Here is a 41027-nt window from a genome sequence, read left to right on the forward strand (position 1 = left end):
CCAGAACGCGGGCGCCGCCGCGACGTTCCCCAATGCCCCCGGGCCGATCGGCACGGTGATCGTCACCCCGCAGATCAGTGGGCCGCAACAGTATTCGCTGGTGCTGGCCGACGGCGTGCAGACGCTGCCCCCGCTCGTGGCCCAGATCCTGCAAAATGCCGGGCCGGGCAACACCAAGCCGGTGACCGTGGAACCGTCCGCGCTGGCGAAGATGCCGGTGGTCAACAAGTTGGACCTGTCCTCCTACCCGGACACCCCGCTCAACGTGATGGACATCCGGGAGAACCCCGCCACCTGCTGGTGGTGGGAGAAGACCTCCGGTGAGAACCGCGCGCGGGTCCAGGTCGTGTCCGGGCCGACCATCCCGGTCGGTCAGAAGGACATGTCCAGGGTGGTGTCGCTGGTGAAGGCGGACAGCACCGGACGCGAGGCCGACCAGGTCTACTTCGCCTCGGACCACGCGAACTTCGTGGCCGTCACCGGCAACGACCCCGGCGCCAAGACGACGGAGTCGCTGTGGTGGCTGACCGATGCCGGCGCCCGGTTCGGGGTGGACGACACCCGCGAGGCGCGCGAGGCCCTCGGCCTGAAGACCCAGCCCAGCCTGGCGCCGTGGGTGGCGCTGCGGCTGCTGCCGCAAGGCCCCACGTTGTCCCGAGCGGACGCGCTGGTGGAGCACGACACCCTTCCGATGGACATGTCCCCTGCAGAGTTGGTGGTACCTAAGTGAAACGTGGTTTTGCACGGCCGACGCCGGAGAAGCCGCCGGTCATCAAGCCGGAGAACATCGTCCTCCCGACTCCGCTGAGCATTCCGCCGCCGGAGGGCAAGCCCTGGTGGCTGGTGGTGGTCGGCGTGCTGGTGGTCGGCCTGTTGATCGGCATGGTCTCGATGACCTTCGCCAGTGGGTCCCACGTCTTCGGCGGCGCCGGCGCCATCTTCCCGATCTTCATGATCGGTGGCGTCGCGATGATGATGTTCGGCGGCCGGTTCGGCGGCCAGCAGCAGATGAGCCGGCCGAAGCTGGACGCGATGCGCGCCCAGTTCATGCTTATGCTCGACATGCTGCGCGAGACCGCGCACGAGTCGGCCGACAGCATGGACGCCAACTACCGCTGGTACCACCCGGCACCCACCACGCTGACCGCCGCGGTGGGCTCGCCGCGGATGTGGGAGCGCAAGCCCGACGGCAAGGACCTCAACTTCGGGGTCGTCCGGGTCGGCGTCGGCATGACCCGTCCCGAGGTGACCTGGGGTGAGCCGCAGAACATGCCGACCGACATCGAGCTCGAGCCGGTGACCGGTAAGGCCCTGCAGGAATTCGGCCGCTACCAGAGCGTCGTCTACAACCTGCCGAAGATGATCTCGCTGCTGGTCGAGCCCTGGTACTCGCTGGTGGGCGACCGCGAGCAGGTGCTGTCGCTGATGCGGGCGATTGTCTGCCAGCTGGCCTTCTCGCACGGGCCCGACCACGTGCAGATGATCGTGGTGAGCTCCGACCTGGACGAGTGGGACTGGGTGAAGTGGCTGCCCCACTTCGGCGACCCCCGCCGCCAGGACGCCGCGGGCAACGCACGCATGGTGTACGCGTCGGTGCGCGAATTCGCCGCCGAGCAGGCCGAGCTGTTCGCCGGCCGTGGGTCGTTCACGCCCCGGCACGCCAGCTCGTCGGCGCAGACGCCGACGCCGCACACGGTGATCATCGCCGATGCCACCGACCCCCAGTGGGAGTACGTGATCAGCGCCGAGGGCATCGACGGTGTGACGTTCTTCGACCTGACCGGCGGGTCGATGTGGTCCTCGGTCCCGGAGCGGACGCTGCGGTTCGACGAACGCGGCGTGATCGAGGCGCTGCCCCGCGACCGCGACACCTGGATGGTGATCGACGAGAAGCCCTGGTTCTTCGCGCTCACCGACCACCTGAGCATCGCGGAGGCCGAGGAGTTCGCGCAGAAGCTGGCGCGCTGGCGGCTCGCCGAGGCGTACGAGGAGATCGGCCAGCGGGTGGCGCACATCGGCGCCCGCGACATCCTGTCCTACTACGGGATCGACGACCCGGCCGCCATCGACTTCCACGAGCTGTGGGGCGCGCGCACCGACACCATGGGCCGGTCCCGCCTGCGGGCCCCGTTCGGTAACCGGTCCGACAACGGCGAGTTGCTGTTCCTGGACATGAAGTCACTGGACGAGGGCGGTGACGGTCCGCACGGGGTCATGTCCGGAACCACCGGTTCGGGTAAGTCGACCCTGGTGCGGACGGTGATCGAATCGCTGATGCTGAGCCACCCGCCGGAAGAGCTGCAGTTCGTGCTCGCCGACCTCAAGGGTGGATCGGCGGTCAAGCCCTTCGCCGGGGTGCCGCACGTGTCCCGCATCATCACCGACCTGGAAGAGGACCAGGCGCTGATGGAGCGCTTCCTCGACGCGCTGTGGGGTGAGATCGCCCGCCGTAAGGCCATCTGCGACAGCGCCGGCGTCGACGACGCCAAGGAGTACAACTCCGTGCGGGCCAGGATGCGCGCCCGCGGGCAGGACATGCCGCCGCTGCCGATGCTCGTGGTAGTCATCGACGAGTTCTACGAGTGGTTCCGCATCATGCCCACGGCGGTCGATGTCCTCGACTCGATCGGCCGTCAGGGCCGCGCCTACTGGATCCACCTGATGATGGCGTCGCAGACCATCGAGAGCCGGGCCGAAAAGCTCATGGAGAACATGGGTTACCGGTTGGTGCTGAAGGCCCGCACCGCCGGTGCGGCGCAGGCGGCCGGTGTGCCCAACGCCGTGAACCTGCCGGCGCAGGCCGGTCTCGGCTACTTCCGGAAGAGCCTCGAGGACATCATCCGGTTCCAGGCCGAGTTCCTGTGGCGCGACTACATCCCGCGCGGGATCAACGCCGACGGCGAGGAGACGCCGGCGCTGGTGCACAGCATCGACTACGTGCGCCCGCAGCTCTTCACCAACTCGTTCACGCCGCTCGAGGTCAGCGTGCAGGGCCCCGACGTCGCGGCGACCAACGGGTCGAACGGCTCCCTCGGCGACCTGCTCGAGCCCGAGGCCGCCGAGGAGGACGAAGAGGGCATCAGGGTGCCGAAGGTGGGCACGGTGATCATCGATCAGCTCCGCAAGATCGACTTCGAGCCGTACCGGCTGTGGCAGCCGCCGCTGAGCCAGCCCATCGCCATCGACGAGCTGGTCAACCGCTTCCTTGGCCACGAATGGCAGCAGGACTACGGCACCGCGCAGGACCTGGTGTTCCCGATCGGGATCATCGACCGGCCGTTCAAGCACGACCAGCCGCCGTGGACGGTCGACACCTCGGGACCGGGCGCGAACGTGCTCATCCTGGGTGCCGGTGGGTCGGGCAAGACCACGGCGCTGCAGACGCTGATCTGCTCGGCCGCGCTGACGCACACCCCCGAGCAGGTCCAGTTCTACTGCCTCGCCTACAGCAGCACCGCCCTGACCACGGTCGCCCGCCTGCCGCACGTGGGCGAGGTGGCCGGTCCGACCGACCCCTACGGCGTTCGCCGCACGGTCGCCGAGCTGCTGGCCCTCGTTCGCGAGCGCAAGCGCACGTTCCTCGAGTACGGGATCGCCTCGATGGAGGTCTTCCGGCGCCGCAAGTTCGGCGGCGAGCCCGGCCCCGTGCCCAACGACGGGTTCGGCGACGTGTACCTGGTGGTCGACAACTACCGGGCGCTGGCCGAGGAGAACGAGGTCCTGATCGAGCAGGTCAACGTGATCATCAACCAGGGCCCCTCGTTCGGGGTGCACGTGATCGTCACCGCCGACCGGGAGTCGGAGCTGCGGCCGCCGGTGCGCAGTGGGTTCGGTTCGCGCGTCGAGCTGCGCCTGGCCGCGGTGGAGGACGCCAAGCTGGTGCGGTCGCGGTTCGCCAAGGAGGTTCCGGTCAAGCCGGGCCGCGGCATGGTGGCGGTCAACTACGTCCGCCTCGATGCCGACCCGCAGGCCGGCCTGCACACGCTGGTGGCCCGGCCCGCGCTGGCCCGCACGCCGAGGAACGTCTTCGAGTCCGACAGCATCGTCGAGGCGGTCAGCCGCCTGACGAGCGCCCAGGCGCCCCCGGTGCGCCGGCTGCCCGCGATCTTCGGCGTGCAGCAGGTGCGCGAGCTCGCCGCCCGCGACACCCGCCAGGGTGTGGGTGCCGGTGGGATCGCTTGGGCCATCTCGGAATTGGACCTGTCGCCGGTCTACCTCAACTTCGCCGAGAACTCGCACCTGATGGTGACGGGTCGGCGCGAGTGCGGGAAGACGACGACGGTGGCCACGATCATGTCCGAGATCGGCCGGCTGTACGCGCCCGGCTCCACCACCGCGCCCCCCACGTCGCAACCGTCGGCGCAGGTGTGGCTGGTCGACCCCCGCCGGCAGCTGCTGACCGTGCTGGGTTCCGACTATGTGGAGAAGTTCGCCTACAACCTCGACGGCGTGCAGGCAATGATGACGGAGCTGGCCGCCGTGCTGGCCGGTCGGGAACCGCCACCCGGGCTGTCGGCGGAGGAGCTGCTGTCGCGGTCGTGGTGGAGCGGTCCGGAGATCTTCCTGATCGTGGACGACATCCAGCAGCTGCCGACCGGTTTCGACTCGCCGCTGCACAAGGCCGCGCCGTGGGTCACCCGGGCCGCCGACGTCGGCCTGCACGTGATCGTCACCCGCAGCTTCGGTGGCTGGTCCTCGGCGGGCAGCGACCCGATGCTGCGGGCCCTGCACCAGGCAAACGCCCCCCTGCTGGTGATGGACGCCGACCCCGACGAGGGCTTCATCCGCGGCAAGATGAAGGGAGGCCCGCTGCCCCGTGGCCGAGGCCTGCTGATGGCCGAGGACACCGGCGTGTTCGTTCAGGTGGCGGCGACCGAGTTCCGAAAGTAAGGCCGGTCGGTGAAGCCGGGGCTGACTTCGGTCGGCCCCGGCTTCACCAACTCAGGGGAAGTTCCTTGAGCGCGAACGTCTTCGACGGGAACTTGATCTCGGGGGAGTAGTCGGCCGGCAGCTCGAAGTCGGGGATCTGGCTGAGCCATTCCGCGACGATGATCGTCAATTCGATCCGCGCTAGGTGGGAGCCCAGGCAGCGGTGTGGTCCGCCGCCGAACCCCCAGTGCCGGTGCACCTTCCCGTCCATCACCAGCTCGTCGGTAGACACCGAGTCGCTGCCGTCCCGGTTGATCGCCGCCATGCACAGCCTGACATGCGTTCCCGGCGGCAGGGTCATGCCGCCGATGGTGACGAACTGCGTGGTCACCCGCGGCGCGACCGGCGCCGACGGCTCCAGCCGAACGATCTCTTCGATGAAAACCCTTGTCTGCCTTGGATTGTCGCGCAGCTTGTCGCGCAGTTGGGGCCTGCGGGCCAGCTCGTACAGGGAGAAGCCGATCGCCGCGGTCACCGTGTCCAGGCCCGCCAGGATCAACAGGTGGCTCATGCCCAGCAACTCCAGGTCGGTGAACTCACCGTCGCTGGCGATAACTCGCGACAGCATGTCGGAGCCGGGGTTGCGGCGGCGCTCCTGGATCAGGTCGGCCAGGTAGGCCAGCAGTTCCTCGCCCTTGGCGATGTCGTCCGGGCTCAGGTATGGCTTGTCGGCGACGACCGCATCCTTCAGCGCGATCAGGTGGTCCCGATCCTCGAGCGGCAGGCCATAGAGGTCGAGGAACACCTGGAACGGGTACAGGCGGGCAAAGTCCGCCATGACCTCGCATTCCCCACTGCCCGCGAAGGCGGCGATCATCTCGGCGGCGTGACGCTGCAGGACCGGCCTAGACCGACTCAGTCCCTGCGGACTGAAGAACGGTTGCAAAACCTTCCGGTAGCGCGTGTGCTCAGGCGGGTCGAACGCCAGCGGCACCACGGGCAACGGGTAACCCGGGGGCTGCAGCGCCAGCCTCGACGAGAAGATCTGCGGGTTACGCAACGCGGCGAGCACGTCTTCGCGGCGCGTGAGGTAATAGTGGCCGTTCATGAAGACCACTGGCCCCGCGTCGCGCAGCGTTTTCCACCCGACACCCCGATCGGCGGACATCGGAAGCTTGAAGTAGTCGAGCCGCGGTAGATGGAATGTGCCCGGCTGGCTTTCGCCAAGAGTGCTCATGCGCCCTGATCTCCGCTTGTCTTAAGTGTCTTTGGGGTGCGCCACGACTGCGCGTCGGCTCGCGATGCCGTCGGTCTGGTGGCACACCAATATCGCACGATGACCTGGCCGTGACCACCGGGGGATGACGGCCAGGATCGGTCGACCGATTTCGGGCACCGTCTTCTACACTTTGTCGACGGACTGATCTGCCGATCGATGTGCACGTCCGGTTCGCCCGTTCTCCAACCGTCGAAGAAGGAATTCGCGTGAGGGTTCGTCTCGATAAGTCCAGGTGTGTGGGCCATGCCCAGTGTTATGCCGTCGATCCCGACCTGTTCCCCATCGACGAGTCGGGCTATTCGATCGTCGAGGAGCGCGAGGTCAGGCCCGAGGACGAGCAGCTCACCCGTGACGGCGTGGCCTCCTGCCCGGAGATGGCCCTGATCATCGAGGACGACTAGCGCGCCGGTTCCGCCTCACTTGGGCGCGGAATGACCGGCGTAAACGCGCGACCCGCCGGACCGAAAGCAAACCGGAGATGAACAAACGGTTGTTCCGAATGAACGGCGGTTAGCCGGGATTGAACAATCGTGGGCAGCGAATGAACAGTTGGAATCGCGTATCGGTGTCTCGGATGTGAACCGCTAATGTCGTTGGCGAGCGACAGTTCTGGCACCAACGAACTGTCGCTCGGTTGCTGACAGCGGGGGTGATTGGGGCTGATAGTGCGTGTCTTTCCTGATCAGAAATCCGGAAATGCTGATGGTAAGCCACATGACCGGACGCAGCGGATGAATGCGTTGTTTGCTGCCCACCACTCCTGCAAAAGGTTTGCTGGTCGAACCGTCCGGCCTGTCGGCAACATCCGAGAAGGTCAACGAAGCCCCGGTCTGAAAGACCTTTGACAAGGTCGTGCGCGCGACCGCCACAAGCTCATAAAGTTCTTATATGAGAGCCGGGATCGTCACCACGATCGCGGCCGAATGAGGAGGACACGGTGTTCGACTTCGGAGCGTTACCGCCCGAAATCAATTCCGGTCGTATGTATGCGGGTCCGGGAGCCGAGTCGATCATGGTTGCCGCGACGGCGTGGGACGCGCTGGCAGCGGAGTTGCAGACCGCGGCCAGCGGCTACAACTCGGTGATCACCGAGCTGACAAGCGCCCCGTGGGTCGGTCCGTCGTCCACCGCGATGTTGTCGGCCGTCGCCCCGTACGTGAGCTGGCTCAGTTCGGCGGCCGGCCTGGCCGAGGACAGCGCCAGCCAGGCCCGCGCGGCCGCAGGGGCGTTCGAGGCCGCCTTCGCGATGACCGTGCCCCCGCCGGTGATCGCCGCCAACCGCGTCCTGCTGATGACGCTGATCGCAACCAACTTCTTCGGGCAGAACACGCCGGCGATCATGGCCACCGAGGCCCAGTACCTGGAGATGTGGGCCCAGGACGCCGCCGCGATGTACGGCTACGCCGCCTCCTCGGCGGCCGCCACCCAACTGACGCCCTACCCGGCGCCACCCAACACAACCACCCAGGACGGAACCGCCAACCAGGGGCTGGCGGTTGCGCAGGCGGCCGCCCAGCCCGCCAGCAACTCCGGTCAGACAGCGGCGGCGACCACCACGCAGCTGACGCCGGCTGCGACCGTGCCCAACCTGCTCCAGGAGCTGTCCACCTACACGGCCACGAACTGGCCGTTCTCGATGATCCAGAACCAGATCAACGACTTCCTGATGTACGGGTTACCCACCCCGACCAACAACTGGTTCGGCATCGTCCCCGGCCTGTACAACGAGGCGCGGCAGTTCCTCCAGGCCTACTTCGGTGTCGGTATCGCGAACTTCGGCTGGTCGATCGGCCAGCAGCTCACGTTCGGTGCGGGTCAAACCGCGGGTGCGGGCGGTGCCTGGTTCCCGACGCCGCAGTTCGCCGGACTGCACCTGGGCGCCATCAGCGGGGTCAGCGCCGTCAGCGGCAACACCGGCAGTGGGGCGCTGTTGGCGAGCGCGGGCTCGGCCGGCAAGGTCGGCGCGCTGTCGGTTCCCGCCAGCTGGTCCAACCCGATGGCCGAGGCGACCCTCGTCAGCGCGGTGTCCGAAGAGACACCGGCCGCGGGGGCAGGCGGCAGCGGCGCGACCAACGGCCTGCTGCGCGGCATGCCGACCGGGGCCGTGGGACGGCGCAGCGCCAGCTACGGCTACACGAACAAATACGGGTTCAAGCACAGCGTGCTGACACGACCACCGTCGGCCGGATGACGAGCCCACATGAACACCAGTTGTCCACCAATGAACAGTTGGCGCTAAGGAGGCACGGGCCGACGGGATCCAATTAGTCTCACTAGTAAGCCCTGTCTGAATGAATTTCAGCAGCAGAAGCATTCCTTGAAGGTCACGAGCCTGAGGTAGAGGAGGGATTTTCAATGTCATTCGTTACCACGCAGCCCGAGGCGTTGGCTGCAGCGGCGGGCACTTTGCAAGGCATCGGCTCGGCGCTCAGCGCCCAGAACGCCGCCGCGGTCGCGCCCACCACCGGTGTGGTGCCCGCAGCCGCCGACGAGGTGTCGGCGCTGACCGCGGCGCAGTTCGCCGCGCACGCCCAGATGTACCAGGCCGTCAGCGCGCAGGCTGCGGCCATCCACGAGATGTTCGTCAACACCCTGGGCGTCAGCTCGGGGTCGTACGCGGCGACCGAGGCGGCCAACGCGGCCGCGGCCGGCTAAGGGGTCAGGACATGACTATCGATTTGGGTTCGTTGCCTCCGGAGATCAGCTCCGCGCAGATCTACGCCGGCCCGGGCTCGTCGTCGCTGATGGCGGCGGCGTCGGCCTGGAACGGCCTCGCGGCAGAACTGACGTCGGCAGCGCTGAGCTACGACAAGGTCGTCACCTCCCTGGCCAGCGAGGAGTGGCTTGGGCCGGCCTCGGCCTCGATGGCGACGGCGGTGCAGCCGTATGTGCAGTGGATGACGACGACGGCCGGCCAGGCCGAGGAGGCCGCTTCCCAGGCCCAGTCGGCCGCGGCGGCCTACGAGACCGTCCTGGCCTCGGTGGTGCCCCCGCCGCTGATCGCGCTCAACCGCTCCGAGCTGGCGCAGGCGATGTCGACGAACATCCTCGGCCAGAACAACGGGGTTATCTCGCAGCTCGAGGCCCAGTACGCCCAGTTCTGGGCGCAGAACGCGGCGGCGCTGTACAGCTACGCCGGCCAGTCCGCGACGGCGACGAAGGTGACGCCGTTCCAGAACTCGCCGAACATCGTCAACCAGGCGGGTGCGACTCAGCAGGCGGCCGCGACGGCGGCGGCGGCGACCACCCCGGCCGCGTCGCTGCAGCAGCAACTGCAGGCCTTCCTGACGCAGATCCAGAGCCAGCTTGGCCTGCTCGCCTCACCGTCCGGCACGAACACCCTGGTCAACCAGCTGTCGCAGTCCAACCCGTTGCTAACGGAGCTGTGGTTCCTAGTCAGTGGGCAGACCGTGTTGCCGTCCAACATGGGTACGTTCCTGAGCGGCTACTCGAACTACGCCAGCTTCTTCTACAACACCGAGGGTCTGCCCTACTTCAGCGTCGGTATGGGCAACTTCGGTGTCCAGATCGCCAAGACGACGGGTGCGATCGGCGGCGCGGCGCCCGCAGCGGCGGCGGCCGTGCCGAAGGCCCTGCCCGGCCTGGGCGGTCTGCTCGGTGGCGGCGCCGCGGCCCACACGGCGGCGTCGATCGGCGGCGCGGGCTCCATCGGCAAGCTGTCGGTGCCGGCGTCCTGGGCGGGTGCCACCAACGCGGTGAGCCACGCCACGGCCGTCCCGGTCAGCTCGATCAGCGCGGCCCCGGAGGCCGCGGGGCAGCCGGGCAACCTGCTCGGCGGGATGCCGCTCGCGGGCGTGGGCAACGGCGGCGTCGGCGGTGCCGGCCCCCGCTACGGCTTCAAGCCGACGGTCATGGCCCGGCCTCCGCTGGGCGGCTAGCAAGTCGATCGCAGAACACGCCTCACCGCCGGCGCCGGTAGCCATTCCGCGCCGGCGGTGACGCGTATCCGGGTGCATCCCGGCGGCCGCTGAGCGCGCGGCCGCAGTGTTTCGCCCTGTTTGACGCATCGGCGGGCCGATCACCTCGAGACAAGCGCCAGCTAGCCCATGCCGTTTGTTCCAAGGAGTCCGGGTTGTCGGACGTGCTCGGCAACGCACGCGATGAACGCTTCACAGGCCGCCGAGCGCGCCTGTGGGTGCGGGGTCACAAGGTGGACCTGGCGGTGCATTTCTGCGCCGGCCACCGGCCGCAGCGCCAGCGTGGGATCACCGTCGGCGCGGGTTCGGGCAACCGATTCGGGCAGCAGGGCGATGCCCAGATTCTTGCGAACGAAGTGGATGACCTCGTCGACGCGGGTGACCTCGAAAGCCACCCGTCTTGGGACGCCGGCGAAGCCTCGGTCGGTTTCGTGCCGGAGGCCGTATCCCGCAGGAAAGTCGATGAACGGCAGGTGGGCGAGGTCGGCCAGTGACACCGATGAGTATTGCGTAAGGGCATGTTCGGCCGGCATGACCGCGATGAGAGACTCCCCGAACAGGTGGGTGAAAGTGAGTCGGGCCGCGGCGCCGGACACGTTGAAGCCGACGATCGCCGCGTCCAGCTTGCGCTCGCGGACCGCGTCAACCAACACGTCGCTGCCGCCACTGCGTAACGTCACGCTGACATCGGGGTAGCGGGCGTGGAACGTCGCCATCAGTGTTGCCACGTCCAGGCTTTCGGACGGAACCTCCATCATTCCGACGGTCAGGCGGCCGCCGACGGTACCACTGAGTGCTTGGGCGGCGGAGGTGATCTGGTCGACGCCGGCCACCACCTGACGCAGCAGCGGCATCAGCGCCTCGCCGGCTGGGGTCAACGAGACTGACCGCGTTGTCCTGTCGAACAATCGCACGCCGAGTTCGTGTTCGAAACGGCGCACTTGCTGACTTAGCGCGGACTGCACGACGAGCATCGCGTCGGCCGCCTTGGTGAAGCTGCTGGCTTCGGCGAGGGCGACCACGTAGCGCAGCTGCTGCAGGTTCACCGCATCCATTATTCACGATCGATGATTAATTTCATCATATCTATTAACTGGACTCCTTGGTGCGAGGGCTCCAGGATTAGACGCATGGCCACCGACGCGTCGCGGGCATCCTGGGCTGCCCAGCGGATCATCGTGCGCCCTGAGCCACCATTGGCCAGCAACGACTGCTCGGTCGCCGCGGTGCGCGATGACATCACCGCCCAGTTCGAGGCGCTGCCTTTTCTCGGCGAATTGCGCTGCCAACACAGCCATGTGGTCGCCGGTTCGCTCGAGGAAGTCGTCTTCAACTACACCGTGGGCCGATCGGGCGTTGCCGACAGCGGTTGGCTGAAGTTGTGCTTCCGGTACTACTCGGACTGGGACTTGCAGACGACGACGCCCGACGGCCGTGACTTCGCGAGCGCCCGGCTGGTGAGCCGCTCGCTGGTCGGCGGGGCGACTGCGGACAGTGCGGCGACCGTACAGCGACTCGCCACCCGCTACGACGTCAAGGGCGGCGAACGGCCCTTCCAGAAGTCACTGTTGATCCACGCCGTGGACGGCTATCTCAGACCTGGCGACGTGATCGAGATTCGCCTCGGTGACCGCCGTTTCGGGGGTCCGGGCACCCGGGTGCAAACGTTCGTCGAGGACGAATTCGAGGTGCACCTGTTCGTCGACCCGTTGGGCACCTCACGGATGGCACACGCCGGCGTGCACCGAATCGCCGTCGTGCCCGGCGCCCCCGAACGGGTCGTCGTGCATGGGCCTCGGGTCCTCCGCCGCGGCACGCCGACCGCGGAGCTGCACGCGCACCTGGAGGATCGATGGGGCAACACGTGCACCGATGTCGCGGCGACGTTGAGCGTGCAGATCGATGGCGTCACGGTGGCGGGTGCGACGACGCCGGGGGCAGGGTGGTCGTGGTCGGCGCTGCGGGTGCCTGCCGTCCCGGCGCACATCACAGTCGCGGCCGATACGGGCGTCGCCCCGGTCGCGTGCGGCGAAACCACGCTGGATGTCGTCGACGATTTTCCGGCGCCGCGCGCGTATTTCTGCGACCTGCATGTCCATTCCGATGACACCGTCGGAACCCAGGACACCGAGTGGAATCTGCGTTACGGCCGCGACATCGGAGCGCTCGACGTACTGGGCTACACGGCCAACGATTTTCAGATCACCGACGAAGGGTGGGACAAGGTCGTCGCGGCCTGCACGGACATAACGCGCAGCGGCGACTTCGTGTGTTTCCCCGGCGTCGAATGGTGCGGCACCGCTGGCGTCGGGGGCGACCACAATGTCGTCTTCCTCGGTGAGGACACCACACTGGCCCGCTCGCTCGAGTGGCGCCAGGGAATGGCGAGCACCGTGCCGGCGCCACAGACCTGGCCTATCACGCAGTTGTATGCCGCCTACGAAAAGGATCCCGCGTCTTATCTGCTGATCCCGCATGTCGGGGGGCGGCGGGCCATCCTGGATTGGCATCATCCCGAGCTGGAGCGGCTAATTGAAGTCCATTCCACATGGGGGAGCAGCCCCTGGTTCTTGGAGGACGCCCTGCGGCGTGGCTTGCGACTGGGCGCCAGTGCCGCCAGCGACGAACACCGCGGCCGGCCGGGAGGCGGCGCTCCGGGGGCGAACATCTTCGGTGGATTCGGCGGCCTCACAGGCGTTCTCGCGCCCGCACTCACCCCGGGCGACGTCGGGAGGGCGCTGCGGGCCCGGCGCACTTGGGCGACGACCGGAGCGCGCGCGGTGGCGCTGCTGCGAAGCGGCGACAACTGGATGGGCGATGAGTTCACCACGGACTCGGCCGAATTGCGTGCCGCCTACGCGCTGTACGGCGCCACGGCGTGGGAAAGCATCACCGCCTATGACAGTGCCGGCGAGGTGTGGCGGCGCGACCTGCACGCCGAGTACGGGCCATCCGAGCACCTCGTTCGCATTCGCTGGGGCGGGGCGCGACACCGCGATCGCTACCGGTGGGCCACCTGGTCCGGCGAGCTTCGCGTCGAGGGTGCCACGATCGACGACGTCAGCCCGTGGGCCATCAGCCATCCCGAACAGAAAATCGGCAATGACGGGAGTACCGTCACCTGGAACACGACAACGTACGGTTCGGATATCGGTGTGATGGTGCGAATCTCGGATCTGGACCGCGCGCAACTCGTACTGGACACCACGGTGCACGAAGAGGACCTGAGCGCCAGCATGACAGTTGCCGGAGCGGACCTGCTCGCCGGGGAGCACCACGAAGTCGCCCTGGGCGGCCTCAATCTACGGGTCCGTGTCGAACGCATCGCGGAACCAGCTGCCTTGCCGGTTACCGTCACCGGCGAGCTGGCCTTGCACCTGCCCGAAGGAAACAGTGCAATTTACCTGCGCGCCAACCAATTCGACGGTCATCAGGTGTGGACGAGCCCACTTTTCGTCAGCCGGGGGGCAGGACCACGATGAGCTGCCAGCCCAACGGCCTTACCCGTCGCCTGCACATCGACCTACTGCGCGTCACCGCCGCCGCCTGTCCGGCAGCGACGTTCCGTCTCGTCTGACCCGCCGATAGCTGCTGGGGCTGCCGCACTGCCCTGACTTCCTTGGCCGGCCGCGCGGCGCGCCTGCCCTTCTCACGCCTCACCCCTGCAAGGAAAACCGTGCTCACCCAACCAATCGTCAAGACCGTCTCGCTGGGTGTCAGCCTGGCCATCGTGGTCGTACTCGCCGGCTGCTCCAGTACCTCGTCCACGGCTTCAACTGTGCAACTGCGGTTGGGATACCTCACCCGGATCACCCATGCGACCGCGCTGGTGGGAATCACCGATGGTTTGTTCACCGCCCAACTCGGGCCCCGTGTCAACCTGAGCGTGCAACCCTTCAGCCAAGGCACCGAAGAAGTGACCGCACTGCTGTCGGGCCAGCTGGACGCCGCCTACGTCGGCCCAAACCCCGCCTTCAACGGGTGGCAGAAATCCGGCGGCAAAGCCATCAAGATCATCTCGGGCGCCGCGAGCGGCGGCACGTCGCTGGTAGTCAAACCCGGCATCACCGGCGCCGCGGACCTGAGAGGCAAGACCGTCGCCGACCCGGCCCTCGGCGGCAATCAGGACGTCAGCCTGCGCGACTGGCTCGCCCGCAACGGTCTGAAAACAAATCTCCAAGGGGGAGGGGATGTCTCGGTCAAACCCACCAGTCCAGAATCGGCCATCGTCGAACAATTCCGCACCGGCCAAATTGCCGGCGCTCTCGACTCCGCACCTTTCGACGTGCAGATACTGAAGGCCGGCGCAGTGAGATTGTGGTCGGACCCCAGCACCATCACCGTTCTCGTCGTCCGCCAGGACTTTCTCGCGGCACATCCCGATATGGTGACAGCGCTGCTGCGCGCGAATGTTCAGGCCAATGACAGAATCGCCACCGAGCCCGAGGCTGCGGCCCGATCGGCCAATACCGCGCTGACGAAAACGCTTGGCAAGGGCCTTGACCCCGACGTGCTCGCCGCCTCATTTCAGGAGACCACCTTCACAAACGATCCTGGAATGGCTTCGCTGCACGAACTGGTCGCGAAGGCCGTCACGCTCGGTCTGCTACAGCCACTGGACATCAATGGGCTGTTCGACCCGGGTCCGCTAAATGGGGTCCTTGCTGCAACGGGTAAACCACAGGTGGCCGCGTGACGTGGTATCCGCAACCGGGTGAGCTCGCCGTGCAGGAACGCGCGACTGCCGAACCGGCATCGGAAGCGGTGCGCCTCGAGGACGTGACAAAGCTTCACGGAACCGGTCGCTCGGCGGTGGCCGCACTGAGCGCCCTGTGTCTGTCGGTTGATACTGAGGAATTCGTCTGCATCGTCGGGCAATCGGGCTGCGGCAAGAGCACTCTGCTGTCGCTGATCGCCGGCCTGGATAGACCGTCATCAGGTGTCGTCGACACCGGCGGGCGACGGGTGGCGCTGATGTTCCAGGAGCCGGCCCTCTTCCCGTGGCTAACCGCCGCGGCCAATATCGATCTGGCCCTGCGGGCCCGCTCGGTACCGCGCCAGGAGCGCCACGAGCGCGTCGGTCAGTTGCTACGGTCGGTCGGGCTGTACGACTTCGCCGACAAACGCCCACACCAGCTCTCCGGCGGCATGCAGCAGCGCGTGGCACTGGCGCGCGCCCTGGCCCAGGATGCCGATGTCTTGCTGATGGACGAACCGTTCGGGGCGCTGGACGCCCCGACCCGCGATGGCCTGCACTCGGAACTCGAAACCGTCGTTGCGGAGCGCAGACTGACCGTCGTCTTCGTCACCCATAACGTCGGCGAGGCGGTTCGGCTGGCCGATCGGGTCGTACTGCTCGGTCCCCGGCCGGGCCGCGTCGTCGAACAGTTCACGGTGCCGCGGCGACGACCCCACCGCGGCGACACCGCGGTGAGCGACGGGTTGGCCGCGCACATCACCGCTCGGCTACATGCCGAGGGTTCCGCGGGTGCGCCCAGCGGGGGAGTGTCAGCCCTGGATCATCAACTCACCCAGCCCGCGTCGCGACGGCGCCTCCTCGGGGCTCGAGTGAAGTCGACGCTGGCGTCGCTGGGGACGAAGATCTTGGCCGTGGCGCTGGTTCTGGCGGCCTGGCAGCTGGTCTATCTAAGCGGCTGGAAACCTCCCTTCGTGCTGCCCGGACCGTGGGCCGTCCTCGCCGCCCTCTGGCAGCAACTGGATGGGCCACTGCTCTGGCACGCGATCGGAACCACGATGTACCGGGCGCTGGCCGGGTTCGGACTGGCGCTGCTCATTGGGTCGCTCGTCGGAGGGGTGGTCTCTCGCAATACCCTGCTGCGCCATGCTTTCGGGCCTATTATCACCGGACTGCAGACGATGCCGGCCATCGCCTGGTTCCCATTCGCCATCATCTTCTTCGGCCTGCACACTTCGGCGATTCTGTTCGTGATGGTCATCGGTGCGGCACCGTCGGTGGCCATCGGGGTGATCGCCGGCGCCGACCACATCCCGCCCCTGCTGCTCCGGGCCGCAAAGAACTTGGGACTGCACGGATTAGGGTTGTACCGCCATGTCATTCTCCCGGCGTCGCTGCCGATGTTCGTCAGCGGGCTGCGCCAGGGGTGGGCGTTCGCCTGGCGAAGCCTGATGGCGGGCGAATTGGTGGTGCTGGTGGCCGACACGGCCTCAATCGGGGTACTGCTGGAGAACGCCCAGAATCTTTCCGACATGCCTTCCGCCATCGCCATCATGCTCGTGATCCTGTTGATCGGCCTCGTGGTTGACGCGGTCTTCTCTGCGGTCGATCTGCGCATCCGCCAACGCTGGGGCTTGGTCGAGGCGGACCGTCGATGACGTCGCCGGCCAGCGAACCCGGGGATGTGGCGGTAAGTCCGTTCCGGGTCTGGGCCTTCGGGGACGCCCACGTCGGGACCGACCGTCGGCACGGCAGACACAGCCTCGCTGAGGCGATCAGGCAATCGGAGTTCGGTGGATCCGAAGGGGGGCCGTCCTTCGAATGGGACATCGCGATCGACGTCGGGGACATGTCCGGCGCGCATCACGAACTTCCCGACGACACTGAGGGCGAGGAGGTTCGTCGACAGTTCACCGCGTTGCGCTGTCACCGGCGCGAAGACATCTACAGCGTCTGTGGCAACCACGACCGCAGCGGCCTGCACGAGCCCGAGGCATGGTGGTGGCAGAAGTGGGTCGATCCCCTCGGCCAGCACACCCGGTTCTCCGGCGTCGACCCCGGCGCACGGCACTACCCGGTCGTCGGGGCATGGCAACACTATTCCTTTCGGGTGGGAAACCTGTTGTTCCTCATGCTCAGTGACCGCAACGAACCCACCCAGGCCGTCGGCCGGGGACCGCTCGGTGGCAACCCCGGCGGGGTAGTCAGCGGGGAAACCTACGACTGGTGGAAATACATGGTGTTGACCCATCCCGACTCGATCATCATCACAGTGCACCACTACGTGCTGAAGGACACCACCGTGGCGTCGGGCGAATGGGAGGGTGTCCGCAGAGGCCAGGACGGCAGCTTGCGCGAGCACTATCACCGACCGTTCGAACGCGGAACCCCGCACGCCGCGTCCTATTTGTACTGGGTGGACAGCAAGCCGGACTCCGGAGCCTTCGAGCGGTTTCTCCGTGACCACCCCGGCCGTGTCCAGCTCTGGATCGCCGGGCACACGCACACCCATCCCGACGACGCCCACGGCGGCAAAACACATATCGAAAAACGTTGGGGTACATGGTTTGTCAACGTCGCATCGTTGAGCCGCCATCACATGCCGATCACGACGGTGCCGATCAGCAGGCTATTCACCTTTACCCCCGGCAGCCGGGAAGTCAAGATTCAGTGTTACCTGCACACCAGCCAGCATGCCCCGCAGGGTTGGTATCCGAGCGCCGAGAGAACCATCACCCTCGACACGGCGTTCAGCGCAACCGAGATAGCCCGACGGACGATGGATCCGGTGCGGGCGCCGAATCTTCGAGAGTAGCGGACGCTTGGGCCGTTACTTCGCGAGAGCCCGAGCTACGGCTTGCGGCGTCGGAACAAAAAAGTCAAACTCCGTCGCCGATTTTCGAAGCCCGGCGCGAAGGAAAACTCGTCCGTCTGGTGGAAGAGGTGCTCGCCGAACAGAACCGCGCGATTCTCGCGGTGGGGCACGATGGTCGGCTTCGCTTCCTGCTGTTCAAGGAACCGCCTGACCCGGGCTCCGCCGGAGTTGTAGTCCTGGAAGGTCCAGTCGCTCGGTGCCCTCTTGTCCCAGACCACGAGGCCACCCCGACCCGGGTCCAGATTCGCGGAATCCGGCGCGATCCAGAAGTTCAGCGCGAAATCGGAGTCGTCGGCATGAACGTCAACACCGGGCAGGTTGACGTTGTAGACGAATGCCCACCATTGCGCGAAGTAATAGCCCTCGAGTGCCTCGCCGAGCGCCGCCAGAAGCTCTTCGGCTATCGCGAACAGCGAGACGCTGGCGAATCCGTCCTGGGGGAACGCACCTATGTAGCCGTATTCGTAGGAATGACGCCAGACCGTCGACTCCAGGCAGAACTTCCGGACTTGGGCCAGCGCGGCCGGCGTCAGAAAGTCGTCGATCACCTGCACCTTGCGCCGGTCCGCGACGATGGTGTGTTGCAACTTCCCGTAGTCGATGCCGGGGTTCAAGTACCGCGGCAAGCGCTCCTCCGAAACCGCTACATAGGGCGGGTCGGCAAGAATGCGACCGTTTGTCCCCTCGACGGACACCCAGGGCGCAGCGCCGTCGGACGCATCGATCAGGTCCGTGAGCTCACGGCGCAGGGCGGGGAGTTCGTCCGTGGCCACGCCGGCGAACGCCCGCTTGTCGGAATCCTCGGCGGACAGGATGTGGGCGACCTGTTCGATGTTGTGCAACGCGAAGTGCGCCGGTATAGAGAACTTTTCGGGGGGCGCCGGGCTCTGTTCGCGACAAAGGGCGGCGAGAGCGCGGTACTCCGACAACGCGGAGGCGAACTGCCCTAACGCCGCGTTCGCCCTGCCGAGTAAGTCCCTAGCCGGCGCAAGGGAAGGTTCCCGTTCCACGGCGAGCGAGGCGTAGTGAAGCGCTTGTTGATGTTCTCCGACTTCCAGCAGCGACGAGGCGAGCATGCACAGTGCCTGAAGATCGTCCTCTCGGCCGACGATGTTCTTGAGAACCTCGGCGGCAGACGCGAACTCTCTTGCACGCATAAAACGCTCGGCGTCCCAGAGGCCCGCCGTCGGCGGCGATTCAGGTTGCGGCACCCAGCTCCTCAGCATTTCCGGTCACAGGCTCTCGAAGAACCATTCAACCAGACCGCCCCTGGCCGCTTCGTCGTTCCCGCTGTCCTGCAACGATATCGACCAAACCAGGGTCGCCCGGCCCGCCGAACCGCGTTCGCGGGGGCACCGGCAGATCATCCAGACGGACAAGTTCGGGCTACTTGATCCCGTGGTCGTTCGGCTCGAGTTGCCGCGGGCAATAGTGTTTCGCCGCAACCGTCGCGAACTGGGCGGCACTGTTGGTGGAAAGCCCAGGATTCTGGTCGCGCAGGTCATTGAGCACCTCGAGACCTGATTCGCCCCGTTGGATCAAGCCGCACACCGACTGCGCGGCACCGATCGCCTGGCTCGGGTCGCCGAAATTGATTCCCAACTGATGCAGCGACGAGAGAAATGCCGCGTCGTCTCCGTTGGGCGGCTCGTCTATGCCAGGTTCGGCGTATGCAGGCCAGGCAAGGATGATCCCCATCGGCGCCGCCAGCAGCGCGAGCAGGAACTTTGCGAACAGTGGTCCGGTGTACTGCATGAAATGCCGCCCCTCTCCGCGGACGTCCTTCCGGCCGGCAACTTCGGGGCCGACGAAATGTCCTGAGCCTGAATCCGTTCCCTGTCGACCGGGTCCGTCGGCCGCAGTCCTTCGACACTCGATGCTCATGTGATACACGCTCAGCCCGAATGGGATTGGGGCGCCGCGACGGTGGCTTCACCTTCGGCGGACACGTGGACCGCGTGGACGCCAGGTTTCGTCGAGAGTTCCGCAACCAGGTCATCGAGTTCGGCTTCGCTGACAGTCCAGTGCTGCACCACGTCGGGCTGCTCTTGCAGCTGTGCAATGACACGGTCCAGGGCGACGGGGGCTTTGCGCTTAGCGGTACTCGCAGCGGGCTGGACGCGGGTCGTCCTGCTGGCGACATTGGCGAGCGGCGTGCCCAGCGCGCCGCCCGCGAAGCTGCCCGGAACGGCGGCTTGGTTGAACAGGTCCGCCAACCCCGCCGCTGGAGCCGCCGCCGCGCTCGCGCTGGGCAAGACGGTGGAGGCGAGGCGGATCGCCGGAGTCGCGCTCGCCCAACTCGCCGGGACGGACAGCTTCCCAACGGTCGGCGCGGCACCCAGGACAGCCGATGCGGGTCTCGCCAGGATTCCGGGCGCCCCCGACGACAGCCCGCCGGCCAGGCTTCCCTTGGCCATGTTCGCGCTCCACGGCTGATAGACGAAGAAGTTCTTCCACTGGCCGATGCCAAGGCTCGAACTACTGTTGACGACGTTGGTCCATGTCGCCTGGCTACCGGCACCGGAGATGAACGAGTACAACGACTCCCAGACCGTCGAGATCTGCGTGTTGCCGGTGACTTTCGCTATTAAGTTCTGCCAGAAGGTGGAGTAGTCCGTGGTGAATGTGGTGGTGCCCGTGGTCAGTTGCGTGAGAATGGATTCCAGTTGCGTGATGATCGACTGCGGAGTGACGGCGGCTGCCGTCGTGGCAGCCGCGGCCGTGCCGCCGCTGGTGGTCTGCGGCGCCGCGGTGAACGGAGTCAGCTGAGTCGCGGCGAGCGACGAACCGGCGTAGGTGGTGATGGCCGCGACGTCTTCGGCCCACAGTTGTTCGTACTCGGCCTCGGTGGCCTCGATCGCAGAATTGTTCTGCCCGAAGATGTTGGTCGTGACGAGCGAGGCGAGCTGGGCGCGGTTGGCCGCGATTACCGGGGGCGGCACGGTGGCGGCGAACGCGGCCTCGTAGGCACTGGCCGCCGTCCGCGCCTGCGACGCGGCCTGCTCGGCCTGAGCCGCCGTATTCGACAACCATGCCACGTACGGGGACGCCGCGGCCGCCGCGGAATCGAACGACGGGCCCTGCCACGAGGCACCAAGCTCGGCGATGGCCGCTCCGTAAGACACGGCCGTGGTCTGCAACTCTCCCGCCAACGCCTCCCATGCCTGGGCCGCGGCCAGCAGCGGTCCGGCGCCTGGCCCCGAATAGATCTTCGCGGAGATGAGTTCCGGCGGCTGCGACGCAAAATCCCCGAATACCCCGAATGCCATTGCCGTGCCTTTCCCTGGTTATCCCGCGTTCGGCGGTATCACGATGATGGTCGCGGTGGTTGCGATGTCGTCGTCGGCGACCACACCGTCGGTGAAGCGCGGGATGTTTCCCGCAAGCGTGCGAGAGGGGGTTCGGCTGACCGACCGCATAGCGGTGTCCCCGAACGCGCGCCCGGCCAGACTTGACAGTGCCGTCTCGCCGAACATCGCCGACCGGCCCGTCGTGGCGACCGCTGGAACCGCCTCGGCCGCGGTCTCGGGCATAGACGTCGCCGCCAACCTGACAGCCGGAACGGCAGAAGCCCAGCTCTGCGGCACCGACAGCGACCCGATCATCTCGGCACGGCCGATCGCCCCGGTGGGGGCCGAATAACCCGCCACGTGCGCCCCGACACCGCCCGTCAAGATGTCGCTGCGGAGCAGTGGCGCCAACACGCCGGTCAGGCCCTTGGGATGGGCCAGCGGGCCGATGCCCTGGATGCCGGTACCCAGGCTCGGGATACTGATGGAGACCTGGTACCAGTTCTTCATGATGTTGGCGACTCCGAAAGGCGTGTAGGGCGACGCCCCGGTCGCATTGATCACCGCGGTGAGGGACTTGATGACATTGTTCGCATCGGTGAACGCTGTGAATCCGGTCCACGTGGACGGGGGCACGAGGTTCGGCGTCAGCCCTGTCACGGTGTTCGTGAAGCTCACTACCTGACTCTGGAGCTGGGCGATCTGTGTCGCCAGCTGCTTTTGCACGGCGGTGAGGAAGGTGGAGATGTCCGTCAGGACGTCCGCTGGGGTCTGAGTGGCCGCCGGGTTGCCGTTGGTGGTTGTCGGCGGTTCGCTGAAGGAGGTGAGCTGACTCGCGGCCGCGGCGGAGCCCGCATAGCCGTACATTGCGGCGGCATCTTGGGCCCAGAACTCCGCATAGATGGCTTCGGTGGCGGCGATCGCCGGGGTGTTCTGGCCAAAGATGTTGGTCGCGACCAGCGCCGCCAGCAGTGCACGGTTGGCCGCGATCACAGGCGGTGGCACGCTTGCCGCGAAGGCCGCCTCGTAAGCGCCCGCCGCCGCTTTTGCTTGCAGCGCCGCTTGCTCGGCCTGCGCAGCGGTGGTGCTGAGCCACGATGCGTACGGCGCAGCCGCGGCCGCCATGGCTGACGAAGACGGACCCTGCCACGTGCCGGTGAGCTCCGAGATAGCCGACCCGTAGGACGCCGCGGTGAAATTCAACTCGGCGGCCAATCCATCCCAGGCCGCGGCGGCCGCCAGCAGTGGCGCCGAACCCGGCCCGGAATAAATCCGGCCGGAATTGATCTCCGGCGGTAACGCTCCGAAATCCATCAGCTTCCCCTCGCTCCGGTCGTGAGGACCCCCAACACCCTGAAATGCCCTTATGGACGGCATGGAATTTTCGTATGCGCCCGTCGCCGGAACATTAGCTGGCTTGGTCGCACCCCGGGTCTGCCGACGCCGGGGCCGAGGCCCCGCTATCCTCGCCGGGCCGGTGCGGGCCACACTGTCGGTTTCGACGGCGACGGCGCCGGCTGAGCGGTGTGGCCTGCGGAGATCGGCGATCCTCACCGCAACCCAGCGCCGAATCGGAACACCGGGCCAGCCGGCGGTCTCGGATAGAATCTTGCCGCGAATAAATGCGTCGACGGCGAATCGGCGCGGTAGCGAGCGGGCGGATGCCCCTAGGCGGCGGCGCCACGGGGTGGCGGTGGGTTGCCGCGCGCCTGATACGAAAGTCATTGTGGTGAGCGCGATTTGACGATCTCTCAGCCAATTCGAGCGCCGACGCGTGGGCCCGCGACGGGTTTGGGCAGGGCGCCTCCGGGCAGCATGTCGTGCGGGACCGGGTTACGGCGTCGTCCCGAACGCGGCACTATCCGTGCCCCTTCGCGCGATCGCCCTCCGGCGGCGGCGAAGTCCCCTGGGTCGTCCGTGGTGAGTTTGCCGGCGTCCGCCGCTTTTGCGTGCCGCCCGGAATTCGGACCCACCGAGGGATTCGGCTGGGAGTCGCCACGGCCAGGCCCGGCTCGGAGAACTTGTTCATTAGCTGTGTGCATGATCGGCTTTTCTGCGGGCGGATTTTATTGTCTGTCGCAATGCTTCCGCCGCCGGCAATTACGCTCTTCAACATCAGCCGCGTCGGGCGCACGCGTCCCCATCGCTATTCCACGAAGCAACGGCGCAGGTAGACGACGGAGACGTGGCAGCCGCCTCAACCGCTGGCCAACCGCCGATGAACGACCGCGGACGGCGCCCAAGCCACACAAGTCCGAAGCGCGCCGGACTTCCCGGGCCAGCGTTTCACCCAATCGACGTACTGTGCTGCCGACGGAACTTCCGTTGAAACGGTTACTCGACGAGGGGAGCTCAAGATGTCATATGTGACCACGCAGCCGGAGGCGTTGGCTGCGGCGGCCGGCACCTTGCAGTCGATCGGATCTGCGCTGACTGCCCAGAGTGCAGCCGCAGCGGCTCCGACCACGGGGGTGGTGCCGGCAGCCGCGGACGAGGTGTCCGCGCTGACGGCGGCTCAGTTTGCGATCCATGCCCAGCTGTACCAGGCCGTCAGCGCGCAAGCCACGGCAATCCACGAGGCGTTCGTCAATGCTTTGGGTGTCAGCTCCGGGTCGTACGCGGCGACCGAGGCGGCCAACGCTGCGGCGGCCGGCTGAGGAAGGCTGCAAGTAGCCTCGGTGGCCCACCGCTGGGGATTCGTCTCCGCAACGGTGGCCGCCGGGCCCAGGCCGACGACTGAGTGCTGCGGCTCGTCGGGCGGGCTAGCGCCAGTCCCGAAGATCCCGCGGCAGGCAGCCCTGGCGGCCGCGATTCTAGGCGTCCGGCGCCGGGGGCTGTGAGTTTGCTGAGCCCCCACCACGCGCGCGGCAACGCTGTTACTGTGTCGTTACCGAAAGTGAATTCGCCGTACCGTTTGGTGAACAATTGCAAACGGGCTGCTTAGGGAGGCCTTCCGGGCGGCGCTGTCATCTACTCTCTCCGCAGAGAGTGGGGGATCTACTTAGGAGGAATCAACTATGTCGTTCGTGACGACACAGCCCGAGGCGCTGGCCGCGGCAGCCGGGACCCTGCAGGGCATCGGCTCGGCGATGAGCGCTCAGAACGCGGCTGCTGCGGCCCCGACGACCGGGGTGGTGCCCGCCGCCGCCGACGAGGTGTCCGCCCTGACGGCGGCCCAGTTCGCGGCGCACGCGCAGATGTACCAGGCGGTGAGCGCCCAGGCCGCCGCGATTCACGAGATGTTCGTGAACACCCTGGCGACGAGCTCCGGTTCGTACGCCGCGACCGAGGCCGCCAACGCGGCCGCCGCCGGCTGATCGGACGTCACGCCGGCCCCCGTAGTCGGGGAAACGACCTCCGCAGACCCCGACGCCGCGGTTCGGGTCTGGAGCGTTTGCGGTGCCATGCCGATGGCATCGGGCTGACGCGGGAGGCCATTTCATCTTCATGTATCAGGTTCGGCGGCTACGCCCCGCGTAGCCATCAGGCCAATCTCTGAGAACACAGCAAATCCCGAATATTAAGGAGAAAAGCATCATGGCTACACGCTTTATGACTGACCCACACGAGATGCGTGCGATGGCCGGTCGTTTCGAGACCCACGCGCAGACCGTTGAGGACGAAGCCCGCAAGATGTGGGCGTCGTCGATGAACATCGCCGGTGCCGGCTGGAGCGGCCAGGCCCAGGCGACCTCCTACGACACCATGGGCCAGGTCAACCAGGCCTTCCGCAACATCGTCAACATGCTGCACGGCGTGCGCGACGGCCTGATCCGCGACGCGAACAACTACGAGCAGCAAGAGCAGGCCTCCCAGCAGATCCTCGGCAGCTAGCGCCAAAAGCCGAGGCTGCGTAACCTTTCAGACATTAGGAGAACAGCGAAATGACCATCAATTACCAGTTCGGCGATGTCGACTCCCACGGCGCGCTGATCCGCGCCCAGGCCGCATCGCTGGAAGCCGAGCACCAGGCCATCGTCCGCGATGTGCTGGCCGCCGGTGACTTCTGGGGCGGCGCCGGCTCGGTGGCGTGCCAGGAGTTCATCACCCAGTTGGGTCGTAACTTCCAGGTGATTTACGAGCAGGCCAACTCCCACGGCCAGAATGTGCAGACCGCCGGCAGCAACATGGCGAGCACCGACAGCGCCGTCGGGTCCAGCTGGGCCTAACTCCCAACTTCAGGCGCGGCAGCACACCACGTCGGTGTACTGCCGCGTCCTGCGGTTACCGACCACTTCGATTTCGAGGGACAGATGGACCAACAGAGCACCCGCACCGACATCACCGTCAACGTCGACGGCTTCTGGATGCTTCAGGCACTCCTGGACATCCGGCACGTCGCTCCCGAGTTGCGGTGCCGGCCTTACGTCTCCACCGACTCCAACGACTGGCTCAACGAACACCCCGGCATGGCGGTGATGCGCGAACAGGGCATCGTCGTCGGTGACGAGGTGCACGAGCAGGTCGCCGCCCGGATGCGGGTTCTCGCGGCGCCCGACCTCGAAGTGGTCGCCCTGCTCTCCCGGGGCAAGCTGCTCTACGGAGTGGTCGACGACGAGAACCAGCCGCCCGGGTCCCGGGACATCCCCGAAAACGAGTTCCGCGTCGTCCTCGCCCGGCGCGGCCAGCACTGGGTATCGGCCGTGCGGGTCGGCAGCGACATCACCGTGGACGACGTCGCCATCGCCGACAGCGCCTCCATCGCGGCGCTAGTCATGGACGGCCTGGAATCCATCCACCACGCGGAGCCGGCGGCCATCAACGCCGTCAACGTGCCGCTCGAGGAAATGCTCGAAGCGACGAAGTCGTGGCAGGAGTCGGGATTCAACGTCTTCTCCGGCGGCGACCTGCGACGGATGGGAATCAGCGCCGCCACGGTGGCCGCTCTGGGTCAGGCGCTGTCCGACCCGGCGGCCGAGGTGGCCGTGTACGCGCGCCAGTACCGCGACGACGCCAAGGGCCCCAGCGCCTCCGTGCTCTCCCTCAAGGACGGGTCGGGCGGCCGCATCGCCATGTACCAGCAGGCGCGCACCGCCGGGTCCGGCGAGGCGTGGCTGGCCATCTGCCCCGCCACACCCCAGCTGGTCCAAGTCGGCGTCAAGACCGTGCTGGACACGCTGCCCTACGGCGAATGGAAAACGCACCGAAGGGTGTGAATCGGTCGACGAAACACAATGTTTACCAACGCTTTTGCGCATAACAAGCGGTCGAGATGCGAACGCGGCATACTTCTCTAGAATCATCAGCAAATCCCAAGCCAGTGTCACCACGACTTTTAATCGCAAGGCGAGGCAGATGAAATCCGAATTAGTCGAGCTGGACCTCCCGGGGGGCCCTGGCATCTCGGCGAGTCGATCGACCCAGCTTCCGGCGGCTGCCGCGGGGCTGGCGGCACGGTTTTACTCATTCACCAGGGAAGGGGCCGTAGGGCGATGACTGCGGTAGTGGGAGTTGAAGCACCACAGGCTGATGTCGAGGGCATCTCGCAGCCTCGGGCGGTAGTGGTCGGCGTCATGGCCGGCGAGGGCGTCCAGATTGGCGTCCTGCTGGACGCCAACGCCCCGGTCTCGGTGATGACCGATCCGCTGCTCAAGGTCATCAACGGCCGGCTCCGTGAGCTCGGGGAGACGCCGCTGGAGGCCAAGGGCCGCGGCAGGTGGGCCCTGTGCTTGGTGGACGGAACGCCGCTGCGGGCCACGCAGTCCCTGACCGAGCAGGACGTCTACGACGGGGACCGGCTGTGGATCCGGTTCATCCAGGACACCGAGCACCGTTCCCAGGTCATCGAGCACATCTCGACCGCGGTCGCGGCCAATCTCAGCAAACGCTTCGCCGCGATCGACCCGGTCGTCGCCGTGCAGGTCGGCGCCTCGATGGTGGCGGTCGGCGTCACCTCCGCCGCCGCCCTGCTGGGCTGGTACCGCTGGCACCACAACTCGTGGCTGCCCACGGTGTACGCCGCCGTGATCGCCGCGGTCATGCTGGGCGTCTCGATGCTGATGCTGATGCGGGCGCACACGCAACAGGACCGCCGCGTCGGCGACATGCTGCTGCTGAGCACGCTCGCCCCGTTGTCGGTGGCCGCGGCCGCGGCGCCGCCGGGGGGAGTGGGTTCGCCCCACGCCGTGCTCGGCTTCGGCGTGCTCACCATCGCCGCGATGCTCGCCCTGCGCTTCACCGGACGACGCCTCGGCCTCTATACCGCGATCATCACCGTCACGCTGGTGACGGGCATCGCCGCCCTCGCGCGGATGATCGCCAACACCAGCGCCGTGACCCTGTTCACGTCCGTCGTGCTGCTGTGCGTCCTCCTCTACCACGGCGCCCCGGCGCTGTCGCGGCGGCTGGCGGGCATCCGCCTGCCGGTCTTCCCGTCCGCCACCAGCCGGTGGGTCTTCGAGGCGCGTCCCGACCTGCCCACCACCGTGGTGCGCTCGGAGGGGGGGCCCCCGGTCCTCGAGGGTCCGGCGTCGGTCCGCGACGTGCTGCTGCAGGCCGAGCGGGCCCGGTCCTTCCTGACCGGTCTGCTCGTCGGGTTGGGCGTGCTCATGGTGGTGGCGTTGACGTCGCTGGCCGACCCGCACACCGGACAGCGCTGGTTGCCGCTGCTGTTGGCCGGGTTCAGCGCCGGCTTCCTGATGCTTCGCGGCCGCTCCTACGTGGACCGCTGGCAGGCCATCACGCTGGCCGGGACGGCCGTGCTGATCGTCTTCGCCGTGGTGGCCCGGTACGCGCTGGTGTTGCAGTCGCCGCTCGCCGTGTCCATCAGCGCGGCCATCCTGGTGCTGCTGCCCGCCGCGGGCCTGACGGCCGCGGCCGTGGTGCCCAACACCATCTACAGCCCGCTGTTCCGCAAGTTCGTGGAATGGATCGAGTACCTCTGCCTCATGCCGATCTTCCCCCTGGCATTGTGGTTGATGAATGTTTATGCAGCCATCCGATACCGCTAGTCGCAAGGTGCGGCGTGGTCGCGCGTCCCGCGTGACCATCGCCGCGCTCTTGCTTGCTTCGGGCGCCCTGGCCGGGCTGCCGCCGGCGTACGCGATCTCGCCTCCGACGGTCGACCCGGCCGCGGTGCCGCCGGACGGCCCCCCCGGGCCGCCCGCTCCGATGAAACAGAACTCGTACTGCACCGAGGTCGGTGTCCTGCCGGGCACCGACTTCCGGCTGCAGCCGAAGTACATGGACCTGCTGAACCTCCAGGAGGCGTGGCAGTTCGGGCGCGGCGCCGGGCAGAAGGTCGCGGTCATCGACACCGGCGTCACCCCACACCCGAGGTTTCCGCACCTGATTCCGGGCGGCGACTACGTCATGGGTGGCGACGGGCTGTCCGACTGCGACGCCCACGGCACCATCGTGGCGTCGATGATCGGCGCGGCCCCGGCCAACGGCGCGGCGGCGCCGCCCGCGGCTCCGCGCCGGCCGGTCACGATCCCCACGACCGAGCCGCCGCCCAAAGCGCCGCCGCCGCAGACGGTGACGCTGTCGCCGCTGCCGCAGACGGTGACCATGGTGCCCCCGCCGCCCTCGGACGTGCCGCCTCCCGGACCGTTCGGGGCCCCGCCACCGCCACAGGGCCCGCCGCCCGGGCCGGGCGTCGCGGGACCTGGCGCCCCAGCCGCACCCGGTGCGCCGGGCGCGGCGAATCACAGTGGTGGTGGCACCGTCACGATCCCGAGCTACTCGGGTGGCGGTCACGTCGCCGCGGTTGACAATCAGCGCGGCCCGCGGCCGCTGGACCCGGCGCCCAAGCCGCCCCCACCGCCGGCGCCGGCGCCCTCGTCTGCCCCGGACGCGTTCAGCGGGATCGCGCCGGACGTCGACATCCTCTCGATCCGGCAGTCCAGCCAGGCCTTCGGCCTCAAGGACGCGTACACCGGTGACGAGGACCCACAGACTCGGGCGAAGATCGACGACGTTGAGACCATGGCGCGGGCGATCGTGCACGCCGCCAACCTCGGTGCCACGGTGATCAATATCTCCGACGTGACCTGCATGAGCGCGCGCAACATCATCGACCAGCGCACGCTGGGCGCGGCGGTGCGGTACGCGGCCGTCGACAAGAACGCCGTCATCGTGGCCGCGGCCGGCGACACCAGCAAGAAGGACTGCAAGCAGAACCCGGCGTTCGATCCGATGCAGCCCAAGGACCCCCGGGACTGGAGCGGAGTCACCACCGTGGTGACGCCATCGTGGTTCAGCGACTACGTCCTGACCGTCGGCGCGGTCGACACGGACGGCCGGCCGCTGACGCAAGGCGGCCAGGGCCAGGGGTCGACGAGCGTGAGCGGCCCGTGGGTGGGGCTCGCCGCGCCCGGGACCGATGTCATCGGGCTCTCGCCCCGGGACGACGGCCTGATCAACGCGATCGACGGCCCGGACAACTCGCTGCTGGTTCCGTCCGGCACGAGCTTCTCGACCGCGATCGTGTCCGGAGTCGCCGCGCTGGTCCGCGCCAAGTACCCGCAGCTCTCGGCCTATCAGGTGATCAATCGCCTGGAGCGCACCGCCAGGGCGCCCGCGCGCGGCGTCGACAACCAGATCGGCTACGGTCTCGTCGACCCGGTGGCGGCTCTGACGTGGGACGTTCCCGACGGTCCGGTCAAACCGCCGCAGCAACTGTCGGCGCCGTTGAACATTCCCAGGGCGGCCCCTGGCCGCGATATGGTGCCAGTGTGGGTGGCCGCCGGTGGGCTCACCGGTGCGCTATTGATCGGCGGCGCAATCTTCGGTACCGCGACGCTGATGAAGCGATCGCGGAAGCAGCAATAAGGGCGGAGCAGCAATAGCAATGAAGGCTCAGCGCAGTCTTGGTTTGTCTTTGGCGTGGTCGCGCGTCACGGCGGTGTTCTTGGTCGACATCCTGATCCTGGTGGTGGCCAGCCACTGCCCGGAGTCGTGGCAGGGCGAGCATCGCATCGCGTTCTGGGTCGGTGTCGGTCTCGCGGTGCTGGTGACGCTGCTGTCACTGGTCACCCACCACGGCCTCACCGTGACCTCGGGGCTGGCCTCGTGGCTGTGGGACTGGTCCGCTGACCCGGGCACCTCGCTGGCCGCGGGCTGCACCCCGGCCGCCGACTACCAGCGCAAGTACGGGCGCGACAAGGTCGGTGTGCGCGGCTACCAGGGTCGCCTGGTCACCGTGATCGCGGTCGACGGCGGCGGGGACGACCCGGCCGGGCGTCATCGCCACCGCACCTCGCAGGCCGCGCTGCTCGTGCAGTCGGTCGCCGCCGGGCTGCGCCAGTTCGACCTCCACCTCGACGGCATCGACATCGTCTCGGTGAAGGTGCGCCGCGGTGGGAACGCCGCCGAGCTGTCGAAGCTCGATGACTGGGGGCCCGAGGAGTGGGGGCTGGTGAGCGACCAGCCCTCGTCGTACGTTCGCCGCACCTGGCTCGTGTTGCGGATGAACCCGCAGCGCAACGTCGCCGCGGTGGCGACCCGCGATTCGCTGGCATCGACGCTGGTCGCGGCGACCGAGCGGCTGGCGCAGGACCTCGACGGCCAGAGCTGCGCGGCCCGGCCGCTGACCGCCGACGAGCTCGCCGAGGTCGACAAGGCCGTGCTCGCCGACCTCGAGCCGACGTGGAGCCGCCCCGGATGGCGGCACCTCAAGCACTTCAACGGGTTCGCGACCAGCTTCTGGTTGACACCCTCGGACATCAGCACCGAGACGCTGGACGACCTGTTCCGTCCCGACACCGACGCCACCGTGCTGACCGTCCGACTCACCAGCTGGGCCGGCCGGCCGCAGGTGTCAGCCTGGGTGCGATTCCACAGCGACGGCCGCCTTCCCCGGGAGGTGTCGGCGGGGCTGAACCGGCTCACCGGACGCCAGCTGGCCGCGGTGCGCGCCAGCCTGCCGGCCCCCACCATCCGCACGCAGCTGGTGGTGCCGAGCCGCGGGTTGCACGACGACGATGAGCTGGTCCTGTCCGTCGGTCAGGTACAGGAGAGCTCGGCGGGCGTGCCCGCGGCGCAATGACGCGCTCGCAATCAATCGCCGAAGACGCCCGTAACGCACTGGTCGCGGGGCTTCTGGCGTCGGGCATCTCGGTCAACGGGCTGCAGCCGAGCCACAACCCCCAGGTTGCGGCGCAGATGTTCAACACGGCGACCACCCTGGATCCCGGGATGTGCGACGCCTGGCTGGCGCGTGTGCTGGCCGGTGACCAGAGCATCGAGGTGCTCGCGGGAGCATGGGCGGCCGTCAGGACGTTCGGCTGGGAGACGCGCCGGCTCGGCGTGACCGAGCTGCAATTCCGCCCCGAGGTTTCCGACGGCTTGTTCCTCCGGCTGGCCGTGACCAGTGTCGAGTCGCTGGCCTGCGCCTTCGCCGCCGTCCTCGCCGAGGCCAAGCGCTACGAGGAGGCGGCCAAGCTGGTCGACGGCATCGAACCCCGCCAGCCGTTCGAGGAGGAACTGCTCGCGTACGTCCGCGGGGTGTTGTTCTTCCGCACCGGACGCTGGCCGGACGTACTCCTGCAGTTCCCCGAGGGCAAGCAGTGGCGCCAGCCCGAGCTGAAGGCGGCGGGCGCGGCGATGGCGACGACGGCCCTGGCCTCCCTGGGGGTCTTCGAGGAGGCCTTCCGCCGTGGCGAGGCCGCCGTCGAAGGGGACCGGGTTCCGGGCGCGGCCAACATCGCCCTCTACACCCAGGGCATGTGCCTGCGGCACGTCGGCCGCGAAGACGAAGCCATCGAGCTGCTCCGCCGCGTCTACTCGCGGGATCCGAAGTTCGCCCCCGCCCGCGAGGCGCTCGACAACCCCAACTATCGGCTCGTGCTGACCGACCCGGAGACGATCGAGGCGCGCACCAATCCGTGGGACCCCGACAGCGCGCCGAGCCGCGCGCAGACGGAGGCGGCGCGCCACGCGGTCGAGGCCGCCAAGTACCTGGCCGAGGGGGACGCCGAGCTCAACGCGATGCTCGGCATGGAGCGGGCCAAGCGCGAGATCAAACTGATCAAGTCGACCACCAAGGTGAACCTGGCACGCGCCAAGATGGGTCTTCCGGTGCCCGTGACGTCGCGCCACACCTTGTTGCTGGGCCCCCCGGGTACCGGTAAGACGTCGGTGGCGCGGGCGTTCAGCAAGCAGCTGTGCGGGTTGACCGTGCTGCGCAAGCCCGTGGTGGTGGAAACGAGCCGCACCAAGCTGTTGGGCCGGTACATGGCCGACGCCGAGAAGAACACCGAGGAGATGCTCGAGGGCGCTCTGGGTGGCGCGGTGTTCTTCGACGAGATGCACACCCTGCACGAGAAGGGCTACCAGCAGGGTGACCCGTACGGCAACGCGATCATCAACACCCTGCTGCTGTACATGGAGAACCACCGCGATGAGCTCGTCGTCTTCGGCGCCGGTTACGCCAAGGCGATGGAGAAGATGCTCGACGTGAACCAGGGTCTGCGCCGCCGTTTTTCGACCGTCATCGAGTTCTTCAGCTACACCCCGGACGAGCTGCTCGCGCTGACGAAGCTGATGGGGCAGGAGAACCAGGACGTGATCACCGACGAGGACGTCCAGGTGCTCCTCCCGTCGTACACGAAGTTCTACCTCGACGAGAGCTACTCGGAAGACGGGGACCTGATTCGCGGCATCGACACGCTGGGTAACGCCGGCTTCGTGCGAAACGTGGTGGAGAAGGCCCGCGATCACCGCAGCTTCCGCCTGGATGACGAGGATTTGGACGACGTCCTGTCCAGCGACCTCACGGAATTCAGCAGCGCCCAGCTGCTGCGGTTCACCAGGCTGACCCGCGAAGACCTCGCCGAGGGTCTGGGCGCCGCGGTAGCCGAGAACAAGTCCAGCTAGCCTGCGGCACCGTCGAGGCCCTTCAGCAGCAAACCCTCGGGTCGCGGCTGGTCCGTCGCCGAACGTGACCCGTGGCGAAGCGCGCCGAGTCACCCGCACGTCGCCACGATTACGCGGAGTTTGCGGCGCGTAAATTCCGGCGACACCCGGCGATTTTCGTGTCGAGCGGGAAACCAAACCATTTGCGTCGTCTATGGTTTGGGATTGAAATGACCGGAAAAGCCGCCTGACTTTATGTGCGCCGGATACGCTTTCGTAGCTATGAAGCTGCGATGAGAGGGCGCCGCACCGGCGGGTCGTGCCCGGTGATCTTCTCCGCCGTGTGCAACCATCAGGGCACCCCGCACCTGCACGTGACGGGAGGTGCGTGAACTGGTCCGATTGACAACTGCTGTGCCGAATCGTTGAAAGCTCCCCGATCCGGCCGCGGCGCATGACCTTCGTCTGCCAGGTGTGTGGGCCGAGCGACTGAGGCGCGCGGACGCTTCGATGCGCACGCCTCCCGGCAGCTTGTGACACCTCTTGGGCCGTGGCCGAGTCGGGCAATCCCGTAAGGAGAAGTCCGATGTTCCATGCTGTGACACGACTGGAGCCGCCGGCCGCACCGGCCGGCTTAGCACGCCTGGAGCCGCCGCTATTCACGGATCGCGTTCGAAATTTATTCGCAAACCCGCCCGGCTTTTCGGCGCGGAGCGAAGCCCCCGCCGCGGTTATCAACGGTTGACGGGGGCCGACAATGGATTTCGGAGCATTGCCGCCGGAAATCAATTCCGCGCGAATGTATTTTGGTCCCGGCTCGGCGCCGCTGCTGGCCGCCGCGGCCGCCTGGGACGGCTTGGCCGCCGAACTGCATTCGACGGCGGCGTCGTATCAAACCGTGATTTCGGGGCTGGTTGGCGAGGGCTGGCTGGGCCCCGCCTCGGCGACCATGGCCGCGGCGGTCTCGCCGTACGTGATGTGGATGACTCTCACCGGCGTGAAGGCGGAGCAAACCTCAGCCCAGGCGTCGTCCGCGGCCGCCGCATATGAGGCCGCGTTCGCCATGACGGTGCCTCCGCCGGCCGTCGCGGCCAATCGTGCTCAGCTTGCGGGGTTGGTGGCGACCAACTTCCTGGGCCAGAACACGCCGGCGATCGCCGCGACGGAGGCTCAGTACAGCGAGATGTGGGCGCAGGACGCTGCGGCGATGTACGGCTACGCCAACGCTTCAGCCCTGGCGGCCGACCTGAAGTCGTTCGTGCAGCCACCCCAGACGACGAATCCGACGGGGCAGGCCGATCAAGCCGCGGCCGTCACCCAGGCCACCGGAACCCCGGCCGCCTCGGGCGCCCAAGAGGCGCTGAGTCAGTTGGCGTCGGCGGTCCCGGCAGCGTTGCAACAACTCGCCACGCCGGCGGCCGGCGGCCCGACGAGTCTGTGGGACTTCCTGGACTCGAACTTCGTCAATGGATTCGTCTCCGCCGGCTACACGAGTCCCGCGATCCTGCAGCAGACCGTGACGGCATCGATGGCCGACATCAACGCGGTCGCCGTCGCCGCGGACCCGGCGGCCACCGCGTTGCCGCCCATGGGCGCCGGCTCCGGCAACGCGGGCTGGGCACCGCTGGGCACACCGGTCGTGCCGTACAGTTCGGCGATCGCACCCCTCGGCGCGGGAGCCATGCCGGACGTTCCGTTCGGCGGCGTTTCGGCCGGAATCAACCAGGCGGCGACGGTCGGGCGGTTGTCCGTGCCGCAAGCGTGGACGGTGGCCGCCCAGGTGGAAAATCATGCGGGCGCGGCGATTTCGGGCGGCGGCTGGACCAGCACCGCCCTGCCGGAGACCCCGGCGGGCGTACCCGGCATGCCGGGCATCCCCGCCGTAAGCAACGCGGGCCGGCACTTCGGCAACGGGCCGCGGTACGGATTCAACGTGACGGTGATGCCTCGCCCCCCGGCCGCCGGCTAGGGGGCCACCAAATCCCTGGTGCGGGCGAGGATTACGCGCGGAGTGTGGTGGCATCGCCGCACTCGGTAGCACCGTCGGATCGGCCGATCGTCGCCGTCGCGCTTGACGCATTGATGGGGTCGGTGCACGCATGGCCCTTGCGTGCACCTCGCTAGGTGAGGCGTCTGGATGGACACAGACCACTGACCTCGAATGTCGAAAGACGCCCAGGGCCAGGACAGCTCTTCCCGGCTTAAGGGTTGAGCCCAAGTGACTTCCGGTCGACACCGGATACGCCGAGTGGTGCCAAAACTCTGACGAGAGGGGTGCGGTGTTCGGGTATTTGTCCCGTGTGCCCCCTCCCACGCGTGCGCGTTACGGTATCCCCGCATGCCCTGGCCGTGAGGAGGTGAGCGCGAAATGAGTCACGACGGCAGTCCGTATCCCAGATCGACGACCATTTCGTTGAGATCCGGCCCGGGCTGCTCTCCCGCGGCCTGAATAGATTCTCCGCAAGGACTTATCGACACCTTTCGCGCTTCTTCGCGTGCGCGGGCAGCGGTGACCAGTCGCGCCCCGGGCGCGGGCCGCTCACCTGCCGCAAGGAGAACTCCGATGTCGTTTGCAGCCAATCGTTTCGCACCAGCGAGCCGGAATGTTCCCGTATCACTGGCGCCCGCAACGCAATTCACCGCGCCAGCGTCCGCCCTCCGGTCGAGGGGCCGGCCATGACCACGGCCCTCAACTTCGCGGCGCTGCCACCCGAAATCAATTCGGGCCGTTTGCATTCGGACGTTGGATCCGCCCCGATCGTGGCGGCCGCGGCGGCCTACAACGCGGCGTTCGCCGCGACCGTACCGCCGCCGACGATCGCGGCCAACCGCGCCCAGTTGATGGCGCTGATCGCCACAACGTCCTGGGGCAGAACACCCCGGCGATCGCCGCGACGGAGGCCCAGTACAGCCAGATGTGGCCCAGGACGCGGCCGCAATGTACGGATACGCGGCGTCCTCTGCGGCGGCACACCGATGGTGGCGCCGCCCGCCGCCGTGACGACGGGGCACCCGGTACGCCGATCGGGTCCATCGGCGGCCAACCGTACGGCCGCGCCATACCGCAGTACGGCTTCCGGCCCAGTTTCGTCACCCGCCCACCCGCCGCCGGCTAGGCCATCGCGCGGGCGGGATGAGTGTCTCTGAGGTCGGGCGGCTTGAACGCTCTCCGCAACATCTCGATCACCCAGCGACGCCCCGCCCGATCGCGCCTAAGGGCGCCTACCACCGCAAACGAGTCGTATTGCGCTCACAGTAAACGTCCAGCAGCTAACCAGTGCTACGGCAGCTATGGATGCGTACGCTAGGTGAAATTCATGGGAGCAGGGGATGACTTTTAACCATCAACTTGGCGATGCCGACGCCCGCTGCGCCACCGTGCGCGCTGGGGGCGGCGTCGCCGGATGGCCTATGGCGGTCGGGTCAGTGGTTTAGAGCAACCCAACCGCAGCGGCCGGCAGTAGCGGCACGTCGCTTCCAGGGGGGCGGCACGCAATCCGCCCTCGCCACGACACCATTGGCGCCGATGTTTTCGGCCAATTTTGACCGGGTGCGCATCGGTGCAATTTTACGCACGTCGAATGAGCCGATTTCTTTCTATATGTCGAAATAGGAGGTCGCCGGGAATGGGCGCACTGTCCAATTACTAGCGACGTTAAAGGCCTATTAACGAGAACCGGCAGAAGCGACGGCTCTCGCGTGAACTCACACGCAATTCAGTTATGTGACGAGCGTCTCGATGCTCGTCGACTTTGCGCCTGACTCTGGCCGTTGAACAGGACCTTCAGCTGATCCGAAAGTAACTAAGACGCACAATCCTCACACCCGATGCTGAGATCGTGACATTTAGTTTTTACTTTTTGATTACTGCAGAGGAATGTAATGCGAATACCGTTCGGCCACGATGGCCGCTACATTGGTCGATGCCCGCACGGAACGGGGATTGGGGCGGTCATCAGCATTTCGTCCAATAAGGAGGTCGAGGCGTTACCGCCACTCGGCGGAACCGTTTCGATGGATTTGATTAGACCTTTGGCGCCGATGCGGCAGGAGCGGTTGAGCCGCGCCTACCATGGCGGCCACTTGAGGGGAGTGGAGGATATCGATGTTTGATTTCGGGGCGCTTCCGCCGGAGATCAACTCGGGCCGGATGTATGTCGGCGCCGGATCGGGGCCGCTGTTGGCCGCCGCGGCCGCATGGGACGACCTAGCCTCGGAGCTGCAGTCGACGGCGGCTTCCTACGGAGCCACCATTCAGGGTCTCGCCGCCGGCCCGTGGACCGGTCCCTCCTCGATCGCGATGGCCTCGGCGGCCGCGCCATATGTGGCGTGGATGAACACCACCAGCACCCAGGCCGAACTGGCTGCCTCCCAGGCCAAGCTCGCTGCAGCGGCCTACGAGACCGCCTTCGCCGCGACGGTGCCGCCGCCGGTCATCGCCGCCAACCGCGCCCTCCTGATGGCCCTGGTCGCCACCAACTTCCTCGGGCAGAACACCCCCGCGATCGCGGCCACCGAAGCGCAGTACATGGAGATGTGGGCCCAGGACGCCGCCGCGATGTACGCCTACGCCACCTCATCGGCGGGGGCAACCCAGCTCCAGACGTTCGTCGAACCGCCCCAGACCACCAACAGTGCGGCGGCGCCGATGCAGGCGGCGGCCGCCAGTCAGGCCACCGCCACCCCGGCGGCGGACATCGGCACGGAGCTCTCCCAGTTCATCAACTCGCTACCGACCGCGCTGCAAAGCCTGGGGAGCGGGCTGCTGAACTCGCCCACCACGTCGGGAAATCTGTTGGCGGGACTCGACCTGCCGCAGCTGGTGAATCTGCCGCCGCTCCCCGCCGGGTTGCAGGCCGATCTGACGGCGTGGAACAACATTTTCAGCACTATCGCCTCGGGCCCCTATTCACTCCAGGGCCTCAGCTCCATCCCCGGCGGCCCGTTCCTGTCATTCGGGCAGGCATACGCGTGGGGCCAAAACGGGCAGAGCGCCGCCGCCTACCTCGCCGGGCCGAAGGCAATCTCGGGGGCCCTCGCACCGCTGACCCAGGGCGCCAGTGCGGTGAAGCCGATGCTCAGCTCGGCCGTCACACCGATTTCGGGCTCAATGGGCAAGTCGGCCCTGGTCGGCAGCATGTCCGTCCCGCAGGGCTGGACCGAGGCTGCGCCGACGATCAAGACGCTCGCCCAAGTGCTACCCGCCAACGCCGCCGCCTCCGCTACCTCATTCGCCGGCGAAGAGGGCGTCTTCAGCCAAATGGCCCTGTCGAGCCTGGCCGGTCGGGCGGTCGGCGCCGTCGCCTTCCAGCCCGCGGGCAGCGGCGCGGCCGCGATGGGCTCGCTCGGTGGCATCGTCGCCGAGGCCGACCCGGCCACCGCCACGATCATCGTGATCCCGGCACTTGAGGACTGAGCGCCGTGCCGACCCACATCCGCCCAACACCATCCACCCAGGCACGCGTCACCAGGCAAGGGGTACAGAAATGATCTACGCTGCGTTCCCCCCGGAGTTCAACTCCGCCAGGATGTACGACGGGCCGGGGTCCGCCTCGATGCGGGCCGCGGCGGCGGCCTGGGAGGCGCTGGCCGGCGAACTGCAATCCACGGTGTCCTCGTATTCGTCGGTGGTCGACGGCTTGACCACCGGGGTATGGACCGGGCCCTCCTCGCTCAACATGGCGGCCGCGGTGACGCCCTATCTCGCGTGGATGCAGGGCACCGCCGCGCAGGCCGCCGAGGCCGCCGCGCAGGCCACCGCGGCGGCCACCGCGTACGAGACGGCCTTCGCCGCCCACGTTCCGCCGACGGAGATCGCGGCCAACCGCACCCTGCTGGCCCAGTTGGTCGCGACCAACGTTTTCGGGCAGAACACCCCGGCGATCGCGGCGACGGAAATTCAGTACGCCGAGATGTGGGTGCAGGACGCGGTGGCCATGGACGACTACGCGGGCTCGTCGGCGGCCGCCGCCAACGTCACGCCGTTCCAGGAGGCGCCTCAGATCACCAACGCGGGTGGGTTGGCCAATCAGGCCGCCGCCGTGACCCAGGCGGCCGCGAGCCCGCTTGGCAACGTGGGGACGCTGCTCACCCAGGCCCTGAATCCGCTCGGCGTGGGGAACCCGATATTGGCCACGCTGTCGAACCTCAGCACCGATTACACCACCACCCTGAACGGGTTGCTGAACTCTCTGTTCGGGGCCGGCGCGTCGACCCTCTACACAAACCTGTACAACGCGGTGAAGGTGCCGTTGAGCTTCACCACCGGCTTCAACGACATCGGGCTGCTGATCAACTTCCCCGTCTCGCAGTTCCTCAAGTTCGCCCCGCCCATCGCCTACGGCGCTTTGCCGAAGGATGCGCTGGGCGCCGGGCTCGGGGCCGCCGGTTTCACCCGCGGCACGCTGTTCAATGCCGTCACGGGAAGCATGGGCAACGCCGGCACCCTGGTCGGCAAGCTCTCCGTCCCGCCGAGCTGGGCCGCGGCGACGCCGACCATCCGGACGGTCGCCGCGGCCCTGTCCGCCACCGGGCCGGAAGCGGTGCCCGCGGCGGCGCTCGGCCAGGGCGGTTTGCTCAGCTCGATGTCGGTGGCGGGAATGCTCGGCAGCGCCCTGGGCGCCGGGGCCCCGAACGCGTTCAGCCGGAACGGCGTCCGCGGCCGCGTCAAGCCGATGAAGGAACTCAAGGACGCGCACTCCCCGGAGAAGCTCAAGAAGATTGTCGCGCAGATCTCTGAGAAACCGGAGAGCGTGCAACACCACAACGTCGACCAAGAGGGCCTCGACGCTCTGCTCGAGCAGCTGGCGAAGAAGCCCGGCATCCACGCGGTGCACCTGAAGAAGGGCGACAAGCCCCAGGTCGTCCCCACGGACGCGCAAATAGGTTAGTGGACAAAGCAATTGGAGGATGGTCAGTTATGAGATTGCTTTTGGCATTGCTCGGAACGGCCGCCGCGATCGCGCTCGCGGCGCCGGCATACGCCGACCCCCCGCCGCCGGCCGGCGACGACGCGGGCTTCTTGGCGGCGTTGCACCAAGTAGGCATGACCTACGCCAGCCCCGACGCCGTCATAAACTCCGGCAAGGCGGTCTGCTCGTGCCTCAACAACGGAGAATCGGGTCTGGAGCTCGTGCATGACGTGAAGACCCACAACCCCGGAATGGACATGGAACAAGCGTCGAACTTCGCCATGATCGCCGCGAAGTTCTACTGTCCGCACCAGCTCTCGAAGGCATAACTGACGGCGCGACACCCGGCTTGCACTGCGCGCGGGTGTCGCGGACGTGGCCGAGAGTCGACCCGGCTAGCGCGGGAGCCACCTGCCGTTCACCCGGGAGTGGTTAGCTGCGCCGATCCAAGCCGCCCGCGCTTGTCCGGACCGACTGCTGGAAGCCGGCGGCGGGCGGAAAGGGGTGCGCTGCATGCAGACGTTGAGCGTCGCCGATTTCGCGATCCGGCTCGCCGTCGGGGTGGGTTGCGGCTCGCTGATCGGGTTCGAACGGCAGTGGCGGGCACGCAGGGCCGGCCTGCGGACCAACGCGCTGGTCGCCGGCGGTGCGACGCTGTTCGTCCTGTACGCGGCGGCGACCGAAGACAGCAGCCCCACCCGCGTCGCCTCCTATGTGGTGTCCGGCATCGGGTTCCTGGGCGGCGGGGTGATCCTGCGCGAGGGCGTCAACGTTCGCGGCCTCAACACCGCGGCCACCCTGTGGTGTTCGGCCGCGATCGGAGTGCTGGCCGCCTCCGGCCACCTCGTTTTCACACTGATCGGCACCGCCACCGTCATCGCCATCCACCTGTTCGGGCGCCCGCTCGGCCGGCTGATCGACCACGACAACAGCGGCGACGACGACGAGAGCCTGCGCCCCTACCTAGTTCAGGTGGTGTGCCGGCCGAAAACGGAGAAGTATGCCCGCGCCCAGATCGTGCAGCACCTCACCGGCAACGACATCACGCTCCGCGGCATCCATACCGGGAACGTGACCGACGACGAGATCACCCTGACCGCGCACCTGCTGATGGACGGCCACACCCCGGCCCGCCTGGAGCAGCTGGTGGCCGAGCTGTCCCTGCAACCGGGCGTCCGCGCCGTGCAGTGGTACGCGGGGGAGCAGGCCCAGCCCGAGTGACGCCCGCCGCGGCGCGGGCTCGAACGCCCGGCATCCGTCCCGGCGGAGTGAATCGTGCACTAGGGCATGTCTGACAAACGTCGGGTCCAGGCGACGATGGCGTTGAGAACGGCTGCGCCGCGGTAGACGATGGCGAGTTTGTCGTAGCGGGT

General features: G+C 67.5%; 30 protein-coding genes, 1 pseudogene and 1 riboswitch (1 of these 32 running past the window's edge). Of the genes and pseudogenes, 25 read left to right on the forward strand and 6 right to left on the reverse strand.

The features are described from left to right. On the forward strand, window positions 1-730 hold the 3' end of the coding sequence (gene eccB, locus SKC42_RS16370) for a type VII secretion protein EccB (protein WP_330965322.1). The gene continues 785 nt to the left of window position 1, outside the view; 730 of the gene's 1515 nt are visible here — the last part of the coding sequence; the start codon falls outside the window, past its left edge; its stop codon occupies window positions 728-730. Next, the gene (gene eccCa, locus SKC42_RS16375; protein WP_330965323.1) at window positions 727-4890 is read left to right on the forward strand and encodes a type VII secretion protein EccCa; all 4164 of its coding nucleotides are present in this window, start codon (window positions 727-729) and stop codon (window positions 4888-4890) included. Before eccB ends, eccCa begins: the two co-directional genes overlap by 4 nt. A 43-nt stretch (window positions 4891-4933) precedes the next feature. Here the strand turns inward: eccCa and SKC42_RS16380 are convergent, their stop codons facing one another. After that, the gene (locus tag SKC42_RS16380) at window positions 4934-6106 is read right to left on the reverse strand and encodes a cytochrome P450 (RefSeq protein WP_330965324.1); all 1173 of its coding nucleotides are present in this window, start codon (window positions 6104-6106) and stop codon (window positions 4934-4936) included. Between the two features lie 248 nt (window positions 6107-6354). On the opposite strand from SKC42_RS16380, the gene SKC42_RS16385 reads away from it, so the two are divergent. The 4 genes from SKC42_RS16385 (at window position 6355) to SKC42_RS16400 (ending at window position 10047) form a co-directional block, all read left to right on the forward strand. Then, window positions 6355-6549, forward strand: a complete 195-nt coding sequence (locus tag SKC42_RS16385) for a ferredoxin (protein ID WP_330965325.1) — start codon at window positions 6355-6357, stop codon at window positions 6547-6549. 536 nt (window positions 6550-7085) lie between these two features. After that, window positions 7086-8339: a PPE family protein gene (locus SKC42_RS16390; protein ID WP_330965326.1), complete on the forward strand. Its 1254-nt coding sequence runs from the start codon at window positions 7086-7088 to the stop codon at window positions 8337-8339. Window positions 8340-8503: 164 nt separating this feature from the next. Next, window positions 8504-8803, forward strand: a complete 300-nt coding sequence (locus tag SKC42_RS16395; protein WP_330965327.1) for a PE family protein — start codon at window positions 8504-8506, stop codon at window positions 8801-8803. 11 nt (window positions 8804-8814) lie between these two features. After that, window positions 8815-10047 (forward strand): PPE family protein, encoded by a 1233-nt coding sequence (locus SKC42_RS16400; protein ID WP_330965328.1) that lies wholly within the window; start codon window positions 8815-8817, stop codon window positions 10045-10047. A 161-nt stretch (window positions 10048-10208) separates the two neighbouring features. Here the strand turns inward: SKC42_RS16400 and SKC42_RS16405 are convergent, their stop codons facing one another. Continuing rightward, the gene (locus SKC42_RS16405) at window positions 10209-11132 is read right to left on the reverse strand and encodes a LysR family transcriptional regulator (protein ID WP_330965329.1); all 924 of its coding nucleotides are present in this window, start codon (window positions 11130-11132) and stop codon (window positions 10209-10211) included. Window positions 11133-11216: 84 nt separating this feature from the next. Between SKC42_RS16405 and SKC42_RS16410 the strand changes: the two genes are divergently transcribed. The 4 genes from SKC42_RS16410 to SKC42_RS16425 all read left to right on the forward strand — a co-directional run bounded on the left by SKC42_RS16410 (window position 11217) and on the right by SKC42_RS16425 (window position 17597). Further along, window positions 11217-13568, forward strand: coding sequence for a hypothetical protein (locus SKC42_RS16410; RefSeq protein ID WP_330965330.1), 2352 nt, complete (start codon window positions 11217-11219; stop codon window positions 13566-13568). 137 nt (window positions 13569-13705) lie between these two features. Next, window positions 13706-14782 (forward strand): ABC transporter substrate-binding protein, encoded by a 1077-nt coding sequence (locus SKC42_RS16415; RefSeq protein WP_330965331.1) that lies wholly within the window; start codon window positions 13706-13708, stop codon window positions 14780-14782. Further along, window positions 14779-16440 carry an ATP-binding cassette domain-containing protein gene (locus SKC42_RS16420; protein WP_330965332.1) on the forward strand — a complete coding sequence of 554 codons (1662 nt, stop codon included), beginning with the start codon at window positions 14779-14781 and terminating at the stop codon, window positions 16438-16440. The genes SKC42_RS16415 and SKC42_RS16420 overlap by 4 nt, the downstream gene beginning before the upstream one ends. Next, window positions 16437-17597, forward strand: coding sequence for a hypothetical protein (locus tag SKC42_RS16425; RefSeq protein ID WP_330965333.1), 1161 nt, complete (start codon window positions 16437-16439; stop codon window positions 17595-17597). The genes SKC42_RS16420 and SKC42_RS16425 overlap by 4 nt, the downstream gene beginning before the upstream one ends. A gap of 35 nt (window positions 17598-17632) precedes the next feature. Here the strand turns inward: SKC42_RS16425 and SKC42_RS16430 are convergent, their stop codons facing one another. From SKC42_RS16430 to SKC42_RS16445, 4 genes are all read right to left on the reverse strand, one after another. Beyond that, the gene (locus SKC42_RS16430) at window positions 17633-18868 is read right to left on the reverse strand and encodes a tetratricopeptide repeat protein (protein WP_330965334.1); all 1236 of its coding nucleotides are present in this window, start codon (window positions 18866-18868) and stop codon (window positions 17633-17635) included. A gap of 175 nt (window positions 18869-19043) precedes the next feature. Next, window positions 19044-19412, reverse strand: a complete 369-nt coding sequence (locus SKC42_RS16435) for a DUF732 domain-containing protein (RefSeq protein WP_330965335.1) — start codon at window positions 19410-19412, stop codon at window positions 19044-19046. Window positions 19413-19552: 140 nt separating this feature from the next. Continuing rightward, entirely contained in the window at window positions 19553-20926 is a 1374-nt protein-coding gene (locus SKC42_RS16440; protein WP_330965336.1) for a PPE family protein, read from the reverse strand. Between the two features lie 18 nt (window positions 20927-20944). Next, complete coding sequence (locus SKC42_RS16445; RefSeq protein WP_330965337.1) at window positions 20945-22261, reverse strand: PPE family protein; 1317 nt, start codon at window positions 22259-22261, stop codon at window positions 20945-20947. 1043 nt (window positions 22262-23304) lie between these two features. Between SKC42_RS16445 and SKC42_RS16450 the strand changes: the two genes are divergently transcribed. From SKC42_RS16450 to SKC42_RS16520, 15 genes and pseudogenes are all read left to right on the forward strand, one after another. Then, window positions 23305-23604, forward strand: a complete 300-nt coding sequence (locus SKC42_RS16450) for a PE family protein (RefSeq protein ID WP_330965338.1) — start codon at window positions 23305-23307, stop codon at window positions 23602-23604. Between the two features lie 360 nt (window positions 23605-23964). Then, the gene (locus SKC42_RS16455; RefSeq protein WP_085256714.1) at window positions 23965-24264 is read left to right on the forward strand and encodes a PE family protein; all 300 of its coding nucleotides are present in this window, start codon (window positions 23965-23967) and stop codon (window positions 24262-24264) included. Window positions 24265-24484: 220 nt separating this feature from the next. After that, window positions 24485-24781, forward strand: a complete 297-nt coding sequence (locus tag SKC42_RS16460) for a WXG100 family type VII secretion target (RefSeq protein ID WP_085256713.1) — start codon at window positions 24485-24487, stop codon at window positions 24779-24781. A 50-nt stretch (window positions 24782-24831) separates the two neighbouring features. After that, window positions 24832-25116: a WXG100 family type VII secretion target gene (locus SKC42_RS16465; protein ID WP_330965339.1), complete on the forward strand. Its 285-nt coding sequence runs from the start codon at window positions 24832-24834 to the stop codon at window positions 25114-25116. A gap of 84 nt (window positions 25117-25200) precedes the next feature. Next, on the forward strand, window positions 25201-26103 hold the full coding sequence (locus SKC42_RS16470) for an ESX secretion-associated protein EspG (RefSeq protein WP_330965340.1): 903 nt from the start codon (window positions 25201-25203) through the stop codon (window positions 26101-26103). Between the two features lie 276 nt (window positions 26104-26379). Continuing rightward, a complete protein-coding gene (gene eccD / locus SKC42_RS16475; RefSeq protein WP_330965341.1) occupies window positions 26380-27897 on the forward strand; it encodes a type VII secretion integral membrane protein EccD in 1518 nt (505 codons plus the stop codon). After that, on the forward strand, window positions 27875-29719 hold the full coding sequence (locus SKC42_RS16480; protein ID WP_330965342.1) for a type VII secretion-associated serine protease mycosin: 1845 nt from the start codon (window positions 27875-27877) through the stop codon (window positions 29717-29719). The genes eccD and SKC42_RS16480 overlap by 23 nt, the downstream gene beginning before the upstream one ends. 19 nt (window positions 29720-29738) lie before the next feature. Further along, on the forward strand, window positions 29739-30935 hold the full coding sequence (eccE, locus tag SKC42_RS16485; RefSeq protein WP_330965343.1) for a type VII secretion protein EccE: 1197 nt from the start codon (window positions 29739-29741) through the stop codon (window positions 30933-30935). Then, the gene (gene eccA, locus SKC42_RS16490) at window positions 30932-32764 is read left to right on the forward strand and encodes a type VII secretion AAA-ATPase EccA (RefSeq protein ID WP_330965344.1); all 1833 of its coding nucleotides are present in this window, start codon (window positions 30932-30934) and stop codon (window positions 32762-32764) included. The genes eccE and eccA overlap by 4 nt, the downstream gene beginning before the upstream one ends. Before the next feature lie 736 nt (window positions 32765-33500). Then, the gene (locus SKC42_RS16495; protein WP_330965345.1) at window positions 33501-34712 is read left to right on the forward strand and encodes a PPE family protein; all 1212 of its coding nucleotides are present in this window, start codon (window positions 33501-33503) and stop codon (window positions 34710-34712) included. 140 nt (window positions 34713-34852) lie between these two features. Continuing rightward, window positions 34853-35024, forward strand: a riboswitch (M-box (ykoK) riboswitch). A 395-nt stretch (window positions 35025-35419) separates the two neighbouring features. Continuing rightward, window positions 35420-35714 (forward strand): annotated as a pseudogene (locus SKC42_RS16500) (PPE domain-containing protein); the annotation flags it as partial. Window positions 35715-36848: 1134 nt separating this feature from the next. Then, a complete protein-coding gene (locus SKC42_RS16505) occupies window positions 36849-38159 on the forward strand; it encodes a PPE family protein (protein ID WP_330965346.1) in 1311 nt (436 codons plus the stop codon). Window positions 38160-38229: 70 nt separating this feature from the next. Beyond that, window positions 38230-39633 (forward strand): PPE family protein, encoded by a 1404-nt coding sequence (locus tag SKC42_RS16510; protein ID WP_330965347.1) that lies wholly within the window; start codon window positions 38230-38232, stop codon window positions 39631-39633. Between the two features lie 29 nt (window positions 39634-39662). Then, window positions 39663-39983, forward strand: a complete 321-nt coding sequence (locus SKC42_RS16515) for a DUF732 domain-containing protein (RefSeq protein WP_330965348.1) — start codon at window positions 39663-39665, stop codon at window positions 39981-39983. A 184-nt stretch (window positions 39984-40167) separates the two neighbouring features. Next, a complete protein-coding gene (locus SKC42_RS16520) occupies window positions 40168-40875 on the forward strand; it encodes an MgtC/SapB family protein (RefSeq protein WP_330965349.1) in 708 nt (235 codons plus the stop codon). Window positions 40876-41027 lie beyond the last annotated feature (152 nt).

Origin of the sequence: Mycobacterium sp. 050134, assembly GCF_036409085.1 — a bacterium.
Taxonomy (GTDB): domain Bacteria; phylum Actinomycetota; class Actinomycetes; order Mycobacteriales; family Mycobacteriaceae; genus Mycobacterium.

Excerpts from the sequence above, each read along its gene's own strand:
- SKC42_RS16380 (WP_330965324.1), bottom strand. The coding sequence starts at position 6,106 with ATGAGCACTCTTGGCGAAAGCCAGCCGGGCACATTCCATCTACCGCGG.
- SKC42_RS16480 (WP_330965342.1), top strand. The coding sequence starts at position 27,875 with ATGCAGCCATCCGATACCGCTAGTCGCAAGGTGCGGCGTGGTCGCGCG.
- SKC42_RS16450 (WP_330965338.1), top strand. The coding sequence starts at position 23,305 with ATGTCATATGTGACCACGCAGCCGGAGGCGTTGGCTGCGGCGGCCGGC.
- SKC42_RS16435 (WP_330965335.1), bottom strand. The coding sequence starts at position 19,412 with ATGCAGTACACCGGACCACTGTTCGCAAAGTTCCTGCTCGCGCTGCTG.
- SKC42_RS16440 (WP_330965336.1), bottom strand. The coding sequence starts at position 20,926 with ATGGCATTCGGGGTATTCGGGGATTTTGCGTCGCAGCCGCCGGAACTC.
- SKC42_RS16445 (WP_330965337.1), bottom strand. The coding sequence starts at position 22,261 with ATGGATTTCGGAGCGTTACCGCCGGAGATCAATTCCGGCCGGATTTAT.
- SKC42_RS16520 (WP_330965349.1), top strand. The coding sequence starts at position 40,168 with ATGCAGACGTTGAGCGTCGCCGATTTCGCGATCCGGCTCGCCGTCGGG.
- SKC42_RS16460 (WP_085256713.1), top strand. The coding sequence starts at position 24,485 with ATGGCTACACGCTTTATGACTGACCCACACGAGATGCGTGCGATGGCC.
- SKC42_RS16395 (WP_330965327.1), top strand. The coding sequence starts at position 8,504 with ATGTCATTCGTTACCACGCAGCCCGAGGCGTTGGCTGCAGCGGCGGGC.
- SKC42_RS16425 (WP_330965333.1), top strand. The coding sequence starts at position 16,437 with ATGACGTCGCCGGCCAGCGAACCCGGGGATGTGGCGGTAAGTCCGTTC.
- eccA (WP_330965344.1), top strand. The coding sequence starts at position 30,932 with ATGACGCGCTCGCAATCAATCGCCGAAGACGCCCGTAACGCACTGGTC.
- SKC42_RS16410 (WP_330965330.1), top strand. The coding sequence starts at position 11,217 with ATGGCCACCGACGCGTCGCGGGCATCCTGGGCTGCCCAGCGGATCATC.
- SKC42_RS16510 (WP_330965347.1), top strand. The coding sequence starts at position 38,230 with ATGATCTACGCTGCGTTCCCCCCGGAGTTCAACTCCGCCAGGATGTAC.
- eccD (WP_330965341.1), top strand. The coding sequence starts at position 26,380 with ATGACTGCGGTAGTGGGAGTTGAAGCACCACAGGCTGATGTCGAGGGC.
- SKC42_RS16470 (WP_330965340.1), top strand. The coding sequence starts at position 25,201 with ATGGACCAACAGAGCACCCGCACCGACATCACCGTCAACGTCGACGGC.
- eccE (WP_330965343.1), top strand. The coding sequence starts at position 29,739 with ATGAAGGCTCAGCGCAGTCTTGGTTTGTCTTTGGCGTGGTCGCGCGTC.
- SKC42_RS16505 (WP_330965346.1), top strand. The coding sequence starts at position 36,849 with ATGTTTGATTTCGGGGCGCTTCCGCCGGAGATCAACTCGGGCCGGATG.
- SKC42_RS16465 (WP_330965339.1), top strand. The coding sequence starts at position 24,832 with ATGACCATCAATTACCAGTTCGGCGATGTCGACTCCCACGGCGCGCTG.
- SKC42_RS16495 (WP_330965345.1), top strand. The coding sequence starts at position 33,501 with ATGGATTTCGGAGCATTGCCGCCGGAAATCAATTCCGCGCGAATGTAT.
- SKC42_RS16400 (WP_330965328.1), top strand. The coding sequence starts at position 8,815 with ATGACTATCGATTTGGGTTCGTTGCCTCCGGAGATCAGCTCCGCGCAG.
- SKC42_RS16515 (WP_330965348.1), top strand. The coding sequence starts at position 39,663 with ATGAGATTGCTTTTGGCATTGCTCGGAACGGCCGCCGCGATCGCGCTC.
- SKC42_RS16455 (WP_085256714.1), top strand. The coding sequence starts at position 23,965 with ATGTCGTTCGTGACGACACAGCCCGAGGCGCTGGCCGCGGCAGCCGGG.